This is a genomic window from Bradyrhizobium sp. UFLA05-109 (genome assembly GCF_054185165.1).
In genome coordinates, this window is the sequence record NZ_JBBIAR010000020.1 from 1 (window position 1) to 56,150 (window position 56,150).

The 56,150-nt window shown below is 62.5% G+C and carries 51 protein-coding genes and 1 pseudogene; 20 read left to right on the forward strand and 32 right to left on the reverse strand.

The window, feature by feature from the left end:
• Positions 1 to 383: 383 nt before the first annotated feature.
• The 10 genes from Q3C01_RS16360 to Q3C01_RS16405 all read right to left on the reverse strand — a co-directional run bounded on the left by Q3C01_RS16360 (position 384) and on the right by Q3C01_RS16405 (position 8,751).
• Entirely contained in the window at positions 384 to 1,094 is a 711-nt protein-coding gene (locus Q3C01_RS16360) for a hypothetical protein (protein ID WP_458146349.1), read from the reverse strand.
• Between the two features lie 79 nt (positions 1,095 to 1,173).
• Positions 1,174 to 1,701, reverse strand: a complete 528-nt coding sequence (locus Q3C01_RS16365; RefSeq protein WP_458146350.1) for a P-loop nucleotide/nucleoside kinase family protein — start codon at positions 1,699 to 1,701, stop codon at positions 1,174 to 1,176.
• A gap of 166 nt (positions 1,702 to 1,867) precedes the next feature.
• Positions 1,868 to 2,488, reverse strand: coding sequence for a hypothetical protein (locus Q3C01_RS16370; RefSeq protein ID WP_458146351.1), 621 nt, complete (start codon positions 2,486 to 2,488; stop codon positions 1,868 to 1,870).
• 50 nt (positions 2,489 to 2,538) lie between these two features.
• A complete protein-coding gene (locus tag Q3C01_RS16375) occupies positions 2,539 to 2,736 on the reverse strand; it encodes a hypothetical protein (protein ID WP_458146463.1) in 198 nt (65 codons plus the stop codon).
• A gap of 236 nt (positions 2,737 to 2,972) precedes the next feature.
• A complete protein-coding gene (locus Q3C01_RS16380; protein ID WP_458146352.1) occupies positions 2,973 to 3,761 on the reverse strand; it encodes a fumarylacetoacetate hydrolase family protein in 789 nt (262 codons plus the stop codon).
• Positions 3,761 to 4,774: a 2-dehydropantoate 2-reductase gene (locus Q3C01_RS16385; protein ID WP_458146353.1), complete on the reverse strand. Its 1,014-nt coding sequence runs from the start codon at positions 4,772 to 4,774 to the stop codon at positions 3,761 to 3,763. Before Q3C01_RS16385 ends, Q3C01_RS16380 begins: the two co-directional genes overlap by 1 nt.
• Positions 4,775 to 4,885: 111 nt before the next feature.
• The gene (locus Q3C01_RS16390) at positions 4,886 to 5,311 is read right to left on the reverse strand and encodes a CBS domain-containing protein (protein WP_458146354.1); all 426 of its coding nucleotides are present in this window, start codon (positions 5,309 to 5,311) and stop codon (positions 4,886 to 4,888) included.
• A 192-nt stretch (positions 5,312 to 5,503) separates the two neighbouring features.
• Complete coding sequence (gene oxlT / locus Q3C01_RS16395; protein WP_458146355.1) at positions 5,504 to 6,820, reverse strand: oxalate/formate MFS antiporter; 1,317 nt, start codon at positions 6,818 to 6,820, stop codon at positions 5,504 to 5,506.
• A gap of 259 nt (positions 6,821 to 7,079) precedes the next feature.
• Positions 7,080 to 8,369, reverse strand: a complete 1,290-nt coding sequence (oxlT, locus tag Q3C01_RS16400) for an oxalate/formate MFS antiporter (protein WP_458146356.1) — start codon at positions 8,367 to 8,369, stop codon at positions 7,080 to 7,082.
• A 244-nt stretch (positions 8,370 to 8,613) separates the two neighbouring features.
• Positions 8,614 to 8,751 (reverse strand): hypothetical protein, encoded by a 138-nt coding sequence (locus tag Q3C01_RS16405; RefSeq protein ID WP_458146357.1) that lies wholly within the window; start codon positions 8,749 to 8,751, stop codon positions 8,614 to 8,616.
• Between the two features lie 201 nt (positions 8,752 to 8,952).
• On the opposite strand from Q3C01_RS16405, the gene Q3C01_RS16410 reads away from it, so the two are divergent.
• Positions 8,953 to 10,284, forward strand: a complete 1,332-nt coding sequence (locus Q3C01_RS16410; RefSeq protein WP_458146358.1) for an Hsp70 family protein — start codon at positions 8,953 to 8,955, stop codon at positions 10,282 to 10,284.
• A 38-nt stretch (positions 10,285 to 10,322) separates the two neighbouring features.
• Here Q3C01_RS16410 and Q3C01_RS16415 read toward each other — a convergent pair whose 3' ends face one another.
• The 4 genes from Q3C01_RS16415 to Q3C01_RS16430 form a co-directional block, all read right to left on the reverse strand.
• Complete coding sequence (locus Q3C01_RS16415; RefSeq protein ID WP_458146464.1) at positions 10,323 to 12,203, reverse strand: AI-2E family transporter; 1,881 nt, start codon at positions 12,201 to 12,203, stop codon at positions 10,323 to 10,325.
• Positions 12,204 to 12,861: 658 nt separating this feature from the next.
• Positions 12,862 to 13,314 carry a universal stress protein gene (locus Q3C01_RS16420; RefSeq protein WP_458146359.1) on the reverse strand — a complete coding sequence of 151 codons (453 nt, stop codon included), beginning with the start codon at positions 13,312 to 13,314 and terminating at the stop codon, positions 12,862 to 12,864.
• A 465-nt stretch (positions 13,315 to 13,779) separates the two neighbouring features.
• Entirely contained in the window at positions 13,780 to 14,223 is a 444-nt protein-coding gene (locus Q3C01_RS16425; protein ID WP_458146360.1) for an SRPBCC family protein, read from the reverse strand.
• A gap of 99 nt (positions 14,224 to 14,322) precedes the next feature.
• Positions 14,323 to 14,538 carry an exonuclease domain-containing protein gene (locus Q3C01_RS16430; protein WP_458146361.1) on the reverse strand — a complete coding sequence of 72 codons (216 nt, stop codon included), beginning with the start codon at positions 14,536 to 14,538 and terminating at the stop codon, positions 14,323 to 14,325.
• Positions 14,539 to 15,006: 468 nt separating this feature from the next.
• Between Q3C01_RS16430 and Q3C01_RS16440 the strand changes: the two genes are divergently transcribed.
• The 3 genes and pseudogenes from Q3C01_RS16440 (at position 15,007) to Q3C01_RS16450 (ending at position 18,055) form a co-directional block, all read left to right on the forward strand.
• Complete coding sequence (locus Q3C01_RS16440) at positions 15,007 to 15,954, forward strand: LysR family transcriptional regulator (protein ID WP_479684012.1); 948 nt, start codon at positions 15,007 to 15,009, stop codon at positions 15,952 to 15,954.
• Between the two features lie 127 nt (positions 15,955 to 16,081).
• Positions 16,082 to 16,471: pseudogene (locus tag Q3C01_RS16445) on the forward strand (DUF305 domain-containing protein); the annotation flags it as partial.
• A gap of 75 nt (positions 16,472 to 16,546) precedes the next feature.
• Positions 16,547 to 18,055 carry a YncE family protein gene (locus tag Q3C01_RS16450; RefSeq protein ID WP_458146362.1) on the forward strand — a complete coding sequence of 503 codons (1,509 nt, stop codon included), beginning with the start codon at positions 16,547 to 16,549 and terminating at the stop codon, positions 18,053 to 18,055.
• Positions 18,056 to 18,233: 178 nt separating this feature from the next.
• On the opposite strand, the gene Q3C01_RS16455 is transcribed toward Q3C01_RS16450, so the two are convergent.
• Positions 18,234 to 20,018 carry an adenylate/guanylate cyclase domain-containing protein gene (locus Q3C01_RS16455; RefSeq protein WP_458146363.1) on the reverse strand — a complete coding sequence of 595 codons (1,785 nt, stop codon included), beginning with the start codon at positions 20,016 to 20,018 and terminating at the stop codon, positions 18,234 to 18,236.
• 1,347 nt (positions 20,019 to 21,365) lie between these two features.
• Here Q3C01_RS16455 and Q3C01_RS16460 point away from each other — a divergent pair.
• On the forward strand, positions 21,366 to 21,953 hold the full coding sequence (locus Q3C01_RS16460) for an RlpA-like double-psi beta-barrel domain-containing protein (RefSeq protein WP_458146364.1): 588 nt from the start codon (positions 21,366 to 21,368) through the stop codon (positions 21,951 to 21,953).
• Positions 21,954 to 22,059: 106 nt separating this feature from the next.
• Here Q3C01_RS16460 and Q3C01_RS16465 read toward each other — a convergent pair whose 3' ends face one another.
• Positions 22,060 to 22,503, reverse strand: a complete 444-nt coding sequence (locus Q3C01_RS16465) for an SRPBCC family protein (protein WP_458146365.1) — start codon at positions 22,501 to 22,503, stop codon at positions 22,060 to 22,062.
• Positions 22,504 to 22,745: 242 nt separating this feature from the next.
• Between Q3C01_RS16465 and Q3C01_RS16470 the strand changes: the two genes are divergently transcribed.
• Positions 22,746 to 23,456: an alpha/beta fold hydrolase gene (locus Q3C01_RS16470; RefSeq protein ID WP_458146366.1), complete on the forward strand. Its 711-nt coding sequence runs from the start codon at positions 22,746 to 22,748 to the stop codon at positions 23,454 to 23,456.
• A gap of 287 nt (positions 23,457 to 23,743) precedes the next feature.
• Here the strand turns inward: Q3C01_RS16470 and frc are convergent, their stop codons facing one another.
• The 3 genes from frc to Q3C01_RS16485 all read right to left on the reverse strand — a co-directional run bounded on the left by frc (position 23,744) and on the right by Q3C01_RS16485 (position 27,691).
• Positions 23,744 to 25,021, reverse strand: a complete 1,278-nt coding sequence (frc, locus tag Q3C01_RS16475) for a formyl-CoA transferase (protein ID WP_458146367.1) — start codon at positions 25,019 to 25,021, stop codon at positions 23,744 to 23,746.
• A gap of 154 nt (positions 25,022 to 25,175) precedes the next feature.
• Positions 25,176 to 26,909, reverse strand: coding sequence for an oxalyl-CoA decarboxylase (oxc, locus tag Q3C01_RS16480; protein WP_458146368.1), 1,734 nt, complete (start codon positions 26,907 to 26,909; stop codon positions 25,176 to 25,178).
• Positions 26,910 to 26,995: 86 nt separating this feature from the next.
• Positions 26,996 to 27,691, reverse strand: a complete 696-nt coding sequence (locus Q3C01_RS16485; protein WP_458146466.1) for a GntR family transcriptional regulator — start codon at positions 27,689 to 27,691, stop codon at positions 26,996 to 26,998.
• Positions 27,692 to 28,030: 339 nt separating this feature from the next.
• Here Q3C01_RS16485 and Q3C01_RS16490 point away from each other — a divergent pair, with 339 nt between their 5' ends.
• From Q3C01_RS16490 to Q3C01_RS16520, 7 genes are all read left to right on the forward strand, one after another.
• Entirely contained in the window at positions 28,031 to 30,160 is a 2,130-nt protein-coding gene (locus tag Q3C01_RS16490; protein ID WP_458146369.1) for an acetate--CoA ligase family protein, read from the forward strand.
• A gap of 170 nt (positions 30,161 to 30,330) precedes the next feature.
• Positions 30,331 to 31,182 (forward strand): IclR family transcriptional regulator, encoded by an 852-nt coding sequence (locus Q3C01_RS16495; RefSeq protein WP_458146370.1) that lies wholly within the window; start codon positions 30,331 to 30,333, stop codon positions 31,180 to 31,182.
• Between the two features lie 115 nt (positions 31,183 to 31,297).
• Positions 31,298 to 33,100: an adenine deaminase gene (locus tag Q3C01_RS16500; RefSeq protein ID WP_458146371.1), complete on the forward strand. Its 1,803-nt coding sequence runs from the start codon at positions 31,298 to 31,300 to the stop codon at positions 33,098 to 33,100.
• A gap of 152 nt (positions 33,101 to 33,252) precedes the next feature.
• Complete coding sequence (gcl, locus tag Q3C01_RS16505; RefSeq protein ID WP_458146372.1) at positions 33,253 to 35,043, forward strand: glyoxylate carboligase; 1,791 nt, start codon at positions 33,253 to 33,255, stop codon at positions 35,041 to 35,043.
• A gap of 13 nt (positions 35,044 to 35,056) precedes the next feature.
• On the forward strand, positions 35,057 to 35,842 hold the full coding sequence (hyi, locus tag Q3C01_RS16510; protein WP_458146373.1) for a hydroxypyruvate isomerase: 786 nt from the start codon (positions 35,057 to 35,059) through the stop codon (positions 35,840 to 35,842).
• Between the two features lie 214 nt (positions 35,843 to 36,056).
• A complete protein-coding gene (locus tag Q3C01_RS16515; protein ID WP_458146374.1) occupies positions 36,057 to 36,944 on the forward strand; it encodes a 2-hydroxy-3-oxopropionate reductase in 888 nt (295 codons plus the stop codon).
• A 115-nt stretch (positions 36,945 to 37,059) separates the two neighbouring features.
• The gene (locus Q3C01_RS16520; protein WP_458146375.1) at positions 37,060 to 37,443 is read left to right on the forward strand and encodes a DUF1236 domain-containing protein; all 384 of its coding nucleotides are present in this window, start codon (positions 37,060 to 37,062) and stop codon (positions 37,441 to 37,443) included.
• Between the two features lie 33 nt (positions 37,444 to 37,476).
• On the opposite strand, the gene Q3C01_RS16525 is transcribed toward Q3C01_RS16520, so the two are convergent.
• The 3 genes from Q3C01_RS16525 to Q3C01_RS16535 all read right to left on the reverse strand — a co-directional run bounded on the left by Q3C01_RS16525 (position 37,477) and on the right by Q3C01_RS16535 (position 39,103).
• A complete protein-coding gene (locus Q3C01_RS16525) occupies positions 37,477 to 37,854 on the reverse strand; it encodes a VanZ family protein (RefSeq protein WP_458146376.1) in 378 nt (125 codons plus the stop codon).
• A gap of 77 nt (positions 37,855 to 37,931) precedes the next feature.
• A complete protein-coding gene (locus Q3C01_RS16530; RefSeq protein WP_458146377.1) occupies positions 37,932 to 38,534 on the reverse strand; it encodes a thiamine pyrophosphate-dependent enzyme in 603 nt (200 codons plus the stop codon).
• Between the two features lie 8 nt (positions 38,535 to 38,542).
• Positions 38,543 to 39,103, reverse strand: coding sequence for a thiamine pyrophosphate-binding protein (locus tag Q3C01_RS16535; protein ID WP_458146378.1), 561 nt, complete (start codon positions 39,101 to 39,103; stop codon positions 38,543 to 38,545).
• A gap of 256 nt (positions 39,104 to 39,359) precedes the next feature.
• Here Q3C01_RS16535 and Q3C01_RS16540 point away from each other — a divergent pair, with 256 nt between their 5' ends.
• Both Q3C01_RS16540 and Q3C01_RS16545 read left to right on the forward strand, forming a co-directional pair.
• Positions 39,360 to 40,409, forward strand: coding sequence for a hydroxyacid dehydrogenase (locus tag Q3C01_RS16540; protein ID WP_458146379.1), 1,050 nt, complete (start codon positions 39,360 to 39,362; stop codon positions 40,407 to 40,409).
• 123 nt (positions 40,410 to 40,532) lie between these two features.
• Positions 40,533 to 40,745 (forward strand): hypothetical protein, encoded by a 213-nt coding sequence (locus Q3C01_RS16545; protein ID WP_458146380.1) that lies wholly within the window; start codon positions 40,533 to 40,535, stop codon positions 40,743 to 40,745.
• A gap of 18 nt (positions 40,746 to 40,763) precedes the next feature.
• On the opposite strand, the gene Q3C01_RS16550 is transcribed toward Q3C01_RS16545, so the two are convergent.
• The 4 genes from Q3C01_RS16550 to Q3C01_RS16565 all read right to left on the reverse strand — a co-directional run bounded on the left by Q3C01_RS16550 (position 40,764) and on the right by Q3C01_RS16565 (position 45,094).
• Complete coding sequence (locus tag Q3C01_RS16550) at positions 40,764 to 41,342, reverse strand: GNAT family N-acetyltransferase (RefSeq protein ID WP_458146381.1); 579 nt, start codon at positions 41,340 to 41,342, stop codon at positions 40,764 to 40,766.
• Positions 41,343 to 41,348: 6 nt separating this feature from the next.
• Positions 41,349 to 43,706, reverse strand: coding sequence for an Orn/Lys/Arg family decarboxylase (locus Q3C01_RS16555; protein ID WP_458146382.1), 2,358 nt, complete (start codon positions 43,704 to 43,706; stop codon positions 41,349 to 41,351).
• A 214-nt stretch (positions 43,707 to 43,920) separates the two neighbouring features.
• Positions 43,921 to 44,256 carry a GYD domain-containing protein gene (locus Q3C01_RS16560; protein ID WP_458146383.1) on the reverse strand — a complete coding sequence of 112 codons (336 nt, stop codon included), beginning with the start codon at positions 44,254 to 44,256 and terminating at the stop codon, positions 43,921 to 43,923.
• Positions 44,257 to 44,614: 358 nt separating this feature from the next.
• Positions 44,615 to 45,094: an Lrp/AsnC family transcriptional regulator gene (locus Q3C01_RS16565; RefSeq protein WP_458146384.1), complete on the reverse strand. Its 480-nt coding sequence runs from the start codon at positions 45,092 to 45,094 to the stop codon at positions 44,615 to 44,617.
• Positions 45,095 to 45,238: 144 nt separating this feature from the next.
• On the opposite strand from Q3C01_RS16565, the gene ald reads away from it, so the two are divergent.
• On the forward strand, positions 45,239 to 46,354 hold the full coding sequence (ald, locus tag Q3C01_RS16570; protein ID WP_458146385.1) for an alanine dehydrogenase: 1,116 nt from the start codon (positions 45,239 to 45,241) through the stop codon (positions 46,352 to 46,354).
• A gap of 245 nt (positions 46,355 to 46,599) precedes the next feature.
• Positions 46,600 to 46,914, forward strand: a complete 315-nt coding sequence (locus Q3C01_RS16575) for a hypothetical protein (RefSeq protein ID WP_458146386.1) — start codon at positions 46,600 to 46,602, stop codon at positions 46,912 to 46,914.
• On the opposite strand, the gene Q3C01_RS16580 is transcribed toward Q3C01_RS16575, so the two are convergent.
• Positions 46,904 to 48,748 (reverse strand): flavin-containing monooxygenase, encoded by a 1,845-nt coding sequence (locus tag Q3C01_RS16580; protein ID WP_458146387.1) that lies wholly within the window; start codon positions 48,746 to 48,748, stop codon positions 46,904 to 46,906. The two genes, Q3C01_RS16575 and Q3C01_RS16580, sit on opposite strands and share 11 nt — an antisense overlap.
• Between Q3C01_RS16580 and Q3C01_RS16585 the strand changes: the two genes are divergently transcribed.
• Both Q3C01_RS16585 and Q3C01_RS16590 read left to right on the forward strand, forming a co-directional pair.
• Positions 48,741 to 49,193: a hypothetical protein gene (locus tag Q3C01_RS16585; protein ID WP_458146388.1), complete on the forward strand. Its 453-nt coding sequence runs from the start codon at positions 48,741 to 48,743 to the stop codon at positions 49,191 to 49,193. The genes Q3C01_RS16580 and Q3C01_RS16585 overlap by 8 nt on opposite strands.
• Before the next feature lie 175 nt (positions 49,194 to 49,368).
• Entirely contained in the window at positions 49,369 to 50,427 is a 1,059-nt protein-coding gene (locus Q3C01_RS16590; RefSeq protein WP_458146389.1) for a YeiH family protein, read from the forward strand.
• 48 nt (positions 50,428 to 50,475) lie between these two features.
• Here the strand turns inward: Q3C01_RS16590 and Q3C01_RS16595 are convergent, their stop codons facing one another.
• The 5 genes from Q3C01_RS16595 to Q3C01_RS16615 form a co-directional block, all read right to left on the reverse strand.
• Positions 50,476 to 51,348 carry an ABC transporter ATP-binding protein gene (locus Q3C01_RS16595; protein ID WP_458146390.1) on the reverse strand — a complete coding sequence of 291 codons (873 nt, stop codon included), beginning with the start codon at positions 51,346 to 51,348 and terminating at the stop codon, positions 50,476 to 50,478.
• On the reverse strand, positions 51,345 to 52,220 hold the full coding sequence (locus Q3C01_RS16600) for an ABC transporter permease (protein WP_458146391.1): 876 nt from the start codon (positions 52,218 to 52,220) through the stop codon (positions 51,345 to 51,347). Before Q3C01_RS16600 ends, Q3C01_RS16595 begins: the two co-directional genes overlap by 4 nt.
• Before the next feature lie 38 nt (positions 52,221 to 52,258).
• Complete coding sequence (locus tag Q3C01_RS16605; RefSeq protein ID WP_458146392.1) at positions 52,259 to 53,680, reverse strand: ABC transporter substrate-binding protein; 1,422 nt, start codon at positions 53,678 to 53,680, stop codon at positions 52,259 to 52,261.
• Between the two features lie 165 nt (positions 53,681 to 53,845).
• Positions 53,846 to 54,619, reverse strand: coding sequence for a Crp/Fnr family transcriptional regulator (locus Q3C01_RS16610; protein WP_458146393.1), 774 nt, complete (start codon positions 54,617 to 54,619; stop codon positions 53,846 to 53,848).
• 181 nt (positions 54,620 to 54,800) lie between these two features.
• Complete coding sequence (locus Q3C01_RS16615) at positions 54,801 to 55,109, reverse strand: gamma-butyrobetaine hydroxylase-like domain-containing protein (RefSeq protein WP_458146394.1); 309 nt, start codon at positions 55,107 to 55,109, stop codon at positions 54,801 to 54,803.
• 231 nt (positions 55,110 to 55,340) lie between these two features.
• Between Q3C01_RS16615 and Q3C01_RS16620 the strand changes: the two genes are divergently transcribed.
• Positions 55,341 to 56,114, forward strand: a complete 774-nt coding sequence (locus tag Q3C01_RS16620) for a ferredoxin--NADP reductase (RefSeq protein ID WP_458146395.1) — start codon at positions 55,341 to 55,343, stop codon at positions 56,112 to 56,114.
• The last annotated feature ends 36 nt before the right edge of the window (positions 56,115 to 56,150 follow it).

Sequence of the window (56,150 nt, forward strand, 5' to 3'; positions counted from 1 at the left end):
GGGGCCACCCTCCTCGGCGATCGGGTTAGTCAGGACGTTGATATGGTCACAGTGCGCTTCAACTACCGCTTCGGCGGTTACGGTGCACCGGTCACCGCGCGCTACTAAAGCATGATCCGGAAAAGTGTGAAGCGGTTTTCCGAAAAAAGATCATGCTCAAACAATAACCTAAAGCGCGATGACGATTCATCCTAATCTCATCGCGCTTTAGTCGATCGCTGGTTAGCCACCATTTGAGCCCCGGCACAGCCGGGGCTTTTTTTGCCGCACGAACGGTTGGCCGAACTGCGGTGGCCGAGACGGGTCCCCGGCACTGCCGAACCATCTCAGCCGAGGGCACCTATCCGGGATTTCGCTGCGCTCGATCCGGACTACACGTGCCTTCACCTGTCGGCACTCAGGCGGAAATTCATCTCGATCTTCTCAGGCGGCCCGCCGATCCCGGGGCGCCAGGGCGAATAGTCCGGCGTGGGATCGGGATCGCGGGAGAGGTCGAGCCGCCAGATCTCGGTCGGCGTGTTGGGAAGAGTCAGGATGACCTCGCGCCGGCTCGTCTTGTAAGACAGCGCGGCGGTCGCGAGGATCACCTTGCGCTCGCCGTCGTGACCGTACCAGCCCTCGCTCAAGGTGACGGGCGCGAAGCCACGGCTTTCGGCGACAGAGATCTGCACGTCGGTCTTGTCAGCCGGCAAGGCCATGCCCGTCGGCAGGCGGAATTGCAGCTCGAGGGTCATGTCGCCGTGCGTGAGGTAGGGCGAGCGGATCAGCTCGTACCAGCCCCAATAGGCGAGGCCCGCGATGATCAGCACGACAGTCACGGCAAAGGGGTAGGAGAGGTGCGTCCGGCTCACCGCGCCCGGTACCGCCGCATCGGCCGACGGCACGCTCTCGCGCACGAGGCCGAACCTCGTGAACAGCCAGACGCCGGCGATGAATCCGACGAGGCCGCCAAAGGGTCCGATGTTGAAGAACGCGCCCATGGCGATGCCGCCATCGCGGTCCGGCCCGGACAGCAGCACGACCAGCGCGGCAAGGGCGGACCAGCCGGCGAGCGCGCCGAGGAGACCGGAGAGGAGGCCGAGGATGAAGGACATGATGGCGATCTGCGGGGCTTCGATGTCTTTAATGGTGGCGTCGCCTCGTTTGTCGCGCTCTGCGATATTTGGGTTCGAGTCACTCGTCCCGATGGCTCGCCCCAATGTGCTGCAGAATGCGAGCGACCAGGGAGTCTGTCGAACCATCCGCCGTGTCCAGGATGAGGTGATCCCGGTCCCAGGCTTCGTAGGACCTGTTCACGACCTCGTCCCAGGTCGGGGGGATGAGGCCCTCGATGTCGGACACGCGGGCTTCGACCCGGCCACGGTGCGCGGCGAGGTCGCTGCAGATCAGTTCGATTTCGACGATCCGGACAGAGGCTCGCCGGGCCGTTGCTCGCCAGCCGCGCCGACTTGCAAGCACGGGATTGACGCAATCGGCAACGACAACGCGGCCGAGTGTCAGATTTTCGAATGCGAGCGCGTTCGCGACGGCGTAGCCGTGCGCGCCAGGCTCGACGCCGACCGCCCGCAGGCTCTGTTCGATCGCGTCAATGCGAAGGTAGGTCGCGCCAGTTTGCCTCGTCAGCTCCCGGGCTAGCGTCGTCTTTCCGGTGCCAGGCAGGCCGCTGAGCACGAGCAGTTGGGGCGCAATGAACGCTGTCATGCCCCATGTTGGTTCGGCCGTTCAGGGGCTGGCAATAGGCCCGGCACAACGAATCGCCAAGGGCGGTCGCCCGGATGAGCGATGCGATATCCGGGTCTTCCATGGAGACTGTTTCCCGGATGTCGCTTCGCTCATCCGGGCTACGAAAGCCAAAATACGACGTGCGTTACTGCTCCGGCGCGAGCTGGACCATCTGGCGGCCGGCGTTCATTTCCTTCAGCTTGTTGACGTACTCCTCGGGGCGCTGCCAGCGCATGGGGACCTTCAGTCCCATGAACTCTGCGATGTTGCCGATGAAGCCCGTGCAGTTCATGGTCTCGGCGTTCCAGACCGGCGAGGTGTCCTGCAATTTCCTGATGTAGGCGAACACCCGCTTGGCGTCGGCCTCGTTCAGATAGACGCGGTAGCTCGCCGTCAGATATTCCGGATCGAGGTCCCCATAGCTCGCGCCGGTCTCCGATGGGACCGGAATGACATGGCCGATCATATAGGTAAGCGTGTCGCCCACAGGCGTCAGGCCTGCGACTTCGACGGCACGCTCGCTGGTCTTGCCGTACCAGACAAAGGCATGTCCCCAGCTCGCCGCGGTCCTTGCCCTGAAGTCCACGTAGTACGGGCCCTTTGCCTGACCCGGCTTCGACCGCGCATCACGAGACGCGAGCGCATTCGCTTCAGCGATGCGCTTGCGCGTCTCATGGGCGGAGGCCGACTGGATCGTGCAAACGAGCGAAAGGACCGCGCATCCCGCAAGGAGGCGCAGTCCCGATCTCTGACGTGTGATTCCCACGCTTCGCCTTTCAGCCGTCGACAAAAGCCGCTTTGGAGATGCGTGAGGCTTTAGTAGCGCGACACGATGGGGCCGGGCGCCTTGCCGATCGGAGCTTTTCCAATCGGTGATTTGCCGATCGGCATCTTGCCGATCGGAGCCGGCCCCTGCGGATAGACGGGGACGGGCTGCCGGTGCGGCAGATCCGCGGCGCTCGCGGCCGTCGCCAGAGCAAGCATTGCACCCATTGCAATCACGATTTTCTTCACTGGTAGTTCCCCTTTGAGATCAGACAAAGCACAGCCATAGGGTGCCGCGCTCCCCAAGCAGCCCAAGATGGGTGTCGGAATGCGTCGACAGTGCGGCGAACGCGCGGTTTGTTGGGGGAAAATGCCTTGTGTGATGAAAATGACGCATGGATCGAAAGCGATCGTCATTCCGGGCTCGCGACTTCGTCGCGCCCCGGAATGACGGAGAGGGTGGGCGATCCGTTTCGCAAGCGAGGCTACAGCCGAAACTCGTTGGTCAGCTCGCCGATGCCGTCGATCGCGACGGTCACGGTGTTGACGGGCTCCTTCATCACGCCGACGCCGACGGAGGTGCCCACCGCAATGAGGTCGCCCGGAAGCAGGGTCATGTCGTGCGAGATCCTGCTGACGAGCTCCTGCGCGCTGAAGATCATGTCGGAGATTGGATAGTTCTGCCGCTCCGCGCCGTTGAGGATGGTGCGCACCACGAGCCTTGCTGGATCAAGGCCGGTCGCGATCACCGGACCGAACGGGCCGTAATCGTCGATGCCCTTGGCGCGGGCCCATTGCGCGAATGTGGGATCGCGGGTGAGGATGTCGTTGGCGGTGATGTCGTTGACACAGGTGTAGCCGAAGATGAAGGCGTCGGCTTCGCTCTGCGAGACGCGGGCGCAGGTCTTGCCGATGACGATGCCGAGCTCGCCTTCATAGGTGGTCTTGCCGTCATAGGAGGAGGGGCGGCGGATCACGGCGCCGGGCGTTGTGATGCTGGTGGTTGCCTTCAACAGATACAGCGGCTCCGGTGGCTCGGGCTGATTGAGCTTTGCTGCGAGCGCGTGAAAGTTGTTCCAGAGCGCGACGATCTTGCTCGGCGCGCACGGCGCAAGCAGCTCGACCTCGCCTGGCGCCAGCACCTTTCCGTTCGCCGCGTTGCGGCCGAACATCTCGCCGTCATGTACCGCGATGCCGCTTTGCGTGAGCGTTCCGAATCCCGTCGCACCAGCGTGTCGGAAGCGGAGCCATTTGCTCGGGCCGGCCGCGCTCATCACGCCACCGCCTTGGTTTCGGCAGGCACCGTGACGCCGTCATAGAGGCCTGCGATGCGGGCGCGCTGGGTGACCATGGCGAGCACGGAATCGAGCGCGGGCGTTGCGATTCCGGTCATGCGGCCCATCTCCTGGACCACGGTGACGAGCGGATCGATCTCCATCGGGCGGCCGCGCTCGAGATCCTGCAGCATCGAGGTCTTGTGCGCACCAACCTTGCGGGCGCCCTCGATGCGGCGCTCGACGTCGACGCGGAACTTGACGCCGAAGGTCTCGGCAATCGCCTGCGCCTCCAGCATGACCGCGCGCGACAGCGCACGCGTCGCAGGATCGGTGCAGATCACGTCGAGGGTTGCATGGGTCAGCGCGCTGATCGGGTTGAAGCAGACATTGCCCCACAGCTTCAGCCAGATCTCGTCGCGGATGCGGTCGAGCACCGGCGACTTCATGCCGGCGGCGACGAAGAGGTCGGCAAGTCGCTGTACGTCGCCTGTGATCTCGCCCGAGGGCTCGCCGAGCGGGAAATTGTTGCCGTAGACGTGGCGGATCACGCCGGGCGCCTCGATCTCGGTGGCCGGATAGACAATGCAGCCGATGGCGCGCTGCGCGCCCAGCTCGCGCCACTGTCGTCCGCCGGCATCGATGCTCTCGAGCGTCGAGTTCTCGTAACTCCCGCCATGCTTGTAGAAGTACCAATAGGGGATGCCGTTGACCGCGGTGACGATGCGGGTGCGCGGCCCGAGCAGCGGCTGCATCTTCTCGATCACGCCGGTGATCGAGTGCGCCTTCAGCGTGACGATGACGTAGTCCTGCACGCCGAGTTCGGCCGCATTGTCGGTACAGCGCGGATGCACCACGTGCTCCTCGCCATCCATGAGCAGCGTGAGGCCGCGCTCGCGCATGGCGGCGAGGTGAGGGCCGCGCGCAACGAGGCTGACGTCGGCGCCGGCACGCTTAAGCTGCACTCCAAGATATCCGCCGATCGCGCCGGCGCCGTAGATGCAGATCTTCATGAAATCCTCGCAGAGGGGAGCTGAATCGGGATTTTGGGCACGAAAGTCCGGGCCGGCTCGGATGGTCCGAGCCGGGGGGCCGGAAGTCACGGGGGAAAAGTAGTTTGGCCGTCAGGCCGCGTGCGGCGTGCTGTCCGTGATCTCGTCGACGGCAGCAGCGATGTCGCGCATGCTGATGACGGAGACGAGGCTGTAGTTATCGATCACAGGCAGATGCCGGATGTGGTGCCGGTTCATCAGATGCCGGACGTGCTCGATCGTATCGTTTGAGGTGCAGGGGACGAGCTGCTGCACCGAGACGAGCTCGGAGACCTTGACGTTGACGCCGTTCGCGCCGTGCTCGGCGACGGCACGCACCACATCGCGCTCGGTGAACATGCCGACCGCGGTGTTGCCCTCGGAGCGGACGACGTCCTTGACCACCAGCGCGCTGATGTTGTTGGCGCGCATCAGCTTCGCGGCAATACCCACCGTTTCGTTCATACGCACGGTCACGACGCGCGACGTCTTCTTGCGCAGAATGTCTCCGACCAGCATTGCAACCTCCCTGGGTGAACGATCTCAGTACAGTCTGGTATACAATATGCCAATCGTCAAGCGCTGGATTTGGCCGATCCGAAAAATCTTGCGGCAGCAGTGCTGACGTTTGCCGCGACTGGATTAGCCGAGACAAAAAGAAAGGGGCGCAATCCTGCGCCCCTTTCGATCGGATGTCGATGTGGTGAGCGGCTATGCCGTCTTTGCGTTGCCCGTCGCGGCCTCGGTCGTCGCGGCTTCCTTGCCGAGGATGAAGGAGCGACGCAGCGGCTTGATCACGAACACCGCCATCAGAGCTGCCGTCGCGTTCAGCGCGACTGCCACGACGAAGACCGACTTCCAGCCATAGGTCGCCGAGATCACGCTTGCGAGCGGCACCAGCAGCGAGGCGGTGCCCTTCGCGGTGTAGAGCATGCCGTTGTTGGTGGTTGCGAACTTCGAACCGAAGGTGTCGCCGCAGGTCGCGGGGAACAGCGAGTAGATCTCACCGAACACGCCGAAATACACCGCCGTTGCCAGCACGAACACGATCGGCACATGGCCATAGGCCGACAGCGTCAGCAGCATCAAGGCGGCCGTGCCGAAGGCGATGAACATGGTGTGCTCGCGGCCGATATTGTCGGAGACCCAGCCGAAGAACGGACGGCCGAAACCGTCGAAGATGCGGTCGAGCGAGATCGCGAAGGTCAGCGCCGCCATCTGGAAGCCGGCAAGCGTGACGGGCGTGCTGGCGATGTTGAAGTCGTGTGCGATCGGCGCGATCTGGGCCGCGGTCATCAGGCCGCCGGAGGCAACCATCACGAAAACCACGTACATCACCCAAAAGATTGGGCTGCGCAGCACCTGCGGCGGGGTGAAGTCGATCCTGGTCTGCGGCAGGTTGAGCTTCTTCTTCTTTGGCGGCACGAAGATCGACGGCGGCTTGATGAAGAAGGCGAGCACGAAGACGATCAGCCCCTGGCCGATGCCGAAGGTGAAGAACGCGCTCTGATAGCCGCTCGAGGCGATCATGCTGGCGATCGGCACCACGGTGAGCGCGGCGCCCGCGCCGAAGCCCGCGGCGGTCGCGCCGGCAGCGAGGCCGCGGCGGTCCGGGAACCATTTCAGCGCGTTGCCGACGCAGGTGCCGTACACCGCGCCCGCGCCCATGCCGCCGACGACCGCGGCGGCGTAGAGGAAGGTGAGCGAGTCAGCGTAGGAGTTGAGCACCCAGGACAGCGCGATCATCACGCCGCCGAACATGATCACGATGCGCGGGCCGTATTTGTCGACGAACCAGGCCTCGATCGGCACCAGCCAGGTTTCGGTCACGACGAAGATCGTGAAGGCGAGCTGGATCGCGGCGCGACCCCAGTGATGCTTGGCGTCGATCGGATCGACGAACAGCGTCCAGCCATATTGCAGGTTGGCGATCATCGCCATGCAGACGATGCCCATCACGAGCTGGAGCCAACGGAAACCACTTCGAAGAGGCGCGGCCGTGACGGCGCCGTCCGTGCTGGAAATCATCAACAACCTCCCAAGGCGCCTGTCTGTTGTTATCCGGCGTCGGCAAGACGACGGAGTGTCGCAAATCTTGTGGCGTATCGACGCAAGCGCGGCGCGCAGCTTGGTATACCATATCCCAGAATGCAAGCCCTATCTTGTCGTGCGTCGCAGCAAAATGCGCTGGGTTCTTTGGATTATCGGAAATTGGAACTGGTCTCCAAAAACGAAAACGCCCGGTTCCAAGGGACCGGGCGCAACGCGCGGATTGAAGAGGCAAGGTCTACGCGGCCGCCTGCGCGACCACCGTCCTGCGCCAGGGTTTCAGCACAAGGATCGCAAGCAACGAGGCAAGGATGTTGGCGCCGGCCGCGATGATGAACACGTTGTCCCAATGGCCCGAGGTCTGCTGCACGTAGTTCGCGAGCGGAACAAGAAGTGCGGCCGTGCCCTTCGCGGTGTAGAGCAAGCCCGCATTGGTGGTCGCGAACTTTGCGCCGAACGTATCGGTGCAGGTCGAGGGGAACAGCGAGTAGATCTCACCCCAGGCGAAAAACACGAAGCCCGACAGCAGCACGAACCAGACGGGATCGTGGCCCCAGAGGTAGAGCATCCAGATGCCGATGCCTTCCATGCCGAAAGCGATGAACATCGTGTTCTCGCGGCCGATCATGTCGGAGATCCAGCCGAAGAACGGACGCGTCAGGCCGTTGAGCACGCGATCGATGGTCGCCGCGAACGTCACTGCCGTCATGGTCATGCCGACGAGCGTGACCGGAATGGCGTCGACCTTCCAGTCGACCGCGATCGGCTTGAGGTTCGCCGTCACCATCAAGCCGCCGGCGCCGACGATCATGAACATGAAGTACATCAGCCAGAAGATCGGCTGCCGCAGCACTTCGGTAGGCTGATAGTTGCGGCGGCTCTGCACCAGCGCGGCATTCTGCACCACATTCGGCACCTGGCCTGGCTTCGGCGCGAGCAGGAAGAAGGCGAGAATGCAGATGATGATGCCTTGGCCGAGGCCGAAATAGAGGAAGGTGGACTGGAATCCTGAGTCCTTGATCATCGCCTGGATCGGCGCAACCGTGAGCGCGGAGCCGGCGCCGAAACCTGCCGCCGTGAGGCCGGCGGCGAGTCCCCGCTTGTCCGGAAACCATTTCAGCGCGTTGCCGACGCAGGTGCCGTAGACGGCGCCGGCGCCGATGCCCGCGATGATCATGCCGAGATAGTAACCGTTGAGAGTCGTGGCGTGAGCATTGATGATCCAGCCGATGGCGCAAAGCACGCCGCCGACGAGCACGACGATACGCGGACCGTACTTGTCGACGAACCATCCCTCGACCGGCACGAGCCAGGTCTCGAACAGCACGAACAACGTGAATGCCCACTGGATCGAGGCGCGATCCCAGCCGAATGTTTTCTGGATGTCGGGGACGAAGAACGTCCAGCCGTATTGGTAATTCGCGATCATCACCATCGCGGCGACGCCGATCGCCAGTTGAGCCCAGCGAAAGGTGTCGCTGACGCGAGCGGCCGTTGGGGCCGTTGTTGCGTGCACCATGTCCGTCATGAATCCTCCAGAGGCGCTTCTCTTTTTTTGCGAGCGCTGTGGAGGCATTCTTGTATTCGTTATGCCAAGCATCAAGCGCCCGACGGCTCGCCGTGCGCTTATGCCGCAACCGTCTTGAATCGAGGTCGCGCAACGAGCCGGTGCGCGCAAATAGAAATGGCCCCGCGAAGAGGGGCCATTCACCGAAAGTAGCAATTCGGGAAATTTAAAACTCGGGCGCGACAATTCGACGCTGCTGTTGGTCTCAAAGGCCGAAGCGCGGCTGATCGCCATTGCGGATCGAAATCTCGGCGCTCGCCATCAACAGGCGGTCGATCGCGGCGACGAGTCGGCCGATCAGAGAGTTGGAGGGCTGGAGCGTGACGGCGGCGGACTTGGACATCGGAAGTTCCCTTGCTTGAGACGGCCAACATTGCCGTCTCATCTTCGAAAGGCAATCTAGGTATACCAGATGCCAGGATCAATTGACTTGTTTGCATAGCAGCATTTTGTATCCCGCATCGCAGCAATCTGGATCTTGGCAGGACAATTCAAAGCCGCTAATGGTCTGCCCCCTTTTCCCGAGCATCTGTCAGAGTGGTTCATGTCGAGCGCCTCGCCCGCCGTCTCGATCGGCATCGATTTTGGAACCAGCAATACGGTCGTCGCGCTCGCGACGGACGACCGTAGGGTCGAGGCCATCCGCTTCGATCATGGCGGGCAACGGCACAGCGTCTACGTGTCGGCCCTGTGCTTCTGGGAGGACCGGCCGGGAAGCGGAGCCCAGGCTGAAGGCGGCCCGTGGGCGATCGAACAGTTTCTCGAAGGGCGCCACATCTACCGTTTTCTCCAGTCGTTCAAGACCTTCGCGGCCAGCAGCAGCTTCAATTCCACCCAGGTGTTCCGGCAGCGCTACAAGTTCGAGGATATTCTCGCGGCGTTCCTGCGGACGCTATCGCGCCATGGCGGCGACAGGTTCGGCTTCGAGGCGGCGAATATCGTGGTCGGCCGTCCCGTGCGCTTTGCCGGTGGCAATCCCGACGAAGCGTTGGCGATGGAGCGCTATCGGGCCGCCTTCGAACGGCTGGGCGCCGGCCACGCACGCTATGTCTACGAGCCCGTGGGAGCAGCGTTCTCCTTCGCCCGCCGCCTGGAGCGCGATGCCACCGTATTGGTTGCTGATTTCGGCGGCGGCACCAGCGATTTCTCCGTGATGCGTTTTTCGCGCACAGCGGGCAACTTGCGCGCCGAGCCGCTCGGCCACGCCGGCATCGGGATTGCCGGCGACACGTTCGATTACCGCATCGTCGACCACGTCGTCTCGCCGCGGCTGGGAAAAGGCTCCAGCTTTCGTTCGTTCGACAAGGTGCTGCCGATCCCCAACAGCCACTACACCAACCTCGCGCGCTGGCATCAGCTCGCGATGATGAAGAGCAACGGCGATCTGCGCGAGCTCCGGGAGCTTTCGCGTACCGCGCTGAAGCCGGCTCTGCTCGAGGATTTCATCACCATCGTCGACCTCGACCTCGGCTTTTCGCTGTACCGGGCTGTGTCCGACGCCAAGGTCGCGCTGTCGGCCAACGATCAGGTCGACTTCCGCTTCAATCGCGGCGGAGTCGACATTGGCTCAACCGTCACACGGAAAAACTTCGAAGCCTGGATTGCCGACGACATCGCGCGGTTGGGCGCCACCGTCGACAAGGTGCTGGGCGAGGCCGGCATCACCTCGCGCGAGGTGGAGAAGGTGTTCCTGACCGGCGGGACCTCTTTCGTGCCCGCCGTGCGGCGGCTGTTTGCCGAGCGGTTCGGCAACGAACGGCTGATGTCGGGAGACCAGTTCGAGTCGATCGCCTACGGCCTCGCCCTGATCGGACACAGTCCCGACCCGGACCGCTGGGCCGCGGGTGGTGGGCTCAGGCCGGGGGCTGGTGCGTAGAGCATGATCCGCGTGCTTTCCACAAGACGCGCTGCTGTCTAGCCACGCTGGGGCGGACTTGTGTTAGATCGCGCAATATCCCTGGTGTCATTGGCCGTAAGTTCGCGCTGCTTGGCGGCCGTTTGAATGATTGCTTCCAACGTGGCACCGAATGACCCAACACAAACCGTTGCGCCGACCGTATCCATCGTCGGCGGCGTGGCACCGGTCCCGAAAAGCGCGAGAACAATCCGGGCGTCGGCGTTCTTCCTGTTGAGCCTGCGAACGACATCTTGAACCTTGGCGCTGGACGGTTGGCCGACGTAGCAGAGGCACGCGAGCGACGTATCCGTCATGTCGAGCGAAAAGAATTTCGCCGTTGATAGCGCATCCGCCTCTTCCGCCATCGCCTCGATACCACGGTGCCTCAGCAAATAGGACAACACCAGCGCCGTCGCTTCGTCGAGCTTGCCGGATCCTGGAATGCAGAGCGCCGAACGCGGCGAACGGCTTTCTCCCTCGATCAACCTGCGTTGCGCCCTTGCTTCCTCAATTGCGATCGCCGCACCGGGGCTCGAGCTCATGTCCAGGGCCGGCGCGTCCAAATCGTAGTGCGCTTCCAGGTCGGCCACCAGCTCGTCGACGGTTGAAGCAATGCGATTTAATCGCTCTTCGTCGAGATGGCCCAATCGGCGGTCGGCTTCCGCGAGCCTCAGTCCCTCAAGCAGGATTGTGTCGCAGTATTCCTCAAGCGACGCCCCTTTGAGGAACTCATGCGCTTGCTCGGCGGCTTCAAGAGGATCTCCCGCCAGCATTCGTTGATAAGCCAGCTGAGGTGGGCTCAAAGGAGGCCGGTCGCCCAGCATGATTTCGAGGAACTTGAGCCGCTCGACATGCCGTCCCGCGACAACGAGACATATCGTCAGAGGCGTCGCCATCACCAGGCCGACCGGGCCCCACAGCCACGTCCAGAATGACGCAGACAGGATGATCGCGACGGGAGACAGGCCAGAACTATGGCCATAGATCAATGGTTCAAGAACCTGCCCGGCGAGCAGTTCCAGAACCACGAACAAGAGAGCCGTCAGCACCAACATTTGCCAGCCCGAACCAACGGCAGCGGCGAGAATGAGTGGAAATATGGCCGAGATCAGCGCACCAATATACGGAACGAACCGCAGGATCATCGCCAACAGCCCCCACAACGGAGCGGAGGGCACGCCAATCAATTCGAGACCTAAGCCGATTGCCAGACCGAACGCTGCGTTGAAGATCATCTGGGTCAGGAAGAGTTTGCTCAGGCGCTTGCCCGCATCATCAAGGGCTGCCGTCGTGCGCTGAATGTCGCTCGATCCGGCAAGACGGACGAGACGATTCCTCAGATCCTCCCTTTGCAACAGGATGAAAGTTACGAAAATGACGACGATCCCGGTCGTCGTGAGCGGCGAAAGCAAAGGCTCGATGATTTTGGCGAGCGTCGTCAAGGCACCCGGGTCGGGCTGCTTGACTTCAACGGGTATCGGAAGCGCTCTCTCTGATGATTGTCGCGCGAGCGCATTGTCCGGCCGACCAGTCGTCGCGTCACCGTGTTGCAGCTCTGTCCCCAGTTCCTTGAGAACGGTAGAGGCCTGTTCCAGCGTTCCAGAACCGCCCATCAACCCGCGAAGGCTCTCAATCTTGTCACTCAGCGTTTGCTGATATCCGGGCAGCCTGGCGGCTAGGTGCGTTGCCTGCGATACCATAAGCCCGCCCAGACTGAATATGATCGCAAATCCGAAGAAGACGACTATGAGCACAGAAGCCGTGCGCGGAACTCGCCATGAGTAGAGACGTATGACGAAGGGCGCGAGAACGAAGCTCAAGAGAACGGCCAGTGCGACCGGAACGAAAACTTCCCGGCCAAAATAGAGCGCAGCAATAATCAGTGCTGCGACAGCCATATTCGTCAGCGCGCTGCCTCGCCGCTGCGTTAGCCTTATTTGCTCGGGTTTCTCCTGCAACTGCGTGGCCCTCGCCCTTGGCCGAACCGATAGTCGCTGCGCCTTCGATGAAACCCTTCGGTTTCACGGCGCCAAACATCATCCAAGAGCCGATCATAAGACCTGGCGCCAAGCCTGGTGAGCTCAGTTGGACTTGGGTTCTGCAACGCGAACGAACGAATGCCGTCGCGCGCTCCTCTTTCGGCGCGGAGCGACTCTACGCCTCTTTTCCACCTCAGGTAAGAACAAAGTAGGGGATGACGCGCGCGCTTGTTCCGGCGCGCTTGCCGTGTCGGTGAGTGATCGAATTGGGCTGACTACGCTGCGGCACATGTGAAAACGGCCCGGAGGGTCGGGGAGACTTCCGGGCCGAGCGTTCCCTCCACTTAAGACCCCCTCGTGCGGCGAGGGGGCTACGCTTCCATGGAAACACTACGATGCAACAACCGCAGAACGCGCGCGCCTGCAAATATCTTCTTGGTAAGGCAGATTAACTCGCCGCAAGCTTCATCCGTTTCGGGTTCGAAAGCCGTCGCGCGCTACCGATGACGAGCGCTGCCCGTCCACGCCTAAATCCGAACCTGCGCTCACGCTGTGCGAGCCCAGCGCACCATGCCCGCTAGTGCACGACCAACACCGGCACGCTTCCGTCGGCCAGGACCTCCGATGTTTGGCTCCCCAGGAACAGCTTCCTGAGACCGCGATGCCCGCGAGAGCCCATGACGATCAAGTCGTAGCCTCCAGACTTTGCCGTTTCGATAATTGTAGTGGCCGGGTGCGCATTCGGAACATGCAAGAGTTGCGCGGATAATCCGGCGCGCTCCGCCATGGCGCGAGCTTCGCCGAGCACTTTGCCCGCCCGTTCCTTGCAGGCTGCGTCGAAGCGATCAAACTCTTCCTGCGAGGGAATCCAACCCCCGGCGTATCCACCCCCATAGTCGACCGGCAGAGGTTCCGTTACGGTGATTACCGTCACTTTAGCGTTCAAGGCCTTTGCCAAGGCAATTCCGTGCTCGACGCCTTTTTTCGCGACATCCGATCCATCCGTGCTCAAGAGAAGATTGGCGTACATTTGGGGCTCCCTTGCTCGTCGAACGTTTCCCGAAGAGAAGTGATGCTTGCTTATATGGTCCGATCGTCGCCGTGCGTCCACGCGCGAACATCATCGGCCCGCGCTGTCTCGCTATTCTAGAGCGCGAACCCCATCAGGGCCGCGATCCTCAATGAGTAATGGATCACGATCAGCGCGCCGATGATGAACACGGCGACGCCGATCACGGCCCACCATTTGATCCTTGTGGTCATCTGGCCTTCCTTCTTGCCGATGCTACTGCGCGTTGTGGCCATCGCAAAGGGCCGGTCGCTCTTGTCTCCACATAGGACGGGTTGAGCGAGCGCACGTCCCGATGGTCCCCCACATGAAAATGGGCCGCCTCAACCGGGCGGCCCATTCGTCTGACGTCAAGCGGTTCGGCCCACTCCGCGGCCTGCTTCTGCGGTGCGGTTTGCCGCCCGCAGCAAAACCCTCCGCGAGGCGCTACTGATTGATCTCGGGCTCGACGAGCCTTGCCAGGTTCCGCAGCGACTCCTGCCAGCCGAGATAGCAGGCCTCAGGCGGAATGGCGTCCGGTATGCCTGCCTGCGTGATATCCAGCTCGGTGCCGACGGATACTTTCTTCAAGATCACGGTCACCTGGATCTCGCCCGGCAAATTGGGATCGTCGAATTTGTCGGTGTAGCGCAGGCGTTCGCCCTGGATGAGCTCGAGATATTCGCCGCCAAACGCGTGACCATTGCCGGTCGTGAAGTTCCGGAAGGACATTCTGAATGTGCCGCCGACCTTTGGCTCCAGGTGGTGCACGGTGCAGGTAAAGCCATTGGGCGGAAGCCATTTCGCGAGCGCGTCCGCTTCGAGGAAGGCGCGATAGATTTTCTCTGGGGTGGTCGCCAAGACGCGATGCAGGCGTACAGTACTGGGCATGCTGGTTGATCCTCCTTGAAGTAATGGGTCCGAAATTGACGTCCGTTGCCCATTCATATCCCGAGGACGAACCAGACGTGGTCGGCCCGACACGACATCTCAGCTTTTTTGCCGGGTATGGGCCAGGATCCGATTGCCGCGGATCCTGATTGCCGCAATGGTGACAATGTCGGCTGTCCGCACGTTGAGACCCGTGGTCTCGCAATCTGTGACGACAAAGTCGTCGTCCGGAGCTCGATCGAACATGTATCGATACGACTGGACGGACCAGCGTGAACCATCGTCATCCCAACCATAGGTCCGCCCATGGATCATCGATATGATGTTGAGGCTGCAGCCTAAGGGCGCGCGGCGCGGACATGCGGTTCATTCCGTAAGCCTGCACGTGCGAGCGTGCCAGGGGCTGGGCCGCGGCGTGCGTTGGGTGAGCTGCAAGAGCAGGGGAAGAGGCAAGCGCAAAGCCGAGCGCCATCGTTGCAAAGAAGAGAACAGAGTGTCGTGATTTTTCTACGGTCATTTCAATTCTCCATTTGTTGGGTCTGCACCATTGAATGATCAGGCCCCGCGCATCGCGCTATTCGACGTGAGGGAAGATGGCGCATGACCAATCATCGATCCAACGAATAATTTAAGATGTTTCAATCGATAAAATCGATTAATCTGCCGACGCAGCGAGGCCACCGGGCGAGAGTGCCATCGCCGAAAGAGACAGATTGTTCTCGATAGCGAGATCGCGCTTGTTCGAATGAACGGTGGTTTGGGTGACGGAACAGGATTGCCGGCATGACCCTTGAACAGCTTCGCATTTTTGTTGCCGTGGCTGAATGCGAGCACGTCACCCGAGGCGCGCAACAGCTTAATCTGACCCAATCGGCGACGAGCGCCGCGATCGCCGCGCTCGAAGAGCGTTACGCGACCAAGCTGTTCGATCGGATAGGTCGTAGGATTGCGCTGACCGAGGCGGGGCGGCTATTCCTGAAGGAAGCAAAGGCGGTGCTTGCCCGTGCGTCCGACGCCGCGAAGGTGTTGACCGACCTTGCCGACCTCACGCAAGGCTCATTGGCGCTGGCGGCGAGTCAGACCGTAGCGAACTATTGGCTGCCCGTGGCGATCCAGAGCTATCGGTTGCGATATCCTGGCGTCATCGTCAGCACGACGATTGGCAACTCGGAAAATGTCGCAGTCATGGTTCGCGAAGGCAGCGCCGATCTCGGCTTGGTCGAAGCGGCAATTGATGACCCAACCCTCGTCATGGCTCCCGTTGCGGAAGACGAACTCATTCTTGTTGCGCCGCTAAATCATCCCTGGGCAGCAAGAACGCCGCGATCGGCGCAGGAATTGAAGCGCGGACCTTGGGTGTTGCGCGAGCCAGGCTCAGGTACGCGATCGGTCTTCGAGGGTGCGCTGCCCGGCCTTGGTTTAACGAGCAAGGATCTCAACGTCGCGCTCGTGCTCCCATCGAATGAAGCCGTTCGCGCCGCAGCCGAGGCTGGCGCCGGGGTCACCGTGATATCCAGGCTGGTGGTCGCGAATTCGGTCAAGGCAGGCAACCTCGTTCCCGTCAAATTTCCTCTTCTGCATCGCCGCTTCGTCGCCCTTCGACACAAGGAGCGATACGTCAGCCGCGCAGAGCAGGCATTTCTAGACGTGATTTCGAACGACGCTGCTTCGAATCGTAAAACAAAGAAGGGCAGCGAGCGAAGCTTCCCTCTCCCAACCATCGAGAGATAGATTTCATCGGTTGCTCATCGGGAGAGGTGGCGACCTATCGGATATTCTTCAGATCGACGACGTGTTACGATTTGGAAATGAACATGATCGGGAGGTCGGGATGATTTCGCTCACTCGCGCTTCGGCCATGCTAGCGGTGACCACGCTGGCAGTCGTGTGCACCGTTGGAGCCATCTTCTTTGCGTCCGCCCAGCCGCTTCCGGCGTCACAACCGGAGATTTGCGCGAGGCCCAGCTCCGATGTCGGTGCAGAAGCTCCCTTCCTGGCCGAGAACGTCACCGCCATGAAAAGAATGATGGGCGACATGGCGGTGAAGCCGACCGGCGACGTTGATGCCGATTTTGTGGCGATGATGGTGCCTCATCATCAGGGTGCGATCGACATGGCGCTTGCCGTGCTTCGCCACGGCCGCAATCCGCAGATCAGGCGGTTGGCCCAGGAGATCATCGTGACCCAGCAACAGGAGATCGCGGTGATGCGCCTCGCTGTCGGTCAGCCCCTGCCGCCGTCTACACCTTAGCGACTGGAAGGGCCGTCAAGGGCGGATCGAGTCGAAATCCAGCCAACAGAGATCGAACGATGGAGCCGTGACATGAAACACGCCGCTTATCTGGGAGGCCTTCTGGTATCGATCGTTCTCGTGAGTGTGCGATATGCCGGTGCCGGACAAGTCCCGGGTGCTGCCTCCAATCCCGACATCCCGATCAGCCACCGCGATCGCGTCTACGCCGCCGAGCAGTTTTCGAACACAGTCTCCGTCACTGATCCCGTCGACAACAAGCTGCTCGGCGTTATCCGGCTCGGCGATCCGCTGCCGGCGAGCTTCAGCCCGCTCTACCGGGGCCAGTTGCTGGTGCACGGCTTGGGTTTTTCGCCCGATCATCGCACCCTTGCCGTGGTTGCGATCGGCTCCAACGCCGTGAATTTCATCGATACCGCGACCAACACCGTCAAGCACGTCACCTATGTCGGGCGCTCGCCGCACGAGGCGTTCTTCACGCCGGACGGCAATGAAGTCTGGGTGGTGGTGCGGGGCGAGAACTATGTCGCCGTGCTCGACGGCACGACCTACCGGGAAAAGACGCGGATCGTTGTGGCTAACGGACCGGGCATGACGATCTTTTCGCCGGACGGGAAGTACGGCTATGTCTGCTCGTCGTTCACGCCCGAGACCGCGATTATCACCGTCGCCGACCACAGGATCGTCGGCAGGGTCCCGCAGGCCAGCCCGTTCTGTCCGAACATTGCTGCCACGCCGGATGGTGCCCAGGTTTGGTTCACGTTGAAAGACACCGGCAAGGTTCAGGTGTTCGATGCCCAGCCGCCATTCGCGCTCCTGAAGACGATCGACACCGGGCCGATCACGAACCATGTCAACATCGTGCGCAACGCCAACGGCATGTTCGCCTATGTCACGATCGGCGGCCTCAACGAGGTCCAGGTTTATCGCACCGACGATTTCTCGAAGGTGGCAACCATTCCGGTCGGCAAGCTGCCCCATGGCATCTGGCCGTCCGGTGACGGCACGCGGGTCTATGTCGGCCTCGAGAACGAAGACCGCATCGCCGCGATCGATACGCTGACGAACAAGGTGATCGCGACGAGCCCGATCGGACAGGCTGCGCAGGCGGTGGTCTACGTGCCGAATGCCAGCTCGGTGATGAGCGTGAACGGCAACGCCGCGATGACGATGATGCCTGCGATCCCCGATCGCGCGGGAACGGAGCACCTGCAGCCACTCGGCGTAGCCGGGATGTCGACGCAGTTGTGGCTCGCGCCGCCCGGGCAGAAAGCGGACAGGGCGCCCACCAGCGTCTCGCTCTCCGACCAAGGCCTGGTGCAAGTGCTCGAGGCTTCGGTCACCGGGCTCGAGCCAGGCAAGCCCTACGTGCTGGCCCTGGCGACCGAGGCGTCGGGCGGCGGCGCGCTGCAGCCCCTGCAGGGCTTCATGACCAATCCGGCGGGCGCGGCGGTAGTCACTGCGATTGGACCAATCCGGCAGCTCGTGCGCGGTGATGACAAGGTCCAGCGCCGCTATCTGGTGATTGCGCCCGGTATAGTCGACGGCCCGGGCACGCCGGTGCAGGTCCAGGCGGAATGACGCGGTTGTGTCCGAGATCGAACGGGCACATTTCGCGTTGCGCAGATTGGCGCGCATTCCACAAGACGCACCGCTGTCCAGTCACGCCTCAAGCCCATCATTTTGCGTCGGCTTTTCGGATATTGGCAGACATGCGACAGCATGTTGGTCGGCGTCTACTAGCGCACCCGTCTAGACATCACCCTTCGGGTACTCCGGCGATGTACAATCCCTTAATCATGCGCTTGGCTCCTGCAACGAACTTCGCGCCGCCGCGCACTGGAGCCTCTCTGACGCGACGGATAGTAAATGTTGGGTCAAGTGCAAGTCCCGCATTTGCGGCCACTTGCGCCTCGCCCAGTCTCCCAAGAAGCGCGAGCGATGCAGCGTACCCAAAATGCACGAGCGGATAGTTTCGGTTGGCCTCGATTCCTCGAGCAAACCAGGCGGCTGCTTCTGCGTCTGCTGCGATCTGCAGCTTGGCAAAACCCGCCGTATTCATCCAATGGAAGGTGGAGATATCGCGAGGGGACAGGCGCAGTGCTTCGTTGACGTGGCACTCAGTATCTGCACCGCAACCCATATAAAATTTGGCGATGCCCATCATCACGCGAGCGTCAGCCAAATTGCGATCCAGGGCCAGGGCTCGCTCGCACTCAGCCATGCCTTGGGCCAGCCGATTCGTATTGATGAGTAGGAAGGCTAAGGTGAAATGAGCCCAGGGGTGGTCCGGTGAAAGGCATAGCGCCTTCAGCACCATTGTCTCTGCTGCTGTCAGATGCTCGTGGGGATGGTCAGTTAAGAATAACACTCCAAGTGCAGTCTCAACCGTTGCCGTCCAGCTCATGGCGTCGACATTTTTGGGATCAATTGCTAGAGCCAGTTCAAAAGAACTGCGAGCTTCTGTCAAATGTTCGGGTGTCAGTCCCTTGCTCAAGGAATGGCGGCCTTGGAAATAGAGATCCATGGCGTCGGGATTCAGCGCTCTTGCCGCACGACGCGCCTCGGCCACGATGAGTTGGTTGTCTAACGTCCGGGCAATCCTGGTTACAATTTCGTCCTGCATATCCAGCAGATCGGCGATGGGCTTGTCGAAGCGGTCGGCCCACAGGTGATTGCCTGTCGTCGCGTCGATCAATTGAACGTTCACCCGGAGACGGTTGTCGCAACGCTGCACCGAGCCTTCAAGCGCGTAGCGAACGTTTAACTCACGACTAATCTGTCTGACATCGACAAATTTGCCTCTGTAGGTGAATGCGGTGTGTTGGCCGATAACAAATGAGCCGCCGATGCGTGATAGATCTGTGGTGAGGCTCCCGGTCACACCATCGACAAAGTAGTCCTGCTCGGGATCGCCACTGAGATTGGCGAAGGGCAGCACAACGATGGAAAGGCGAGGTGGTGAAAGTACGCTTGATCCCGCGCGCGGAGATTGCGTCGCTGGGCTGCGGTCGTCCAGAACATAGACCCGAACCGGACGGCCGATGTTTTTGAGGTTCTGCTCGCCCAGATCGACGAACCGATCCCCAAACTTGCCCTGGACCTGATCGTAAGCAGCCGAGGAGATGCAGATGCCGCCGGGCGCTGCGACGCTCTCGAGCCGCGCCGCGATATTGACGCCATCGCCAAAGATGTCGTGGGGTTCGACGATCACATCGCCAATGTTTACGCCCACTCGAAAAGCGATACACCTGTCTTCCGGATCGTCGGTGGTAAGTTCGCGGACGCGCGCTTGGAATTGGATTGCAGCCCGAACCGCTTCGACGGCACTCGGAAACTCCGCGAGGAACCCGTCGCCGGTGTTCTTCACGATGCGACCGCCGTGTTCGGCGATTGCCGGCTCGACGCCGCTGGCGAGGAGCGCCATCAGCTTGGCGTGCGTAGCTTCTTCGTCTTCGTGCATCAGTCGCGAATACCCGGACACGTCGGCCGCCAGTATCGCCGATAACCTGCGCTCGATTCGAACTGGCCGCTCCTGCGCCATGGTCAACAAGTTCCTGCACGGTACTGTTGTATGATGGATCACCGGCCGTACCAAATGCGCAATACCCACCGAGAGGATAGTTTCGCCCAACAGCCCATCGAAACGACAGCTGAGCTGACCGTTGCGGAAAATATTCCAAGGGGCGACGGGGATTTCGCCTTATGGCCCTAGTGCGAAGTCTGGCCTGGCCCTTGAATGGTCTGCTCGTCGGTGGGCATCGGAATGAGCTGAGAGGTATTCAAAACGACGCGTTGGCCCCAAAGCTGCCGATCATCAGACTTGCTATCAGCCTCAGGTTGCGCTTGGTTAGGCTGGCTATCAGGTTTTGCACGAGGTGCAGGCTATGGTCGATGCACTTAGGCCCTCCGAACCCGCTCCGACAAATCCGCCTGCAGACTTTTTGCTAGAATGGTACAAACTTCATCGTGCGCACGAGTTGGAGTTGAACAGAGCGACCCTTGCCTACGAGCTCGAGCTAGCCAAGCTATTCGTTCTGCTAAATGGCGGAGCTGCTGGTGCATTCCTAACCTTGACCGGAGCCATATGGAAAGAACCGCCGCATCCAGCCTTCGGATTCGTTGCAGGCGCGATCTGCTGTTGGTTGCTAGGTCTTTTCATAGCTGCACTTGCAACTAACTCGGCATACTATGCACAAAGAGAATACACGAAAGCCTACCGTCTTCGGCGAAACGGGGAGGAGCTACGGCGAATTTATGAGAGCGGCATAAAGCCGAGGCATCTTGGTATTGAGATCTGCTCAGCGGACGACGCGGAGCAAAAAGCAGACGAAGCGCGAAAGCTTGCCAGCGCTTGGTCGAATGGCGTCCCCAAACTTCGTCTCGGGGCTGTACTTCTTTTCGTCGCAGGCGGTTTTTTAGCTCTGATTGCGCTCCAGCCTTCGTTCGCATCTGCACTTTCTAAATGAGTGTGGCGGCAAACGTGCGACACGCAAAGGCCATACGGCTTTGAATACGTCAGACAAGAGAGATTTCAGCTAATGGCATCAAGCCGAACCGGCCGAGGCGCATTGTCAGGTCTGCTTTCAACGGTCCATCGGACATGGGTCCACGCTCGCGTTCGCAGCGGCTTTTGGCCGCAACGCTTGCTCCTACTCACGCACTGTCAAAGAAGCTCTCTTCAGTCATGCTGCTGACGCAATCTCTGTCTTAGTCGGAGAGATCTAAAACACTGCGTGAGGACCACCCCGGTTCCCACAACGGTTCCGTCGCCAAGGTTGGCACGAACCCGCAAACAATTGGCACGAGCTCGCTAACGCCCTCGCGTTTCGCTTGACCATGCTTTGCGGCATCGGGAACCGAACAATCGAAAAAACTCAATCAAGGAGTTATGATGGTGTTCCACTCGAGCGCCGCAATTTGCGGCGCCGTAGTTGCGCTTGCCATGTCTGTTACCGTTGCTCGAAGTGAAATCGGTGCAGTTCATTCAAGTGCCGTCGTCGATGCCGCTTCTGGGGATGCGATCATCGGCGCAGCATCCATGTATAATCCGTTCCGCCCCGGATGGCGGGAGGGCGGCCCGAACACAGCCTCCGGCGAGCGCTATGATCCCTCTGTCTGGGCGGCTGCCATCAAGACGAGTTTGCGTCAGAAATTCGGTGGGGTCCTATTTGGCGCGAGGCCGAAATATGCCCTCGTCGAGGCCGTGGGCAAGAAGGTCATCGTCAAGATAAATGACGTGGGGCCACTAACGCCTGGCCGCATCATTGACCTGAACGAGCGGACGATGCGCTATTTCGATCCAGGCCTGCAGCTCGGAGTAATTACTGGCGTGAGTGTCAGGCCGCTTGCGGGGGACTATTGGATCCCCGGACCAGTCCTCGACGGTCTCCTGGCCGCTGATCTTTGCGGCGATGCCACCTCTGGCGGCAAGACGACGGCCGACGCAACTTGCGTTGCCAACAGTTCTGCAATGTAGAGAAGAGCCTGACCCTTGAGTCGACATGGCTGGATGGCGCCGGTCTACGTCCGTATTTGGCGAGGATCACTCCGGCGCTCGTCCCGCGAAATCTGCCGCGATGCCGCTACTGATTGATCTCGGGCTCGACGAGCCTTGCGAGGTTTCGCAGCGACTCCTGCCAGCCGAGATAGCAGGCTTCGGGCGGAATGACGTCCGGGATTCCTGCCTGTGTAATTTCCAGCTCGGTGCCGACAGATACTTTCTTCAAGATCACGGTCACCTGGATCTCGCCCGGCAAAATCGGATCGTCGAACCTGTCGGTGTAGCGCAGGCGTTCGTCCGGGACGAGTTCGACATATTCGCCGCCAAACGCGTGGCTGTTGCCGGTCGTGAAGTTCCGGAAGGACATTCTGAATGTGCCGCCGACCTTCGGCTCCAAATGATGCACGGTGCAGGTAAAGCCGTTGGGCGGAAGCCATTTCGCCAGCGCGTCCGCCTCGAGGAAGGCGCGATAGATTTTCTCGGGGCTGGTCGTCAGGACGCGGTGGAGGCGTACAGTGCTAGGCATGATTGTCATCCTCGTAAATTGATGGGTACGACACGGACGTCCGTTGCACGTTCATGCCCCGAGGACGAACGAGACGTCACGGATCCGACACGTCATCTCAAATCTTGTTCCTGCGTTAGGTCGAGAACGCCTGCTGCGGATCGTCTGGCGGGAACTGCTAAACTGCGCCTCTCGTTGTAGACTCGATAGCAATATTGGTTTGCGCCCGCTATAGAACTGCACGTTTAGCCGCGGGGGAAGCGTTGAATACAGATGTCGTCCTCATCGCAGGCCCCTTGGTTCGGGCCTCGAGCTGGGAGCCTACGGCCGAAAAGCTGCGTGACTCAGGATGGCGCGTACAAGTCCCGGACATTCTGGCGCATCATGCCTCTCCCCCGGCATGGAGCGCGTGGAGCCGCAGTCTTGTCAATCAAATTGCTTCCGCAAATGGGCTGGTGTTGATTGGCCACAGCTCTGCCAGCGCTCTAGCCGCCGATCTGGCGACCAAGTTGCCCACGAAGGCCGTTGTCATCCTCGATGGTGACATCCCGCCGATAGAAGGCGCGGCATACCCTGTTAGGCCAGCTTTGCGCGCTTTCATTCAAAATCTTGCGGAAGCGGATGGATCCCTCCCGGTGTGGTCAAAATGGTTCGACGGTGACGCACACCGCGCATCGCTGGTTGGCATCGACATCCTGAAAAGCGATCACAGCGCGTTCGTTCGGTTCGAAAGCGGCCTGCCGAAGATGAATATCAGTTGGTTTGACGAGACTGTCGACCTTGCCAGGTGGGATCACATTCCCGCCGGGTTCATCCAGGCGTCAAAGCTCTACGATCACGCAACAGTGGAGGCGCGCCGTCGCGGATGGCCAGTCATCAACTCGGAAGGGACCCACCTCGATCCAACTCTACGTCCTGCCGAAACCGCGAGTGCCATTGCTGCTATCGCGCGCACCCTTGGAGCGATCCGTTAATCGGCTCCCCGCACAACCCGCACCAGAGCGATGTCCGTGCTTGCGCGGATGTCGGGGCGATAGCGGACATCAGGCGGGGTACTCTGCGATGATCGACTTTTGCCACTGATTTGCCCGACGTGTCAAATGATTTCGTAAAATCCGCAATTCACGTACGGGCCCCCTGGCTACTTTGCATGGGGTTGTTTTTCAACTTTTAGTGGGAGCCCTGAGCGGGAGAGTGAGCGCACATAAAAAAGGGCCACCTGAACGGGCGGCCCTTTCGTCTTGGGTCGAAGTCGGTCCGCTTACTCCGCGGCCTGCTTCTGCGGCGGATCGAGCGCGCCGGACTTGTGGATGTCGGCGACCTGGTGATCGCTGAAGCCGAGCACGCTGCGCAGGATCTCGTCGGTGTGCTCGCCGAGCAGCGGCGAGCGCTGCACGTCGCTCGGGGAGTCCGACAGCTTGATCGGGTTGCCGACCGAGATGTATTTGCCGCGGGTGGGGTGGTCGACCTCGACCACGGTGCCGGTCGCACGCAGCGACTGGTCTTCGGCGATCTCCTTCATCGACAGGATCGGGCCGCAGGGGATGTCGTCATTGTTGAGGATCTCCATCGCCTCGAACTTCGTCTTCGTCATCGTCCACTGCTCGATGCGGGCGAAGATCTCGTTCAGCCGCGGCAGGCGGGCCTGGGGCTTGGCGTAGTTCGGATCGGTCTTCCAGGTCGGCTCGCCGATCACGTCGCAGATCTTCTCCCAGACCGGCGCCTGGGTGATGAAGTAGATGTAGGCGTTGGGATCGGTCTCCCAGCCCTTGCACTTCAGGATGCGACCGGGCTGGCCGCCACCGGAATCGTTGCCGGCGCGCGGCACGGCATCGCCGAACGGAATGCCTTCGCCGAACTGGCTGTATTCCTTGAGCGGACCGTGGGCGAGGCGCTGCTGGTCGCGCAGCTTGACGCGCGCGAGGTTGAGCACGCCGTCCTGCATCGCAGCGGTGACGCGCTGGCCCTTGCCCGAATGCGTGCGCTGATAGAGCGCGGTGACGATGCCGAGCGCCAGGTGCAGGCCGGTGCCGCTATCGCCGATCTGCGCGCCGGTGACGAGCGGCAGGCCGTCGCGGAAACCGGTGGTCGAGGCGGCGCCGCCGGTGCACTGCGCGACGTTCTCATAGACCTTGCAATCCTCGTACGGTCCGGGACCAAAGCCCTTGATCGATGCGACGATCATCTTCGGGTTGATCGCCTGGATCTTCTCCCAGGGGAAGCCCATGCGGTCGAGCACGCCGGGGCCGAAGTTCTCGACCAGCACGTCGCACTTCTTGATCAGCTCGGTGAGAACCTCCTTGCCCTTGGGGTTCTTGGTGTCGAGCGTGATCGAGCGCTTGTTGTGGTTCAGCATGGTGAAATACAGGCTGTCCACGTTCGGGATGTCCTGGAGCTGGCCGCGGGTGATGTCCCCGACACCGGGACGCTCCACCTTGATCACGTCGGCGCCGAACCATGCCAGCAATTGCGTGCAGGTCGGCCCCGACTGGACGTGGGTGAAGTCGAGAATGCGAACGCCCGTGAGCGCCTTGGTCATCGTGTTTGCTCCTTTTACTATCTGTTGCCGTCATGCCCGCGAAGGCGGGCATCCAGTATTCGCCGTAGATTCAGTCGGGCTCAGTGTTCGCCAACAAGGATGGTCCGGCGATTACTGGATTCCCCGCCTGCGCGGGGAATGACCCGGTCGATGCTTACTTCTTCTTCTGCAGAACGCTCTGCGGATTGAGGTTGCCGATGCGGCCGCTTTCCGAGCCCGCGGCCGGATCGATCACCGCGTTGATCAGCGTCGGCTTGCCGCTACTGATCGCCTCGTTGACGGCGCGCTTCAACTCGTCCGGCGAGGTGGCGTTCACGCCGATGCCGCCGAAGGCTTCCATCATCTTGTCGTAGCGCGCACCCTTGACGAACACGGTGGTCGCGGGATCGGAGTTGGCGCTGTTGACGTCGGTGCCGCGATAGATGCCGTCATTGTTGAAGATGACGACGCAGATCGGCAAATTGTAGCGGCAGATGGTCTCGACCTCCATGCCGGAGAAGCCGAAGGCTGAGTCGCCTTCCACCGCGAGCACGGGATTGCCGGTCTCGAGCGCGGCGGCGATCGCCTGGCCCATGCCGATGCCCATCACGCCCCAGGTGCCGACGTCGAGACGCTTGCGTGGGCGGTACATGTCGATGACGCCGCGGGCGAGGTCGAGCGTGTTGGCGCCTTCGTTGACGAGGATCGCCTCGGGATGCTCCTTGATGACGTTCTTCAGCACGCCGAGCGCGCCGTGATAGTCCATCGGCGACTTGTTGTTCATGAGCTTCGGCGCCATCTTCGCGACGTTCTCTTCACGCTTGGTCACGACAGACTTGGTCCATTCGGCCGGCGGCATGGTCCAGCCCGCACCCATCGCCTGGTTGAAGGCGGACACGACGGAGCCGATGTCGCCGACGACGGGCGCGACGATCTCGACGTTGGAGTCCATCTCCCTCGGCTCGATGTCGACCTGGATGAACTTCTTCGGCGCTTCACCCCAGCTCTTGCCCTTGCCATGCGAAAGCAGCCAGTTGAGCCGGGCGCCGATCAGCAGGACGACGTCGGACTCCTTCAGCACCGTCGAGCGGGCTGCGCCGGCGCACTGCGGATGCGTGTCGGGGAGGAGGCCCTTGGCCATGCTCATCGGCAGGAAGGGGACACCGCTCTTCTCGACGAAGGTCTTGATCTCCTCGTCGGCCTGCGCGTAGGCCGCGCCTTTGCCGAGGATGATGAGGGGACGCTTTGCGCTCTTCAGAACATCGAGCGCGCGCTTCACCGAAGCAGGCGAGGGGATCTGCGCGGGGGCGGCATCGATCACCTTGACCAGCGACTTCTGGCCGGCATCAGCGTTCATCACCTGGCCGAACAGCTTTGCCGGCAGATCGAGATAGACGCCGCCGGGACGACCGGAGACCGCGGCGCGGATCGCGCGGGCAAGACCAATGCCGATGTCCTGGGCGTGCAGCACGCGATAGGCGGCCTTGCACAGCGGCTTTGCGATCGCGAGCTGGTCCATCTCCTCGTAGTCGCCCTGCTGGAGGTCGACGATCTCCCGCTCGGAGGAGCCCGAGATCAGGATCATCGGGTAGCAGTTGGTGGTGGCATGGGCCAGCGCAGTGAGGCCGTTGAGGAAGCCGGGCGCGGAAACCGTGAGACAGACGCCAGGCTTCTTGGTGAGGAAGCCCGCGATGCCTGCGGCGTAGCCGGCGTTCTGCTCGTGACGGAAGGAGATCACGCGAATGCCGGCAGCCTGCGCCATGCGGCCCAAATCCGTGATCGGGATGCCCGGCACATTATAGATCGTGTTGATGCCGTTCAGCTTGAGCGTGTCGATGACGAGATGAAAACCATCCGTCAATTCCTGCTCGGTGCCCGGTGCTTCGGACTTGGTCGCGGTATTCAGCATGGGCCTTGTCTCCCTGGTCTCAAGGTGCCGTTTTAGGCTTTGCGGGCGAATTACTCGCCCTTCTGGTGAAGTTGCTGGCTAAACAGCTACGTGAATAGTTCCTGGCCATGCGCTTCGACGTAAGCCGCAAGGCCAAGGGTGTGATCGCGGGCGCGCTTCTCGGCGAGTTCGGTGTCGCGCGCTTCCAGCGCTTCGATGATGCCAAGATGCTCGGGCAGCGAGGTCGCGGTGCGATCCTTCCGTCCGATCGTCAGTTGCCGGTAGCCGCGCACATGCAGCAGAAGATCGTTGGTGAGGTCGACGAGGATCGGCGATTCCGACAGCGAGATCAGCGCCTGGTGAAAGGCGATGTTGGCGCGCGAATACTCCTCGATGTGATCCTCGGGCAGGCGATCCTTGCTGAAATCCTTGAAGTAGTCGCGCAGCGCCGAAATGTCCTTCTTGCGCGCCGTGGTGGTGATCAGGCGTGCCGCCATGCTCTCAAGCGCCGCCCAGGCGCGGATCATGTCGACGATCTCGCTCTTGGTCCTGCGCACGACCATGATGCCCCGGCGCGGCACGGTCTTCACGAAACCGTCCTGCTCGAGCATCGCGATCGCTTCGCGGATCGGTGTGCGGCTGACACCCAGGCGCTCGGACAGCGCGCGCTCGTCCAGCATCACCGGCTCGGGCGTCGAATAGATGTCCATCTTGAGGATCGCTTCCTTCAAGGCGTCATACGCCTTGTTCTTGAAGCTGCTCTCCGGGGCAATACGGACGATTGCGAGATCTGCCTCGGCCATGTTGGGCGATGCCTTGATTTGCTTCACGACGATTCTCCTCCTCAGGGGGAGTCGTCTTTTACAGGAATATTTACCGAAATGTTTTTGGCATACCACATGCCAGAATGTCAAGCTGCCTATTTTTTGCGGCCTTCGGACCCATCACCCGCCTTGACAAGTTGGCTTCTGGCATACCAAATGCCATCGTCAGCTATTTCTGATCCAAGCCGGCGGAGTAAACTCGGGCTTTCTGCCCCTCCGTTCCGCCGCATGGAACAAAAGGCGCGGCGAATGGCAAGCATCACGGCAGCCGCAATACGCGCCTTGCAAAGCAAGATCTGAGGTCAAGGGAGAAACCACATGTCGAATTCCAAAGATGCCGTCCGCGGGGTACTTGACCAGGTCAAGGCGGACAACCGCACCAGCTTGACGGCCCCCGAAGGAAAGCTCGTCTGCGATGCCTACGGCATTCCGGTGCCGAAGGAGGGGGTCGCGAAGTCGGCGGGCGAGGCCGGCAAGATGGCCTCCTCCATGGGGTTCCCGGTGGTGATGAAGATCGTCTCGCCCGACATTCTCCACAAGACCGAGGCCGGCGGCGTCATCGTTGGTCTCAAGACGGCTGAGGATGCCGAAAAGGCCTATGAGACCATTCTCTCCAACGCCAAGAAGTACAAGGCCGATGCCAAGATCGAGGGCGTCCAGGTGCAGCAGATGCTGGCTGGTGGCACCGAGGTCATTGTCGGCTCGATCACCGACGGTTCCTTCGGCAAGCTGGTCGCCTTCGGCCTCGGCGGCGTGCTGGTCGAAGTCCTGAAGGACATCACCTTCCGCCTCGCGCCCGCGACCAAGGAGGATGCGCTGTCGATGCTCGACGGTATCCAGGCGCATGAGATCCTGAAAGGCGTTCGCGGCGGCGAGCCGGTGAACCGGAACGCCCTTGCCGACGTCATCGTCAAGGTCTCGCAGCTCGTCACCGATTTCCCTGAAATCGTCGAACTCGACCTCAACCCGGTGTTCGCGACCCCAAAGGATGCGACCGCCGCCGACGTGCGTATCGTCGTGGACTTCGCCTACAAGCCCAAGCCGAAGCCGCGCCCGACCGAAGAGATCGTCGCGGCCATGAACCGCATCATGCAGCCGAAGGCGGTGGCCGTGATCGGCGCCTCTGTGGAGGACGGCAAGATCGGCAACTCCGTGATGAAGAACCTCATCAACGGCGGCTACAAGGGCGAGATCATTCCGATCCATCCCAAGGCCGCCGAGATCCTCGGTTACAAGGCCTATAAGAGCGTCAAGGATGTGCCGGGCGTCGTCGACGTCGCGGTGTTCGCCATCCCCGCAAAGTTCGTCGCAGGCGCGCTGACCGAGTGCGGCGAGAAGAAGATCCCCGGCGCCGTGCTGATTCCGTCGGGCTTCGCGGAAGCGGGTGCGCCGGAGCTCCAGGCCGAAATCGTCGAGGTCGGCAAGAAGTACGACATCCGCCTGATGGGGCCAAACATCTACGGCTTCTATTATACGCCCGCGAATCTCTGCGCGACCTTCTGCACGGCCTACGACGTGAAGGGCCATGCGGCGCTGTCGTCGCAGTCGGGCGGCATCGGCATGGCCATCATCGGCTTCTCGCGGTCGGCGAAGATGGGGGTGTCGGCGATCGTCGGCCTCGGCAACAAGTCCGATATCGACGAGGACGATCTGCTCGCCTTCTTCGAGCAGGATCCGAACACCAACCTGATCGCGCAGCACTGCGAAGATCTGAAGGATGGTCGCGCCTTTGCGGAGGCCGCCAAACGCGTCTCCAAGAAGAAGCCGGTGGTCGTGCTCAAGGCTGGCCGCACCTCGGCTGGCGCCAAGGCGGCGTCTTCGCACACCGGAGCGCTCGCCGGCAACGACAGGATCTATGAGGACGTGTTCAAGCAGTCCGGCGTGATCCGCGCCCGGTCGCTGCGTCAGCTGCTCGAATTCGCCCGTGGCGTGCCCGTGCTGCCAACGCCGAAGGGCGAGAACGTGCTGATCATCACCGGTGCCGGTGGTTCAGGCGTGCTGCTGTCGGACTCCTGTGTCGATAACGGCCTGTCGCTGATGTCGATGCCGCCGGATCTCGATGCGGCCTTCCGCAAGTTCATCCCGCCGTTCGGCGCGGCCGGAAATCCTGTGGATATCACCGGCGGCGAGCCGCCGATCACCTACGTCAACACGGTGAAGCTCGGGCTCTCCGACGATCGCATCCACGCGCTGATCCTCGGCTACTGGCACACGATCGTCACCCCGCCGATGGTGTTCGCCCGCAACATGGTCGAGGTGAAGAAGGAAATGGAGGCCAAGGGTTTTGTGAAGCCGATGGTCGCCTCGCTCGCCGGCGACGTCGAGGTCGAGGAAGCCGCCGAATATCTCTATCAGCACGGCATCCCGGCCTATGCGTACTCGACCGAGCTGCCGGTCGAAGTTTTGGGCGCCAAGTACAAGTGGGCGCGCGGGGCAGGTCTGCTCTGAACCGATGAACACTTTTCACCTCTCCCCGCTCGCGGGGAGAGGTCGGATTGGCGAAGCCATCCGGGTGAGGGGGACTCTCCACGAGTCCATCTTTCACTGTCCTTGCGGAGGCTCCCCCTCACCCCGACCCTCTCCCCGCAAGCGGGGCGAGGGAGTAGAGTCAGGTCGCGATGGGCAAGAACGTGATCCGGCGCAAATCGCTTGAGTCAAAGTTGGTCGGAGAGGCCGACCACGACGCTCGCGACGGCGGCGTGCAGTCCGTCGACCGGGCGCTGTCGATTCTGGAGACGCTGGCCGAGGACGACGAAGGCTATCGCCTCAGCGATCTCGCCGTTCGCACCGGGCTGTCGGCCTCGACCGTGCATCGCCTTCTCGCGACGTTGGAAAGCCGCCGCTTCGTGCAGTTCGATCGCGCCGAATCCAAATGGCACGTCGGCGTGCGCAGCTTTACCGTCGGCGCCAGCTTCGCGCGGCGGCGCAATTTTACGGCGCAGGCCATTCCCTATCTTCGGAAGCTGCGGGATCTTACCCGCGAGACCGCCAACCTCGCCGTCGTTGACGATGAGTTCATCATCGTGCTGACTCGCATGGAGAGCCGCGAGATCATGCGCTCGCTGACCAAGGTCGGCGGCCGCGTCGCGATGGTGACCTCAGGTGTTGGCAAGGCGGTGCTGGCGACCTATTCCGACGAAGATGTCGGCGCGGTCATCCGGCATCACGGCATGCCGAGGCTCACCGAGAAGTCGATCGTGCGACCGAGTGACCTGTTCAGGGAGCTCGCGACGATCCGCAAGCAGGGTTTTGCGGTGGATGATGAGGAGGCACAGACGGGTCTCCGCTGCGTGGCGGCCGTGGTCTACAATGGGCTCGCCGAGCCGCTTGCTGCGATCTCCGTCTCGGGCATGACCAGCCGCATCACCGACGGCCGGCTGCCCGAGATCGGCCGCGTAGTCCGGGAAGTGGCAGCGGAACTCACCGCCGCACTTGGCGGCGTAATGCCCGTCGCTGCCGAGAAAGCCTGAACATCGGGCCGGCAGCGTGCCCATTGCGTAAGCAGCGGTGCCGCTTTATTTGAGTTGCCCCTTCTGGCCGAGGGCGCAACCATCGCCGGGCCATTCACGCCCCGCGAGAGTCCTGATGACCAAACTGACCCGCTTCACCGTTGCGCCGCTGCACTCAATGACGCGCCGCCTGGCCGATGTCGCCTCGGCGCGCGTTGCGCCCGACCTCGTCATTACGGGCGCGCGGGTGCTGTCGACCTATTCGGAGCGTGTCCATTCCGGGCGCGAGGTCTGGATCACGGGCGGCCGGATTGCGGCGGTGAAGCCGGCGGGCACGGCCAAAAGGGCCTGGAGCGGCGTGACTGTTTATGACGCGGCCGGCGGCATCATCGCGCCAGGGCTCGTCGATCCGCATATCCACATCGAATCCTCGATGGTCACGGCCTGCGCCTACGCCGAGGCGGCGCTCCTCAATGGCACCACCACGATCTTCTGCGACAGTCATGAGATCGGCAACGTCATGGACGTCGCCGGTGTCGAGGCGATGCTTCAGGACGCGCGCGAGGCGCCGCTGTCGATCTTCCTGACGGTGCCGTCGACGGTGCCTGCGACCTCGCCCGAGCTGGAGACTGCCGGCGGTGACCTCACGCCCGACAAGATCGCCGGCCTGTTCGATCGCTGGCCAGAGGCCGTCGCCCTCGGCGAGAAGATGGATTTCGTGCCGGTGACCATGGGCGATGAGCGCAGCCATGCGATCCTTGCCGCGGCCCTCAAGCGCGGGCGTCCGGTGTCGGGGCATGTCTATGGGCGCGAATTCGTTGCGGCGTATGCCGCATCCGGCGTCACTGACACGCACGAGGCGATCGATCGCGACATCGCCGATGATCTGCTCGATGCCGGCGTGTGGGTCTTCCTGCGCGGCGGGCCGCCGACCACGCCCTGGCACTCGCTGCCGCAGGCGATCCGCACCATCACCGAGCTCGGAGCCTCGCACAAGCGCACGGCGGTCTGCACCGATGACCGCGACGCCGACGATCTCTTCCTGTTTGGGCTTGACTGGGTGGTGCGCGAAGCCGTGAAGGCCGGGATGTCGGCGGAGCAAGCCTGGTCGATGGGCTCGCTGCATGGCGCGACACGCTTCAACATGGAGGGCGAGATCGGCGGCCTCGGCGGTGGCCGCCGCGCCGATCTCGTGCTGATGGACGACAATCTGAAGCCGCAATGCACCTGGTATGGCGGCGAGCTGGTGGTCGAGAAGGGCAGGACCACAGAGCGCCTCGATCAGGCGCTGTCGCAGCGTTATCAATATCCCAAGGCTGCCTATGCGACCGTGAAGCTGCCGGACCAGCTCAAGCTGACGCCGGAGCTTCCGGCGAGGGCTTGCACCGTCAACGCGATCAAGACCGCGCTGCCCGGTATCACGCTGATCCACGAGAAGGTCAGAATCGAGCCGGCGAACGATTGGCCGGCCTTGTTTGCGCGCCATGGCCTGTGCTTCGTGACGGTGGTCGAGCGCCATGGCAAATCGACCGGCAACGTCGCCTATGGCCTGCTGAAGGACTTTGGGCTCCAGCGCGGCGCAGTGGCCTCCAGCGTCGGGCATGACAGCCACAACATCATCGTGGCCGGAACCAACGAAGCCGACATGCAGGTGGCGATATCAGCCATCAAGCAGCAACAAGGCGGCGTCTGCGTCGTCGCTGATGGCAAGGTGAGGGCGCTGGTTCCGTTGCCGATCGCAGGGTTGCTCTCGGACAAGCGCATCACCGAAGTGGCCGAGGAGGTGCGGGCCCTGAAGAAAGAATGGTCGGAGGCTGGCTGCACCATCCCCTACATGGGCTTCAATCTGATTCCGCTATCGGTCATTCCGGAGATCCGTATCACCGACAGAGGACTCGTCCTTGTGCCGCAGATGGAGCTCGTGCCCCTGTTTGAGTAGCCGCTTTCACGCGTCTCTCGACCTAACCGATTGAGACAGCCCCGATTTTTCTGCGGCTGCCGCATCGTGGAAAATAAAATCGATCTCGTTGAGCGCAGCCCACGCACAATCGATGATCACGCTCGAAGCAAGGCAACCGAGCGAGGTCCGATATGGCGAAGATGCGAGCCGTCGATGCAGCCGTGCGTATCCTGGAGAAGGAAGGTATCTCGACCGCCTTCGGCGTTCCCGGGGCCGCGATCAATCCGCTCTACTCGGCGCTGAAGAAGCGCGGCTCGATCCGCCACATCCTGGCACGCCACGTCGAGGGCGCCTCCCATATGGCGGAGGGTTTTACGCGGGCGAAGGCCGGCAATATCGGCGTCTGCATCGGCACGTCGGGACCGGCCGGCACCGACATGATCACCGGGCTGTATTCGGCGATCGCCGATTCCATTCCGATCCTCTGCATCACCGGGCAGGCGCCACGCGCGCGGCTTTACAAGGAGGACTTTCAAGCGGTCGATATCGAATCCATCGCAAAGCCCGTGACCAAATGGGCCGTCACCGTGCGCGAGCCGGCGCTGGTGCCGCGCGTGTTCAGCCAGGCCTTCCACGTGATGCGCTCGGGCCGGCCGGGGCCGGTGCTGATCGACATGCCGCTCGACGTGCAACTCGCCGAGATCGAATTCGACGACGAGACCTATGAGCCGTTACCGGTCTACAGGCCGACCGCGACGCGCAAGCAGGTCGAGAAGGCGCTGGAGATGCTCAACGCCGCCGAACGGCCGTTGATCGTGGCGGGTGGCGGTATCATCAACGCCGATGCCTCCGACCTGCTCGTCGAATTCGCCGAGACCGTGAACGTGCCTGTCGTGCCGACGCTGATGGGGTGGGGCGCGATCCCCGACGATCATGTGCTGATGGCTGGCATGGTGGGCCTGCAGACCAGCCATCGTTACGGCAATGCCACCATGCTCGAATCCGATTTCGTGCTCGGGATCGGCAATCGCTGGGCCAACCGGCACACCGGCTCGATCGAGACCTACACCAAGGGCCGCAGATTCGTGCATGTCGACATCGAACCGACGCAGATCGGGCGCGTCTTCAATCCCGATCTCGGCATCGTCTCGGATGCGAAGGCTGCGCTGGAGTTGTTCGTCACCGTCGCCAGGGAGTGGCGCCGGTCTGGCAGGTTGCGCGAGCGCCAGGCGTGGCCCGCGGCCTGCCGCGATCGCAAGCGATCGATGCTGCGCAAGAGCCATTTCGACAACGTGCCGATCAAGCCGCAGCGCGTCTATGAGGAGATGACCAAAGCATTCGGACGCGACACCTGCTATGTCACCGTGATCGGCCTGTCGCAGATCGCCGGCGCGCAGTTTTTGGGCGTCTACAAGCCGCGCAACTGGATCAATGCCGGGCAGGCCGGACCGCTCGGCTGGACGCTGCCCGCAGCGCTTGGCGTGCGCGCGGCGTGCCCGGATCGCGATATCGTTGCGCTATCGGGCGATTACGATTTCCAGTTCCTGATCGAGGAGCTCGCGGTCGGCGCGCAGTTTAATCTGCCCTATGTCCACGTCGTCGTGAACAATTCCTATCTCGGCCTGATCCGTCAGGCGCAGCGCGGCTTCGACATGGACTATCACGTCCAGCTTTCCTTCGAGAACATCAATGCGCCCGAACTCGGCGTTTACGGCGTCGACCATGTTGCAGTCGCCGAAGGCCTTGGCTGCAAGGCGATCCGCGTCACCGACCCCAAGGACGCGCAGGCCGCGTTCGCGACCGCGCGGGAGCTGATGGCGAAGCACTGCGTCCCCGTGGTGGTCGAGTTCATCCTCGAACGCGTCACCAATATCGCGATGGGAACGGAGATCGACAACATCGTCGAGTTCGAGGAGGTCCTTGACCTGCCGCTCGACGATGTCGAGATCACGCGCCCGGGCGTGTTGCAGCCGGCGGAATAGGGAGAACAGCATCATGCCAAAGTTCGCCGCCAACCTCACCATGCTCTTCAACGAGATGCCGTTTCCGGATCGTTTTGCCGCGGCGAAGTCGGCTGGATTCAGCGGGGTCGAATATCTGTTTCCGTATGATTTCGACAAGGCGCTGTTGCGCGAGCAGCTTGAGAGCCACGGGCTCACGCAGGTGCTGCACAATCTCCCCGCTGGCAACTGGGCGGGCGGCGAGCGCGGCATCGCGATCTTTCCCGATCGCGTCGCCGAATTCCGCGACGGTGTGTTTCGCGCCATCGACTATGCCAAGGCGCTCGACTGCGACCGGCTCAACTGCCTCGTCGGCATCGCGCCGGCGGATGCCGATCCGCGCGAGCTGAACGAGACGCTGATCGGAAACCTGCGCTTCGCTGCCGCTGCGCTGGCGCGTGAGAATATCGAGTTGCTGGTCGAGCCGATCAACACGCTCGACATTCCCGGCTTCTTTCTCAATGGCACCGAGCAGGCGGCGCAGCTCATCACCGAGGTACGTTCGAGCAACCTGTTCATCCAGTACGACGTTTATCACATGCAGATCATGGAGGGCGACCTCGCCCGCACCATGCAAAAATATCTCGACCGCATCTCGCATATCCAGCTTGCCGACAATCCCGGCCGGCACGAACCGGGCACGGGCGAGATCAACTATCCCTTCCTGTTCCGCCATCTCGACGCGATCGGCTATCGCGGTTGGATCGGCTGCGAGTACAAGCCGCGCACCACGACGCTGGAAGGCCTGTCCTGGCACGCGGCGCAGACCTTCGAGACCTGAGAGTGCAGCCACAGCGACGGTGCGCTCCCTCTCCCGGTTGCGGGAGAGGGCTGGGGTGAGGGTGTCTCCACGACGGGGTTCGTTGAGGCGTGCTGCAATAATCCCAACGCGGAGAGAACCCTCACCCGGCACTGCGTGCCGACCTCTCCCGCAAGCGGGAGAGGTGAGGGAGCCCGTGGATCGGACTTACCAAAATCGAGAGGAAACGACTGACATGATCGACATTGGCTTTATCGGGCTTGGCACCATGGGACGGCCGATGGCTGGCCATCTTTTGGCGGCGGGCCATCGCCTCTTCCTGCACGACGTCGCGCCGATTCCGCCCGACCTGATCGCGGCCGGCGGTGTCGCCTGCAAGTCGGCGAAGGAGGTCGCGGAGGAGGCGGATGCCGTCATCATCATGGTGCCGGATACGCCGCATGTGGAGGCAGTGCTGTTTGGCAAGGACGGTGTCGCGGGCGGCATCTCGAAGGGCAAGATTGTGGTCGACATGAGCTCGATCTCGCCGCTGGCGACGAAGGAATTTGCCAAGAAGATCGAGGCGCTCGGCGCCGATTATCTCGACGCGCCAGTATCGGGCGGCGAGGTCGGCGCCAAGGCGGCGAGCCTCACCATCATGATCGGCGGCCCGGAGCGCGCCTTCAACACCATGAAGGGTGTCTTCGACAAGATAGGCAAAAACGTCACTCGCGTCGGCGCCAATGGGGACGGGCAGACGACCAAGGTCGCGAACCAGATCATCGTCGCGTTGACGATCGAGGCGGTGAGCGAGGCTCTGCTGTTCGCATCGAAGGCTGGCGCTGATCCTGCGCTGGTGCGGCAGGCGCTGATGGGCGGCTTTGCCTCGTCACGGATCCTTGAGGTCCATGGCGAGCGCATGGTGAAGCGCAATTTCGAACCGGGTTTCCGTATCGAGCTGCACCAGAAGGATCTCAACCTCGCGCTCGAAGGCGCGCGCTCGCTGGGGCTCTCGCTGCCGAGCACGGCGGTGGCGCAGCAATTGTTCTCAGCCTGCACAGCGCATGGTGGCAAGGCCTGGGATCATTCTGCGATGGTGCGCGCGCTCGAATTGATGGCGGGTCATGAGATCGCCGCGGCGTAAGACTGTTACGCGGTAACACTCTCTGGATTGGTCTTGCTTGAGCGGTTCGGGAACCCGGAACTATCACCGGGGTCCGCGGTTGATGGCGCACGAACAAACAATCTGGAGACAGGACATGAAGACCCGTCTTGTGATCTCGTTGGCTGCCATTTCGCTGCTGGCGTCAAGCGCAGCCTTTGCGCAGTCGACCACAGCCGAGGGTGCCGCGAATGGTGCGCGGGCCGGCGGCGAGATTGGTGGTCCGGTCGGTGCGATGGTGGGCGGCACCGTCGGCGCGGCCGTTGGCGCTGGCCTCGAAATTCCGAACGCCGTGCTGGGCGGCATTCCGCGCGACAACTCGGTTGTGGTTCACGAGCACGTCGTGGTCGGCGAGCCGCTACCGCCGACCGTGGTGTTGCACCCTGTGCCGAACTACAGGGAATACGATTATGCGGTCGTCAACGACCGCCGTGTGATCGTCGAGCCACGGACCCGCAGGGTCGTCAAGATCATCGACTGATCATCCTGGACAGGGACGGGGCCCTGCGGAGGCTTACTCCGCGGGGCCTTCGTTTGCGACGCCGGCAGCGCCGCGGGAGCGGGCGACGGCCCGGTCGATCGCAGCGGAGAGCGCGAATCCCACGCAGGCGGCGAATGCATCGACGATGAAGTCCTCGAACCGTGCATGGCGACCCGGTGCCCAGAGCTGCAATACCTCTAGCAGGCCGATCAGCACGACGGCGATGGCCGTGACGCTGAGGCGGCGCTGCGAATAGGCGAACCCGAAAGCGAGTCCGACCAGAACGAAGGCGAGCGCATGCTCGCCGTCCTGGCCGAGGTCAGCATGCGGGCGCAGGCCTGGTGGCCCCAGGGTCGCGAAGGTGACGGCGGCGGCAAGCAGCCAGGCAAAGAGACGCAACAAAACTGACATCCGATCCGCTTAGCACGGCCGGCGCCGGATCGGTCATTGCACCGGGATCAGATCGCCGTGTAGTTAATGACGAAATATTACAGTGGCTGCCGGACGCCGAGGCCATTCATGAAGCGCTCGCGGATTTGGACGGGATCGCGGCGCGTTGTGCCGACGCCGGGCTTGTCGTCGATGCGCACCGCAATGAGGCTCGGTTCCGAGGCCGTTAGCGAAGCCTCGACCAGTCGCTCGAAATCCTCCTCGTCCGCGGCCCAGGCACTGTTGGTGAGACCCGAACCGGTCGCGATTGCCACGACGTCGGCCACGCCGGCGGCCGGCGTCGGCTGCGAACCTGTGATCTGGTAGATGCCGTTGTCCATCACGATCATGGTGAGGTTTTTCGGCTTGAGGGTCGCGATCGTCGTCAGCGCGCCGAGCTGCATCAGCAGCGAGCCGTCGCCTTCGAGCGCAATAACCCGGCGATTGGGCTGCGCCAGCGCCACCCCGAGCGCGATCGGAAAGGCGAGGCCCATGCTGCCGAGCATGTAGAAGTTTTGCGGGCGGTGGCCCGCGGCCCACAGGTCGAAATTGGTGTTGCCGATGCCGCCGATCACGGCCTCCTCATTCTTCAATTTCGTGATCAGGCGCGAGGTGACGTCGAAGCGGTTCATCACCTTGGTGTTGCGGGCGGTCGCGTTCATGGCTGACCTCACTTGTCAAAGACCTTGCCGCCGGTAAGCAGCGGGTTGAGGATCAGCGCCACCGGCGCCTGTGTGGTGACGGCCTGCTTGATCGAGCGGTCGGCGATGAATTCGAGCTCGTCGAGCCGGGTGATGGTGTGATGCTCGAGCGCAAGCGAGTCCAGCACCGGGCGCATGGTGCGGCAGACCAGCGCCTGGCCGTAGTTGAACTCGCCGAGCGTGCCGCGCTCGGACACGAACATGATCAGTGGGATCTGATAGGGCACCGCGAGCGAGGCCAGCACATTGGCGAGCGTTGCAAAGCCCGAGGTCTGCATCAGCACGGCGCCCCGCCGTCCGCCCATCCAGGCGCCGGAAACGATGCCGACGGCTTCCTCCTCGCGCGCGGTCGCAAAGGTCATGAAGAAGGGATCGGCGTGCAGGGCCCTGATCAGCGGCGTCAGCACGCGATCGGGTACGTAAGGGACGAGGCTGACATCGTTCCGCTTGAGCGTTTGCAGCACGATGCCGTGCCAGCTTTGTTCGGTGGGAGACATCTGGGGCGGGGTGCGTTGCTCCGCGATCGTCATCTTGTTCTCCCTTCCGCCGCATCTTTCTTGATCTGTGCGCGGTGCCGCTTCGCGGGCGGTTTCAGCCCGAACTTGACGCCGCGGGCGGGATTGTCAACATGTCCGGGTTGCCACGGTGGTCTGCGCTCCGCGCGCTGCCGTGGCTGGCGCTACCATGCCATAAGCAACCATAATGAGAGCAATGGGAGGAAAGCAGGGAAGCGGCGCATGCTGCGCGGGTCCTGCCTGGCCTTCCCGAGAGGTCGGAAGCACTTCGATGTCCGTCAACACCAAGCGCGTATTCTACGTCAAATATCTCGCACATCCAATCTATGTCGACATCCTGAAGGCACGGAGCGACGTCCGGCTCGATCGCATCGAGAATGAAAGCCCCGAAGAATTCTACGCACCGATCCTGGAGGCCGCGCACGTCTATCAGATCGGCGCTGCGCGCGACGAGCTCGCCTCGCATTTCCACGTCCAGGCCGAACTGTTGAAGCGCGCGCCGAATCTGCTGATCGTCTCGTCCAATGGCGCAGGCTTCGATCCGGTCGATGTCGAGGCCTGCGCGGCGGCGGGCGTGCTCGTCGTCAACCAATCCGGCGGCAATGCCCATTCGGTCGCCGAGCATGCGCTCGCGATGATGCTCACGCTGTCGAAGCGCATCATCCAGTCGGACCGCCGTCTGCGGCGCGAGCGCGACGTCAACCGCAACGATCTCATCGGCAATGAGGTTGGGGGCAAGACAATCGGCATCGTCGGGCTCGGCAATGTCGGCCGTCGCATAGCCGCGCTCTGCAACACCCTGCTGGGCATGAAAGTGCTGGCTTACGATCCGTACCTTTCGGCAGACGTGATGGCCGGGCGGGGCGGGGAGAAGGTCGAGCTCGACGAGCTCCTGCGCCAGTCCGACTTCGTCTCGATCTCCTGTCCGCTCACCAAGGAGAGCCGCGGCATGATCGGCGTGCGCGAATTTTCGCTGATGCAGCCGCACGCCTATTTCATCACCACCGCGCGCGGCTTCGTCCACGACGAGGACGCGCTGCTCCAGACCCTTCGCGACGGGCGCATCGCCGGCGCCGGCCTCGACGTCTGGTCCAAGGAGCCGCCACCGCCGGAGCATCCGCTCCTTCAGTTCGACAACGTGTTGGCGAGCCCGCACACTGCGGGCGTGACCCGTGAGGCCCGCGAGAACATGGGGCGCATTGCCGCCGAGCAGGTCCTGGATGCGCTCGACGGCAGGCGGCCGCCGCGCATCATCAACCCCGAGGTCTGGCCCCATTACGCCGAGCGCTTCCGGAAGACGTTCGGGATCACGCCAGGATAGGGCGGGGCGACTTACGGATCGGATGGGGCCTGGAGACGACGATCAGTTTGATCCCGCTCAAAATCTCCTTCCCTCCGCGGAGCTAAAAGCGATTAGAGTGCTGCCGGGGCAGCAGGAGGTCCCATGTCACGCTATGTCGTCAGGTTCATGAAGGACGTGCTCGGTGAGTACGGCCGGCAGAGTGAGGTCTGCCAGGGAACCCTGGAAATCGACGCTTCCTGTGAAAGCGAGGCGACCGAGCAGGCCAAGCTGAGATTCTGCAAGGACCAGGCGTTGCATCACTGGTCCCTGCATGCGGATCGTATCCATGTGAAGGCGGCCGATTTTCCGTCCTGAGGCGGAGGTTCGGCGCGTTTAGCGGCTGATGATAGACGCAGGCGGCGCCGCGGTCGCGCCGGCGCCGAGTGATCGCTGGACCATGACGGTATCGGACCAGCGGCCATAGCGGTAGGCGACCCCGCACAACAACCCGACCCGCGCAAAGCCAAATTTTTCGTGCAGCGCCAGCGAAGGCGCATTGTCGGCGTCGATATAGCCGATCATCTGGCGGAAGCCGGCTGCCGCGCAGGCGTCGACCAACTCCTGTAGCAGCAGGCGTCCGACACCACGGCCGAGGTGGTCGTGATGCACGTAGATCGAATGCTTGGCGGTGTAGCGATAGGCCGGACGCTTGCGAAACAGCACGGCATAGGCATAGCCGATCACCTCGCCGCGCCAGGTCGCCACCAGATGAGGCAGGCGCGTATGCCTCAGGTTCTTGCGCCGGTCACGCAGATCGTCGGGCTCGGGCGCTCCGGTGCCCTCGACGTCCCTCGCCACGCCATGGCGGACGTGATGGCGGTAGATCGCCAGCATCGCCTCGACGTCGCTGTCGCGTGAGGGCCGGACCAGGATCGGATCGTCATCCTCGCGCATCAGACCTGTTCCGTTCATCGATCGCTACTCGGCCACCACGTAGGTGTAGAGCCCGATCCGGCCAGCGGCGTCGACCTCCTTGTAGACGCCCTGGATCTCGACGTCGAAGCCCGGAAACGTGTTGAAGCAGGTCTCGAACATCTTGAGATAATCGATCATGGGCTTCGCGCGTTCCGTGAGCCGCTCGCCGGGAACGATGGTGGCGATGCCGGGCGGATAGACCACGAAAGGCGTGGTCGCTATCCGGCCGGTGATGGCCTCGATCGGCAGATAGTCGACGTCGTTGCGGATCAGGCAGCGTGCGGCGTCGCGTGGCGATAGCGCGATCTCGGGCAGATGCTCGGGCAGGAACTGCCGCGCCTGGAGCGCACTGACGTCGGCCTTGCGAAAGAAGCGGTGCATCTCCGCGCAGAGGTCGCGCAGGCGCACGCCTGCATAGCGCGCCTGCCGGCGCTGATAGAATTCGGGGATGGCATCCGCCAGCAGCGCATTGTCGTCGTGTAGCTTCTTGAACGCGACGAGCCCCGAGATCAGCGTGCCGGCCTTGCTCGCCTCGACCCCCGGCGTGAGGAGGAAGAGCAGGGAGTTGAGGTCGTTCTTCTCGGCAACGATACGGTTCTCGCGCAAGTACTGCGCAACGACGGGGGCGGGGATGCCGTGCTCTGCATAGGTGCCGGTGGCGCGGTCGAAGCCGGGCGTGAGCAGCGTCAGCTTGTTCGGGTCGGTCATGGCAAAGCCTTCGGTCACATCGGGGAAGCCATGCCAGTTGCTGTCGGGACCGAGCTGCCAAAGCGCGGGATTGGTCGCAAGCTCGTCGGTCGAGAGCGTTTCCCAGGCGACGTTATGCGCCGCGCCCGGCCGGCTCACGTCGGCGATGGCGACGCGGTCGGGAACGAACGGCTCGAAGAACCAGCGCCGCTCGACGTTCTGCTCCTTTTCCTCGAACTCGCGGCGCATGGCCCGGATCTTCTTGCGCAGTTCGATGCCGAGGCGGATCGTGTCGTCCCACAGCACTTCGCCCGAGCGCCCCTTCATCATCTGCGCGCCGACGTCGAGGGAAGCAAACAACGGATAGAACGGCGAGGTCGAGGCGTGCTGCATGAAGCTCTCGTTGAAGCGGCGGTGCTCGACGCGCCGCTTCTGGCCGCGGATGTGACGATCCCTGATGTGGATCTGGGATGCCTGCGAGAAGCTCGCAAGCTGCTTGTGGGTCGACTGCGTCGCGATGATGCCGGGTGCGTCCGGTGTCAGCCCCGACAAGCCCATGGCGAAGCGCCCGGCATAGAGCGGGTGGAATTTCATGAAGCCGGCCCAGGCTTCGTCGAACAGGATGTAGTCGCAGAGGTGGCCGATGCGCTTCAAAATCATCTCGGCACTGTGAATCGTCCCGTCGTAGGTGCACTGTTCGACGACCGCGACGCGGAACGGACGCTCCTTGCGCCAGGCGTCGCGATCGCTGACCAGCGGATGGTTGCGGATCGCCTCGCGTAACGCCTTCTCGTCGAGCGCCTCCCAGCGCATCGGGCCGATCAGGCCCCAGGCATTGCGGATGGTCGGCACATAAACAGGGATACCGCCATTGATCATCAGCGCGCCGTGATGGGCAGCCTTGTGGTTGTTCCGATCGAACAGCACCAGGTCGCCGTCGGTGACGAGCGCGCCGAGCGCGACCTTGTTGGAGGTCGAGGTGCCGTTGAGTACGAAATAGGTCTTTTCCGCGCCGAAGATTTGGGCTGCTTCCTTCTGCGCTTTGAGTGCCGGTCCTTCGTGGGTCAGGAGATCGCCGAGATCGAGCACGGAATTGTCGAGGTCGTCGCGGAATACGGACTCGCCGAGATGCTCGACGAAGACCCGGCCGATCGGGCTGCGGCTATAGAACATGCCGCCATTGTGGCCCGGGCAGGTCCAGAGTTGGTTGCCTTCCTCGGCATAGTCGACCAGCGCGCCGAAGAACGGCGTTTTCAGCGTCTCGGCATATTGCTTGAGCCGGCTGATCAGATTTTTTGCGATGAAGGGCGGCGTCTCCTCAGAGAGGAAGACATAGCCGTCGATGAAATCGAGCACCTCGACTGGGAGATCTTCGAACCGCTTGCGCCGGATCAGCAGGATGATCGGGAAGTCCAGGCCGCGGCGCCGCATGAGGTTGATCAGGGCGGCGGTCTTGCCCTCCAGCCCCTTCTTGCCCCAGTCGACCACCATGCAGCCGATGGCGGCGTCCGTCTGCACCGCGATCTCGGCGTCCTCCAGCTTGCGGGCCCTCACGACCTCGAAGCCGGAGCGCTGGATCTCCTCGATGATCTGGTTGAAGCGGATGCCCTCGAGATCGTCGGCATCGAACACCGGGGCGGCGAACAGAAAGTTGAAGCGCTTGAAATAGTCCATGGTGGGTCCCGAATCTGCGAGGCCAACAGGTCTCGGCACATTCGATGACAATTAGATGACAGGGGCGTTTGGATGACAGGGACCTGGTGCGGACGACGTGATGCTCCCCGTCTTTCATTCAAAGGGAGGCGGGCCGGGCCGCGTCGACACGTGAACGCGCCGCCGCTCGCAACGGTAGAGCGGCGGCGGCATCGCATCTGGAGCGGTTCAGATTCTAGCTGCCCGGAGGGCTATAGGAGGAGCGCAGCTTGGCTGCGTTCTGCCGCACCTGCTTGATCTCGTCCTGCGTGAACAGTCGAGTGAGCTTTACGTTCTGCAGGGTGCCGGCGGTGACGGTCAGGCCGGATATGGCCGGAGCCGCACTCGGATCGGGTACATCGAATATAACCAGAACGCCGGGACCGTCGGCCGCAACGCTGTACATCGAGATCAGCTTTCCGCCGGCTGCTTCGATGAGTTTACTCGCCGCCTCCTGGCGATTGGTCGCGGGGTTTTCCAAAATGGCGTTGAGAGCGCGTGGCGTATATTGTCCGGTGAGGCAAAAATGCATGGGATGTCCTCCTTCCGAGGTTATGGAAACAATTATTCATGCCGTTTCGAGCTAGTCGTCACAGCCGCAGTATCTGAGATGATGAAAGTTGCGATGCCCGCCGTAGGCACAAAGGCCGCAAGTAATTGCCGTGATTTCGGCACATCCCGGTAGCGGCTCTCCCGCACGTTACATCAGCTACCAAGGGGTCGAAAGAGGATTCGCGCGATTGCGCGATGTGGCGCACAAGCCGAATTGCCGCGCCCTCGTCGCAGTTTTCGTTGGTGCCGCGCAAGGAGGTATCGCGGTCCTGCATGCATGCAGCCCGCAGCGCCTTGAGATCATTCGAAACAAGGAGGCGAGGAGCCAGAGGCCCGCGCTAGCGTCTCATCTCGCCGAACACCACTGTCGGCACGGCGCGGTTGACGACTTCGCGCAGCGCGAAGCTCGATTGCACCCGGGCGACACGAGGCAGGCGCGACAGCTCGGTGCGGTGGATGCGCTCGAAATCCTGGATGTCGCGCGCGAGCACGATCAGGATGTAGTCGTCGGTGCCCGACATCAAGAAGCAGCGCACGACGGAGGGGCATTTCACGACCTCGGCCTCGAAGGCCTTCAGCGCCTCCTCGCTCTGGCTCTCCAGCGCGATCCGTACCAACACCGTCGTGGTGAGCCCGAATTGCCCGAGATCGAGCGCGGCCTGATAGCTGTGGATATAGCCGTCATCCTCCAGCGCCTTCTGCCGCCGCGCCAGCGCCGTACTCGACAGGCCGACCTTGTTGGCGAGCTCGGTGTGACTGGCTCGCGCATTGGTGGTGAGTTCCGCGAGGATGGCGAGATCTTTTCGGTCAAGGGCCAAGGTTTCGTTTCCAGCGTGGAAGGGCCAATCGGCGCCGGAAACCGGCGTCCGGGAGCCGAAACTAGCTGATATTTGCACGAAACCAAACCGCGGCGGCCGCTAACATGGAGAGAAGAATCAAGACGTTACGGCAAGGAGCTCGCCATGCGCGTTGGTGTTCCCAAGGAAATCAAGGTGCAGGAATATCGCGTCGGGCTCACCCCGGGCGCCGTTCGCGAATATGTCGCAGCCGGGCATGAGGTCTGGGTCGAGACCGGCGCAGGCGAGGGCATCGGCGCCTCCGACGAAATCTACCGCAAGGCGGGCGCTGCGGTTGCCGGCAGCGCGCGAGAGATCTTTGCCAAGTCAGAGATGATCGTGAAGGTGAAAGAACCGCAGCAGAGCGAGTGGACGCAGCTTTGCGAGAATCAGATCCTCTTCACTTATCTTCACCTCGCGCCGGATCCCGCGCAGACCAAGGGGCTGCTCGCCTCCGGCTGCACCGCCATTGCTTATGAGACGGTCACTGACGCGGGCGGCCACCTCCCTCTGCTCGCGCCTATGAGCGAAGTCGCCGGCCGTCTCGCGATCGAGGCGGCCGGCGCCGCACTCAAGCGTTCGGCAGGCGGACGCGGCGTGTTGCTTGGCGGCGTCCCCGGCGTGCAGCCGGCGCGGGTCGTCGTGCTCGGCGGCGGGGTCGTCGGAACCCAGGCGGCACGCATGGCGGCGGGGCTCGGTGCAGAGGTCACCGTCATCGATCGTTCCATCCCGCGCCTGCGCGAGCTGGACGACGTGTTTCTGGGGCGCGTACGCACGCGCTTCTCCACGATCGAGTCCGTCGAGGACGAGGTGTTTTCTGCCGATGTCGTGATCGGCGCGGTGCTGGTGCCCGGTGCGAGCGCTCCGAAACTTGTAACGCGCGCGATGCTCAAGTCGATGCGGCCCGGCGCCGTGCTGGTCGATGTTGCGATCGACCAGGGCGGCTGTTTCGAGACCTCGCGCCCGACGACCCATGCCGAGCCGACCTACGAGGTCGACGGCGTCGTGCACTACTGTGTTGCGAACATGCCAGGCGCAGTGCCGGTGACATCGAGCCAGGCGCTGAACAATGCCACGCTGCCGTTCGGCCTGACGCTCGCGGCCAAGGGCTTTGCCGCCGTGCTCGAGAATCCGCATTTGCGCAACGGCCTCAACGTCTATCGCGGCCGCATCACCAACAAGGCGGTGGCGGAGAGTCTCGGTCTGCCGTTCTCGCCAGTCGAGGGCAGCCTTGCGGCATGAACGGTGCCGTCGCATCGGGTTTGATGATCGCGCACCGGGTGGATACGCGTACTGCGTTGTCGCTCCATAGTTGTAGATCTCTAAATGTGCCCGTTTCGCATCTCGCGCAAAAGTTCCGCGCGGCGCGAAAAACAGGGATCACGCTTCAGTTCACGTCGTCTCTAAATTTCCTCGAAATGGTCACATCGGGGTTAGGTTGCTGGCATTGATAGAAACGATCCGAATCTTCGTACGGAACGGTCCGAATGCTTGGCGTTCTCATCCTTGTCCTGGTCGCCGCGATCTCGTTTGCAGCGGGCTATGTCACGCGCGATCGCATTTCGCGACAGCGCCGCGCCAGGTATCTGAAATGGGAACCCTACATCCGATCGGGCAAACCACCGGCACAGCCGCCGGCGTTTCTGGTTCGCACGCCGAAGGCTCAGGCGCCACGCATCCGTGCGGTCGATAGCGCCGGTTCGGCGCCGTCTCTTGCGCAACCTTCGGTCTCGCAAGCGCCCGTCGCGCAGCCGCCGGCCGACGCCGGGCGCCGCCAGGTTCACACCTTCGTCAGGCGGTAGTCGCTGAGAACACCCGTCCGCAAGCGTTGCGGTAGTAGGTGGTCATGCCCGGATGGGTCCAGATCATCGCCTCGTGCTCGGTGTCGACCTTCCGGATGTAATCGTCGTGCACATCCTGGCGGACGTCGATGGCGGCGACACCGTTCTGCATCATCTCGACGAGACAAGCCGAGATGTAGCGGCTCTGGCATTCCGACTGGAAGATCACGCTGCCGCCATGCGCCGGGCCGGAGTTCGGGCCGAGCATGCAGAAGAAGTTCGGGAAGCCCGGGACGGTGAGGCCGAGAAACGCGGTTGGATTGTCACCCGCCCAGGCGTCGCGGAGATTCTTGCCGTCGCGGCCGGTGATATCGAGGCGCGCCGCCATCTCGGTGACCTTGAAGCCGGTCGCGACCACGATGATGTCGGCCGCGCGGTTCTGGCCGTCGGATGTCACGATGCCATCGCAATCGACATGATCGATCGCCCCGGTGACCAGATCTACATTGCCGCGCGTCAGCGTCTTGAACCAGCCGTTGTCGAGCAGGATGCGCTTGCCGTAAGGCGGGTAGGTCGGCACGCATTTGGCGATCAGGTCAGGGCGGTCCTTCAGCTCGGAGAGGATGAAGTCCGTCAACTCCTGGCGATGCCGGTCATTGCCCTTGTTGACCGCGCGTTCCGGATGCGGCCAGGCTGGATCCTTGCGCAGGAACGGCAACAGGCCGTCGCCATAGCGCCAGAACATGTTGAAGCGGTACCACTGCACATAGAGCGGCAGATGCGCGAGCAGCCAGCGCGCACCCGCGGTAATTGGATCGGAATAGCCCTTCACCGGCCGCGCCCATTGCGCGGAGCGCTGGTAGACGGTGACGGAAGCAACGCGAGGTGCGATCGACGGTACGAGTTGCATCGCGGTCGCGCCGGTGCCGATCACGGCGATATGCTTGCCATCGATCTTGATGTCATCCGACCACAGCGCCGAATGGAGGATCTGGCCCTTGAAATCCTCCTCGCCTTTGAAGCGGGCGCGCGAGGGATCGTTGAGCTGGCCTATCGCGCTGACGAGTGCCGTGGACTCGAACATTTCTTCGCCGCGGCTCGTTCTCAGCGTCGAGACCCAGCGGCGCTTGCTCTCATCCCATCGCGACGAGGTCAGCTGCGTGTTCAGCCGCAGATGCTTGCGCAGGCCAAATTCGTCCGCGACCTTCTTGAGGTAATCGAGCAACTCCTCGCGCTGGCAAAAATAACGCGTCCATTCGTTGCGCGCGCCGAAGGAGTAGGAATAGGAATGGTTCGGCGTGTCGACGCCGCAGCCGGGATAGCGGTTGATCCACCAGGTGCCGCCGAGCTCGGCGTTTTTCTCGACGATAGTGTAGGGGATGCCGAGATGACCGAGCGCCACGCCAAGCGCAATGGCGCAGACGCCGGCGCCGACGATCAGCACATGCTGCCGCGCCAATTGCGCGTCGGACGGACGTCTGCTCCAGCGCGCCTCGCGCGGCACAAAGCCCATCTCCTCGCGCATCAGCGGCGCATATTCCGGCGCGACATTCTCGCCGAGGCAGGCACGCATCATCTTCAGAAGCAGCTCCTCGCCGGGATCGGTGATCACAGGTGTTGGATGGCCATGGGCAAAAAGTTCGACCACGGCGGCGCGGATTTCGTCCTGCACGTCTCTTGGCACGCCGGCCTCGGGATCCGGGATGAGGCGGATATCGCGCTTCGGCAAATAGGGCGGGGCGAGCCAGCGCTCGTCGCCGGTCATGTGAACGAGCACCATCAGGAGGCAGCGGATGTCGCCCTCGGCGATCACCGAGGCGAGGTCGGGCTGCTGGCGCGGCAATTCGATGTTCATAGATGGTCTCAAGTCCGGCGAAAGCGGCTGGCGCGATCGTCGCACTTTACCGCCGACCCGCGCAGGGGGCTTGGGCCCAGACGCCACCGAAGAAGAAAGCCATCGTCGTAGTCTGCCGCAGCGGAAGAAATTTCCCGCGCGGCGCCAAAAAAAGCCAATCAGTTCCATTGCCGAGAGAGACGGAAACGACGACATTCCATTCAGAATTCAGTGGATTGGCTTCGCGATGGAACGCGCAAATTTCGAGCCTTTTGGCGAGCGACTGGCCCCGGGAAGGGATGACCGGCCGCAGTCGCGCGCCTCTAAATATCTGCTGTGGACCGGCACCGGTCTGTTCTGGTCGCTGGTCGGGGCCATCGTGCTCGCCCGGGCTGCCTTCTTCGAGCCCGGCGTTTTCGACGGCTTTAGCCGCGTCGCCTCCCTCGCGAAGGGCCTGATCTTCTAGGCCATCGAGGAGTCGCTGCTTTTTGCCTACAATGTGATCCAGCGCCGGCCTTTGGGCGGAGGCGCAGAGGAGAATTGTCTTTAAGGACATTACTTGCTTCCGTCGGCCAGAATAGAAAATATATTGCCCTCTTGCGCCCTCTCGCGCATAAAATCTTCTCCTTCGGGAGATTTGAGTGGCCCAGAACGAAGCATCCTCTTCAGCCGGCGCAAGACCGGTGACCACCGCCGGCCGGATTGTGGCGCTGATTCCAGGCGTTCTCCTCTGCATCGGCATTGCCGGCATCTCAGCTGTTCTTGAAGCCACGGAACGGCACGCCCTCGCACATCCCTATGTGGAGGCGCTGGTGATGGCGATCCTGCTCGGCATGGCCGTGCGCAGTTTCTGGAAACCATCCGAGCGCTGGCAGGCCGGCGTCGCCTTCAGCGCCAAGCAGCTCCTCGAAGTCGCAGTGATGCTGCTCGGGGCCTCCATCAGCTTTGCCGCAATCGCCGCGTCCGGCGTGACGCTCCTCGCTTCGATCGCCGCCGTGGTCGTGGTCGCGCTCTGCGTCTCGTTTGGCTTAAGCCGCATGCTCGGCCTGTCCACACGGCTGTCGATCCTGATCGCCTGCGGCAATTCCATCTGCGGCAACTCGGCGATTGCCGCCGTGGCGCCGATCATCGGCGCCAACAATGAGGAGATCGCGTCCTCGATCTCCTTCACCGCGATACTCGGCGTGATGATGGTGCTGGGCCTGCCGCTGCTGATCCCACTCCTGCAACTGACGGCTACGCAATATGGCATTCTCGCCGGGTTGACCGTCTACGCCGTGCCGCAGGTTCTCGCGGCGACCGTGCCGGCCGGGCTGGTCAGCACGCAGATCGGAACGCTCGTGAAGCTGATGCGCGTGCTGATGCTGGGGCCGGTCGTCGTCGGCCTCTCGCTCATTGCCTCGCGTCGGCAGGGCGGGGCGAAGAAGACCAGCGTCGGGTTCTTCCGGCTCGTGCCCTGGTTCATCCTCGGCTTCCTCGCGCTCGCCACGCTCCGTTCGCTCGAGATCGTTCCCTCAACGGTGGTCGGTCCGGTGACGAAGATCACCACATTCCTCACCATCGTCTCCATGGCCGCACTTGGCCTTGGCGTCGACGTGCGCGTGCTCGCCAATGTCGGGGGACGGGTGACGGCCGCGGTGACGCTGTCGCTGATGCTGTTGCTCGGGATCAGCATCGGCCTGGTGCACTGGTTCAAGTGAGGGACGAAGGCTCGCGCACACCTCTTCCCGCAAGCAGGATGCGGTGAACTACAACACGTCCGCCAGCGAATGGCCACGCAGCTCGATGTTCAATCCTTGCATGCCCAAATCGTTGATCTCGCCGCCCATCGCCTTCAGGCTCTCCTCGCGGATCAGGGACATCAGGCCGCGGCGCAGCGCCAGGAATTCCGAGGACATCATCATCGATTGCTGCCGCGGCCGCTCCAGCGGAATCGGGATCTCCGCCTTGATCGAGCCGGGCCGCGCGGTCATGCAGTAGACGCGGTCGGAGAGGAAGATCGCCTCGTCGATGTCGTGGGTGACGAACAGCACCGAGATCTTCAGCCGCTGCCACATGTTGGTGAGGATCTGCTGCATGATCACGCGGGTCTGCGCGTCGAGCGCGCCGAACGGTTCATCCAGCAGCAGCACCTTCGGCCCCGTCGCGAGCGCACGCACGATGCCGACCCGCTGCTTCATGCCGCCGGAGAGCTTTTCCGGATAATGCTTCTCGAAGGCTTCGAGGCCCGCGAGCCCCAGCAGCGTGCGCGCTGCGCGCTCGCGCTGCGAGCGCGGCATGCCACGCATCTTCAGGCCGAACTCGACGTTCTCGCGCACCGTCTTCCAGGGAAACAGCGAATATTGCTGGAACACCATGCCGCGATCGGCGCTCGGTCCGCTCACGCGTTCGCCGTCGACCGTGATGGTGCCGGTGGTGGGTTTGAGAAACCCGGCCACCGCATTCAGGAAGGTCGACTTGCCGCAACCGGAGGGCCCGACGATCGAGACGAACTCGCCCGGTTTGACGTGGATATGCGTATTGGTGACGGCCTCGACCGATCCGTCGATGGTCTCGTAGCTCAGCGAAAAATTCTTGACCTCGATATGCCCCTGCGGGGTGGCGGTCGCGATCTCGCTCATTTCGCCCTCCATGGCATCACCAGTTGTCCGGCGCCTCGGATCAAGAGGCTCGATCCGAGGCCGAGCACGCCGATCGCGATCATGCCGAGCGCGATGTCGGCGTATTGGACCAGCGAATAGGCCTCCCAGGTGAAGTAGCCGATGCCGTATTGTCCGGAGATCATCTCGGCCGCGATCAGCGACACCCAGGCAACCCCCATGCCGATGGTGAGGCCGGTGAAGATGTGCGGGAGCGAGGCCGGAAAATACACCTCGCGGAAGATCGAGCGCTCGCGAGCCCCCAGGCATTGCGCGGCGCGCACCAGCACGGGATCGACCAGCGACATGCCGTGTAGCGTGTTGACCAGGATCGGGAAGAACGAGCCGAGGAAGGTGATGAAGACAATGCTCTGCTCGTTGGTCGGCCACAGCATGATCGCCATCGGCACCCAGGCGATCGCCGGGATCGGCCGCAGCACTTCCGCAACCGGGAACACCACCTCATGGACCAGCTTGAAGCGGCCCATGATCAGCCCGAGCGGCACGCCGACGATGGCCGCCAGCGAGAAGCCGAACAAGATGCGCCGGCAGCTCAAGAGGATATGCAGCAGAAATTTGGGATCGTGGATCGCCTTGGTGAAGCTCGCATAGACCGCCAGCGGCGAGGGCACGTTGGTGAAGCGCACGAAGAACACGACGCGGTAGGTCGTAAGCAGATGCCAGACGAGCAGGAAGGCCGCGAGCGAGACGACGCCGATGGCGGTCGCACGCAACCTGTTTTGGTTGAGCCGGTACCAGCGCCCTGCCAAGGCGCCGAATGACGGCGGAGCGGGGGTCGGCACCGTGACGGGCGCAGGGTCAGCTTCGGTGACGGCGGCTGCAGCTGCCGGCATTGCGGCCTCTTGATGGCGCAAGATGGCGGGACTGCTGCTCACGTCTTGCCTCCGGTGACCGCCGATTTCACGGCATCGTCGAAGCCGAGAACCTTGCCGTTGATCTTGGCTGCATAGGCTTCCGCGTCCTTCTTCAGGAGGAACGGCGCGACGTCGCCGTCGCCGACCGCATAGAAGGCCTGGTCGGCGAACAGCTTGATGCCGCGGGTGGTGTCGAAGACGTAGGCGACGTTGATCTTCTTGCCCTTGGCCTTGAAGTCGGCGTAGGCACTGAGCGTGCAGGACGCGCTCGCGAAGGGCAGGATGCCCGCCTCATCCACCCAGACCTCACCGGCCTTGCGCGGAGCTAGGATCGGCTTCTTGCAGAAGCTATCCTCGCCGGAGATCTCGTAGTTCTTGGTGCTCGCAAGCTGCGCGTCATAGTCGAGCTTCATCTCGGCATAAGCCTTGCGGATGTAGCTGTCATCGACCCACTTCTTCGGATCGAACTCCTTCATGCGGCCGAGGTTTTGCAGCACCTTGACGTCTGTGGTGGCCGCCTCGATCAGCGCCGCTTTGATCGTGGGATCGGTGGTCATGTTGCCGCTGGGGCCTAAGAAGATGTAGACGACCTCCTTGCTGATGCCGGTCCACTCCTGGATCTTCTCGGCCGCGAGCTTGGGATTGTCGCGCAGCCACTGGTTGGCGGCGATGATCGCCTTCATGTAGGCGACGACGACCTCCGGATATTTCTCGGCGAAATCGGTGCGTACGACGATGCCGTGAAAGGTCGGAAGGTTGGTCTCGACGCCGTCAAAGATCTTGCGGGCGAAGCCGCGGAATGGCAGCAGCTCCGCGAAGGGCACGAAGTCGGCATGGGCGTCGATCTTTTTCTCCTGCAGGTTGGTCGAGCCGACCTCGGGGCTCTGGCTCACGAGCTGGAAGAAGTCGGACGCATAGCCGCGGTCCTGCATTGCCTTCAGCACCATGCCGTGCGCGGCGGAGCCGAAGGGCACGCTGACGAGCTTGCCCTTGAGATCGGCGAGATCGTAGTAGGGCGAATCCTTGTGGACAACGATGCCGTTGCCGGAGCCGGAGAGGCTATAGGCGGCGACGCCGATCAGCCGGCTCTTGCTCTCGGGATTGCTCTCGAAGGTGAAGCCGTTCACGATCAGCGGGTAGTCACCCATCATGCCGATCTGAAGCTTGTTCGCCATCATCGCATTGGTGACGGGCGGGCCGGACGTGAAATTCTGCCATTCCAGCTCGAACTTGATGCTGGCGTATTTGCCGTCGGTTGGCAGATATTTTTCGAGGAGATGTAGCTGCCGGATGACGACGCCAGCGGTGACCGTATTGGTCGTGGTGTCCTGCGTGCCGATACCGAGGGTGACTGTCTCCGCCGTCGCGGGCTGCGCCAGGAGGAGCGCCAGCGACGTCACCGACATCGCGATCGAGAGTGTGGGAAGATGGCGGACCATTCTCATCCTCATTCGGTTGGATGTGCTGTGGTTGCCATGATTGGGTGAGGGGGCGGACAGGGCAAATCCGGATTTACCGCCGCAGTCGATTAGTTGCCGGGAAAGACCGGTTGCATACTCCTTGGGCAGTTTTGCAGTTGAAAGCCAATAGCATGTGCACCGGTCTCAATCGGACGCCAGCCCGCGCATCTCCTCCAGGATGTCGGGGCGGCAGACCACGATCTGGGAGCGCTTCGTCTGAACGATTCCCTTCTCCTGCATGCGCTTCAGGCTGATCGTGACCCATTGCCGGGTCGCGCCGACCATGTGGGCGATGTCGGCATGGGTGAACGCGGCCGCGATCACCCTGCCGTCGGCGTCTTCCACGCCATAGAGCTCGACGAGGTGGAGCATCAGATGCGCAAGCCGCTGGGTGATCGAGCGCGTCCCCAGCATCTGCGCCAGCGCCGAATAGCATTTGCCCTTGAAGGTCAGCCCTTCGATCAGGCCGATGGCCAGGTTGGGGATCTCGGCCGCGAGCGTTCGCAGCTCCTTTCCGGGAAGGTGCACGACGCTGCAATTGCTGGATGCGACGCCTGACCATTGATGCACGGTGCCTTCGAAGACTTCGGGCCCGCCGACGAAATTGCCGACATGCCAGTAGGCGAGCGTGATCTCGCGACCCAGCGGCGAGGTGTAGAAGACGCGGATGCGGCCGCTCTCGATCAGCCAGATGCCGTCATGTTTGCCGCCCTGGCTGAACAGCGTCTGGCCGCGGTTGAGCACCTTGCGGCGTCCCTGCTTCAGCACCAATTCGCGCTCGCGCGGCGTGAGCTTGTCCATCAGCGGCGGCGGCCCACCGATCCACTGCTGGTTCTCGGTGAGCAGCAGCGAAGAGCTTCCGGCAGACCGGACCATTGCGGGAACAGTCCCGCGAACCGCATTGGCCGCCTGCAACATCACCTGCCTCCGGATTGTTCAAACCGTTCTAAAGAGGAGCAATGTCCGTGCCAGACGGGGGGAGGAAGGGGCGTTCCCGCAAAATCTCGAAAACAACCCCATGCAAAGTAGCGTGGCGCAGCCAAGGGACACCGTCCCGGCGTACGCCTGCGGGGGGCATGAAAGCGGAGGGTGGGGCTATCTAACCGTCCGGGCGCTCGGCCAAACTCAGCAAATACGGTTTCGGGTAAATCCCGCGATTGTGGCCGTCCGAGAACGAGATGTTCAGCCCATAGCCGAGGTCGCCGATCTCGGTGATGGCGATGCCCGGAAACTCCTGGGGGAAGCGGCCGTCGAAGCGGGCGCGGGTGCAGTGGGCGCATTTGCAGGAGAGGCGGAGCTGCTCGGCGGTGAGCATGACCTCGCCTTCGCCCGTGGTGCGCACGACGAGCGTCGCGAGATCGGCGCTTGCTGCATAGTCGGTCACCGTTGGTGCGGTCAGAGCAGTCATGGTCGTGGCAAGCCTCCGGTCTCCTTCTAGCCAGCCAAGAAAGCGTCGCGATAGCAACTAATTGCCGGACAAGAGCGGACGCGACGGTCACGGGGAAAGCGCGGCTGCCTCCTCTTCGGTCATTGCCCGCGAAATGTGAAACTAATCGACCGGGAACGCCAGTTCGCCGTTGCGGGAATAGCGCCTCTCCGAAACTTTCCCCGGCGTCGGGCAAGCAAGGAGAGACGAACGATGAGCGCTTTTCAGAAGGAGACGGTCCTCTCGGTCAAGCACTGGACCGAATCCCTGTTCAGCTTCACCGCGACGCGCGATCCCGGCTTCCGCTTCCAGAACGGCCAGTTCGCCATGATCGGGCTCGAGGTCGACGGCCGGCCTTTGATGCGCGCCTACAGCATGGCGAGCGCCAATCACGAGGAGACGCTCGAGTTCTTCTCGATCAAGGTGCCGGACGGTCCGCTCACCTCGCGGCTTCAGAAGATCAGGGAGGGCGACATCATCCTGGTCGGCCGCAAGCCCACGGGCACGCTGATCACCGGCAATCTCATTCCGGGCAGGCGGCTGCTGCTGCTGTCCACCGGCACGGGGCTCGCGCCGTTCGCAAGCCTGATCAAGGACCCCGACGTCTACGAGAATTACGAGACCATCGTACTCGCCCATGGCTGCCGCCAGGTTTCCGAGCTCACTTATGGCGAGCACCTGGTCGAGAGTCTGCGGGCCCACGAATTCTTCGGTCCCCTGATCAGGGACAAGCTGATCTATTACCCGACCGTCACGCGCGAGCCGTTCCGCAATCGCGGCCGCATCACCGACCTGATCGCCTCGAACCAGCTCTTCGACGACATCGGCCAGCCCGGCCTCGACCGCGACACGGATCGCATCATGCTCTGCGGCAGCCCGGCGATGCTGGAAGAGCTCCACATGATGTTCAGGGACCGCGGCTTTGCCGAAGGCAATCACAGCCAGCCTGGCCACTTCGTGATCGAGAAAGCGTTCGTGGAGCGGTGAGAGGGCAAATCTCTCTCCGGCGACAACTAATTGCTA

What these genes read in the sequence shown, in the direction of transcription:
- Q3C01_RS16360 (WP_458146349.1), bottom strand. Translation starts at nt 1,094, where the DNA reads ATGTCCTTCATCCTCGGCCTCCTCTCCGGTCTCCTCGGCGCGCTCGCC.
- Q3C01_RS16365 (WP_458146350.1), bottom strand. Translation starts at nt 1,701, where the DNA reads ATGACAGCGTTCATTGCGCCCCAACTGCTCGTGCTCAGCGGCCTGCCT.
- Q3C01_RS16380 (WP_458146352.1), bottom strand. Translation starts at nt 3,761, where the DNA reads ATGAGCGCGGCCGGCCCGAGCAAATGGCTCCGCTTCCGACACGCTGGT.
- Q3C01_RS16385 (WP_458146353.1), bottom strand. Translation starts at nt 4,774, where the DNA reads ATGAAGATCTGCATCTACGGCGCCGGCGCGATCGGCGGATATCTTGGA.
- Q3C01_RS16390 (WP_458146354.1), bottom strand. Translation starts at nt 5,311, where the DNA reads ATGCTGGTCGGAGACATTCTGCGCAAGAAGACGTCGCGCGTCGTGACC.
- oxlT (WP_458146355.1), bottom strand. Translation starts at nt 6,820, where the DNA reads ATGATTTCCAGCACGGACGGCGCCGTCACGGCCGCGCCTCTTCGAAGT.
- oxlT (WP_458146356.1), bottom strand. Translation starts at nt 8,369, where the DNA reads ATGACGGACATGGTGCACGCAACAACGGCCCCAACGGCCGCTCGCGTC.
- Q3C01_RS16405 (WP_458146357.1), bottom strand. Translation starts at nt 8,751, where the DNA reads ATGTCCAAGTCCGCCGCCGTCACGCTCCAGCCCTCCAACTCTCTGATC.
- Q3C01_RS16410 (WP_458146358.1), top strand. Translation starts at nt 8,953, where the DNA reads ATGTCGAGCGCCTCGCCCGCCGTCTCGATCGGCATCGATTTTGGAACC.
- Q3C01_RS16415 (WP_458146464.1), bottom strand. Translation starts at nt 12,203, where the DNA reads ATGGCTGTCGCAGCACTGATTATTGCTGCGCTCTATTTTGGCCGGGAA.
- Q3C01_RS16420 (WP_458146359.1), bottom strand. Translation starts at nt 13,314, where the DNA reads ATGTACGCCAATCTTCTCTTGAGCACGGATGGATCGGATGTCGCGAAA.
- Q3C01_RS16425 (WP_458146360.1), bottom strand. Translation starts at nt 14,223, where the DNA reads ATGCCCAGTACTGTACGCCTGCATCGCGTCTTGGCGACCACCCCAGAG.
- Q3C01_RS16430 (WP_458146361.1), bottom strand. Translation starts at nt 14,538, where the DNA reads ATGATCCATGGGCGGACCTATGGTTGGGATGACGATGGTTCACGCTGG.
- Q3C01_RS16440 (WP_479684012.1), top strand. Translation starts at nt 15,007, where the DNA reads ATGACCCTTGAACAGCTTCGCATTTTTGTTGCCGTGGCTGAATGCGAG.
- Q3C01_RS16450 (WP_458146362.1), top strand. Translation starts at nt 16,547, where the DNA reads ATGAAACACGCCGCTTATCTGGGAGGCCTTCTGGTATCGATCGTTCTC.
- Q3C01_RS16455 (WP_458146363.1), bottom strand. Translation starts at nt 20,018, where the DNA reads ATGGCGCAGGAGCGGCCAGTTCGAATCGAGCGCAGGTTATCGGCGATA.
- Q3C01_RS16460 (WP_458146364.1), top strand. Translation starts at nt 21,366, where the DNA reads ATGATGGTGTTCCACTCGAGCGCCGCAATTTGCGGCGCCGTAGTTGCG.
- Q3C01_RS16465 (WP_458146365.1), bottom strand. Translation starts at nt 22,503, where the DNA reads ATGCCTAGCACTGTACGCCTCCACCGCGTCCTGACGACCAGCCCCGAG.
- frc (WP_458146367.1), bottom strand. Translation starts at nt 25,021, where the DNA reads ATGACCAAGGCGCTCACGGGCGTTCGCATTCTCGACTTCACCCACGTC.
- oxc (WP_458146368.1), bottom strand. Translation starts at nt 26,909, where the DNA reads ATGCTGAATACCGCGACCAAGTCCGAAGCACCGGGCACCGAGCAGGAA.
- Q3C01_RS16485 (WP_458146466.1), bottom strand. Translation starts at nt 27,691, where the DNA reads ATGGCCGAGGCAGATCTCGCAATCGTCCGTATTGCCCCGGAGAGCAGC.
- Q3C01_RS16490 (WP_458146369.1), top strand. Translation starts at nt 28,031, where the DNA reads ATGTCGAATTCCAAAGATGCCGTCCGCGGGGTACTTGACCAGGTCAAG.
- Q3C01_RS16495 (WP_458146370.1), top strand. Translation starts at nt 30,331, where the DNA reads ATGGGCAAGAACGTGATCCGGCGCAAATCGCTTGAGTCAAAGTTGGTC.
- Q3C01_RS16500 (WP_458146371.1), top strand. Translation starts at nt 31,298, where the DNA reads ATGACCAAACTGACCCGCTTCACCGTTGCGCCGCTGCACTCAATGACG.
- gcl (WP_458146372.1), top strand. Translation starts at nt 33,253, where the DNA reads ATGGCGAAGATGCGAGCCGTCGATGCAGCCGTGCGTATCCTGGAGAAG.
- hyi (WP_458146373.1), top strand. Translation starts at nt 35,057, where the DNA reads ATGCCAAAGTTCGCCGCCAACCTCACCATGCTCTTCAACGAGATGCCG.
- Q3C01_RS16515 (WP_458146374.1), top strand. Translation starts at nt 36,057, where the DNA reads ATGATCGACATTGGCTTTATCGGGCTTGGCACCATGGGACGGCCGATG.
- Q3C01_RS16520 (WP_458146375.1), top strand. Translation starts at nt 37,060, where the DNA reads ATGAAGACCCGTCTTGTGATCTCGTTGGCTGCCATTTCGCTGCTGGCG.
- Q3C01_RS16525 (WP_458146376.1), bottom strand. Translation starts at nt 37,854, where the DNA reads ATGTCAGTTTTGTTGCGTCTCTTTGCCTGGCTGCTTGCCGCCGCCGTC.
- Q3C01_RS16530 (WP_458146377.1), bottom strand. Translation starts at nt 38,534, where the DNA reads ATGAACGCGACCGCCCGCAACACCAAGGTGATGAACCGCTTCGACGTC.
- Q3C01_RS16535 (WP_458146378.1), bottom strand. Translation starts at nt 39,103, where the DNA reads ATGACGATCGCGGAGCAACGCACCCCGCCCCAGATGTCTCCCACCGAA.
- Q3C01_RS16540 (WP_458146379.1), top strand. Translation starts at nt 39,360, where the DNA reads ATGTCCGTCAACACCAAGCGCGTATTCTACGTCAAATATCTCGCACAT.
- Q3C01_RS16545 (WP_458146380.1), top strand. Translation starts at nt 40,533, where the DNA reads ATGTCACGCTATGTCGTCAGGTTCATGAAGGACGTGCTCGGTGAGTAC.
- Q3C01_RS16550 (WP_458146381.1), bottom strand. Translation starts at nt 41,342, where the DNA reads ATGAACGGAACAGGTCTGATGCGCGAGGATGACGATCCGATCCTGGTC.
- Q3C01_RS16555 (WP_458146382.1), bottom strand. Translation starts at nt 43,706, where the DNA reads ATGGACTATTTCAAGCGCTTCAACTTTCTGTTCGCCGCCCCGGTGTTC.
- Q3C01_RS16560 (WP_458146383.1), bottom strand. Translation starts at nt 44,256, where the DNA reads ATGCATTTTTGCCTCACCGGACAATATACGCCACGCGCTCTCAACGCC.
- ald (WP_458146385.1), top strand. Translation starts at nt 45,239, where the DNA reads ATGCGCGTTGGTGTTCCCAAGGAAATCAAGGTGCAGGAATATCGCGTC.
- Q3C01_RS16575 (WP_458146386.1), top strand. Translation starts at nt 46,600, where the DNA reads ATGCTTGGCGTTCTCATCCTTGTCCTGGTCGCCGCGATCTCGTTTGCA.
- Q3C01_RS16585 (WP_458146388.1), top strand. Translation starts at nt 48,741, where the DNA reads ATGTTCATAGATGGTCTCAAGTCCGGCGAAAGCGGCTGGCGCGATCGT.
- Q3C01_RS16580 (WP_458146387.1), bottom strand. Translation starts at nt 48,748, where the DNA reads ATGAACATCGAATTGCCGCGCCAGCAGCCCGACCTCGCCTCGGTGATC.
- Q3C01_RS16595 (WP_458146390.1), bottom strand. Translation starts at nt 51,348, where the DNA reads ATGAGCGAGATCGCGACCGCCACCCCGCAGGGGCATATCGAGGTCAAG.
- Q3C01_RS16600 (WP_458146391.1), bottom strand. Translation starts at nt 52,220, where the DNA reads ATGCCGGCAGCTGCAGCCGCCGTCACCGAAGCTGACCCTGCGCCCGTC.
- Q3C01_RS16605 (WP_458146392.1), bottom strand. Translation starts at nt 53,680, where the DNA reads ATGGTCCGCCATCTTCCCACACTCTCGATCGCGATGTCGGTGACGTCG.
- Q3C01_RS16610 (WP_458146393.1), bottom strand. Translation starts at nt 54,619, where the DNA reads ATGTTGCAGGCGGCCAATGCGGTTCGCGGGACTGTTCCCGCAATGGTC.
- Q3C01_RS16615 (WP_458146394.1), bottom strand. Translation starts at nt 55,109, where the DNA reads ATGACTGCTCTGACCGCACCAACGGTGACCGACTATGCAGCAAGCGCC.
- Q3C01_RS16620 (WP_458146395.1), top strand. Translation starts at nt 55,341, where the DNA reads ATGAGCGCTTTTCAGAAGGAGACGGTCCTCTCGGTCAAGCACTGGACC.